The 55,906-nt window shown below is 63.9% G+C and carries 61 protein-coding genes and 1 tRNA gene (2 of these 62 cut by a window edge); 10 read left to right on the top strand and 52 right to left on the bottom strand.

Annotated features, from left to right (window positions below):
* Positions 1-536 carry the 3' end of a sensor histidine kinase gene (locus tag AC3A3W_RS18115; RefSeq protein WP_487444354.1) on the top strand. It extends 1,126 nt beyond the left edge of the window, so the window shows 536 of its 1,662 coding nt (coding positions 1,127-1,662); the start codon falls outside the window, past its left edge; it ends in the stop codon at positions 534-536.
* A gap of 47 nt (positions 537-583) precedes the next feature.
* Here the strand turns inward: AC3A3W_RS18115 and AC3A3W_RS18110 are convergent, their stop codons facing one another.
* The 33 genes from AC3A3W_RS18110 to rpsJ all read right to left on the bottom strand — a co-directional run bounded on the left by AC3A3W_RS18110 (position 584) and on the right by rpsJ (position 20,468).
* Positions 584-1,066 carry a sensor histidine kinase gene (locus tag AC3A3W_RS18110; protein ID WP_487444353.1) on the bottom strand — a complete coding sequence of 161 codons (483 nt, stop codon included), beginning with the start codon at positions 1,064-1,066 and terminating at the stop codon, positions 584-586.
* A gap of 87 nt (positions 1,067-1,153) precedes the next feature.
* A complete protein-coding gene (locus AC3A3W_RS18105) occupies positions 1,154-1,870 on the bottom strand; it encodes a response regulator transcription factor (protein WP_487444352.1) in 717 nt (238 codons plus the stop codon).
* 130 nt (positions 1,871-2,000) lie between these two features.
* Positions 2,001-2,891 (bottom strand): tRNA pseudouridine(38-40) synthase TruA, encoded by an 891-nt coding sequence (truA, locus tag AC3A3W_RS18100; RefSeq protein ID WP_487444351.1) that lies wholly within the window; start codon positions 2,889-2,891, stop codon positions 2,001-2,003.
* Between the two features lie 31 nt (positions 2,892-2,922).
* Positions 2,923-3,510, bottom strand: coding sequence for a 50S ribosomal protein L17 (gene rplQ, locus AC3A3W_RS18095; RefSeq protein ID WP_487444350.1), 588 nt, complete (start codon positions 3,508-3,510; stop codon positions 2,923-2,925).
* 77 nt (positions 3,511-3,587) lie between these two features.
* Positions 3,588-4,598, bottom strand: a complete 1,011-nt coding sequence (locus AC3A3W_RS18090) for a DNA-directed RNA polymerase subunit alpha (RefSeq protein WP_056626606.1) — start codon at positions 4,596-4,598, stop codon at positions 3,588-3,590.
* 131 nt (positions 4,599-4,729) lie between these two features.
* A complete protein-coding gene (gene rpsK / locus AC3A3W_RS18085; protein ID WP_102973678.1) occupies positions 4,730-5,131 on the bottom strand; it encodes a 30S ribosomal protein S11 in 402 nt (133 codons plus the stop codon).
* A 54-nt stretch (positions 5,132-5,185) separates the two neighbouring features.
* Positions 5,186-5,560: a 30S ribosomal protein S13 gene (rpsM, locus tag AC3A3W_RS18080; RefSeq protein WP_090950898.1), complete on the bottom strand. Its 375-nt coding sequence runs from the start codon at positions 5,558-5,560 to the stop codon at positions 5,186-5,188.
* Positions 5,561-5,742: 182 nt separating this feature from the next.
* Positions 5,743-5,856, bottom strand: a complete 114-nt coding sequence (gene rpmJ, locus AC3A3W_RS18075) for a 50S ribosomal protein L36 (protein ID WP_009358722.1) — start codon at positions 5,854-5,856, stop codon at positions 5,743-5,745.
* Positions 5,857-5,926: 70 nt separating this feature from the next.
* Complete coding sequence (gene infA, locus AC3A3W_RS18070; protein ID WP_011775571.1) at positions 5,927-6,148, bottom strand: translation initiation factor IF-1; 222 nt, start codon at positions 6,146-6,148, stop codon at positions 5,927-5,929.
* 196 nt (positions 6,149-6,344) lie between these two features.
* Entirely contained in the window at positions 6,345-7,373 is a 1,029-nt protein-coding gene (locus AC3A3W_RS18065) for a P1 family peptidase (protein WP_487444349.1), read from the bottom strand.
* A 141-nt stretch (positions 7,374-7,514) separates the two neighbouring features.
* Positions 7,515-8,342, bottom strand: coding sequence for a type I methionyl aminopeptidase (map, locus tag AC3A3W_RS18060; protein ID WP_487444348.1), 828 nt, complete (start codon positions 8,340-8,342; stop codon positions 7,515-7,517).
* A gap of 111 nt (positions 8,343-8,453) precedes the next feature.
* Entirely contained in the window at positions 8,454-9,023 is a 570-nt protein-coding gene (locus AC3A3W_RS18055) for an adenylate kinase (RefSeq protein ID WP_487444364.1), read from the bottom strand.
* A gap of 5 nt (positions 9,024-9,028) precedes the next feature.
* Entirely contained in the window at positions 9,029-10,339 is a 1,311-nt protein-coding gene (secY, locus tag AC3A3W_RS18050; protein ID WP_205652785.1) for a preprotein translocase subunit SecY, read from the bottom strand.
* 195 nt (positions 10,340-10,534) lie between these two features.
* Entirely contained in the window at positions 10,535-11,029 is a 495-nt protein-coding gene (rplO, locus tag AC3A3W_RS18045; protein ID WP_205652786.1) for a 50S ribosomal protein L15, read from the bottom strand.
* Positions 11,030-11,236, bottom strand: a complete 207-nt coding sequence (gene rpmD / locus AC3A3W_RS18040; protein ID WP_011692794.1) for a 50S ribosomal protein L30 — start codon at positions 11,234-11,236, stop codon at positions 11,030-11,032.
* A 2-nt stretch (positions 11,237-11,238) separates the two neighbouring features.
* On the bottom strand, positions 11,239-11,967 hold the full coding sequence (rpsE, locus tag AC3A3W_RS18035) for a 30S ribosomal protein S5 (RefSeq protein ID WP_205652787.1): 729 nt from the start codon (positions 11,965-11,967) through the stop codon (positions 11,239-11,241).
* Entirely contained in the window at positions 11,964-12,347 is a 384-nt protein-coding gene (rplR, locus tag AC3A3W_RS18030; protein ID WP_214968820.1) for a 50S ribosomal protein L18, read from the bottom strand. Before rplR ends, rpsE begins: the two co-directional genes overlap by 4 nt.
* A gap of 2 nt (positions 12,348-12,349) precedes the next feature.
* A complete protein-coding gene (gene rplF, locus AC3A3W_RS18025) occupies positions 12,350-12,886 on the bottom strand; it encodes a 50S ribosomal protein L6 (protein ID WP_487444347.1) in 537 nt (178 codons plus the stop codon).
* Between the two features lie 18 nt (positions 12,887-12,904).
* Positions 12,905-13,303, bottom strand: a complete 399-nt coding sequence (gene rpsH / locus AC3A3W_RS18020) for a 30S ribosomal protein S8 (RefSeq protein ID WP_056425243.1) — start codon at positions 13,301-13,303, stop codon at positions 12,905-12,907.
* A gap of 82 nt (positions 13,304-13,385) precedes the next feature.
* Positions 13,386-13,967 (bottom strand): 50S ribosomal protein L5, encoded by a 582-nt coding sequence (rplE, locus tag AC3A3W_RS18015; protein WP_487444346.1) that lies wholly within the window; start codon positions 13,965-13,967, stop codon positions 13,386-13,388.
* A complete protein-coding gene (gene rplX, locus AC3A3W_RS18010; RefSeq protein WP_205652789.1) occupies positions 13,967-14,326 on the bottom strand; it encodes a 50S ribosomal protein L24 in 360 nt (119 codons plus the stop codon). Before rplX ends, rplE begins: the two co-directional genes overlap by 1 nt.
* A 3-nt stretch (positions 14,327-14,329) precedes the next feature.
* A complete protein-coding gene (gene rplN, locus AC3A3W_RS18005; RefSeq protein WP_003803789.1) occupies positions 14,330-14,698 on the bottom strand; it encodes a 50S ribosomal protein L14 in 369 nt (122 codons plus the stop codon).
* Positions 14,699-15,094: 396 nt separating this feature from the next.
* Positions 15,095-15,403 carry a 30S ribosomal protein S17 gene (gene rpsQ / locus AC3A3W_RS18000; protein WP_205652790.1) on the bottom strand — a complete coding sequence of 103 codons (309 nt, stop codon included), beginning with the start codon at positions 15,401-15,403 and terminating at the stop codon, positions 15,095-15,097.
* A complete protein-coding gene (gene rpmC, locus AC3A3W_RS17995; RefSeq protein ID WP_205652791.1) occupies positions 15,400-15,735 on the bottom strand; it encodes a 50S ribosomal protein L29 in 336 nt (111 codons plus the stop codon). The genes rpsQ and rpmC overlap by 4 nt, the downstream gene beginning before the upstream one ends.
* A gap of 2 nt (positions 15,736-15,737) precedes the next feature.
* Entirely contained in the window at positions 15,738-16,154 is a 417-nt protein-coding gene (gene rplP, locus AC3A3W_RS17990; protein WP_003803795.1) for a 50S ribosomal protein L16, read from the bottom strand.
* Positions 16,155-16,997: a 30S ribosomal protein S3 gene (gene rpsC, locus AC3A3W_RS17985; protein ID WP_205652792.1), complete on the bottom strand. Its 843-nt coding sequence runs from the start codon at positions 16,995-16,997 to the stop codon at positions 16,155-16,157. It abuts the gene before it with no gap.
* The gene (gene rplV / locus AC3A3W_RS17980; RefSeq protein ID WP_003803798.1) at positions 16,998-17,363 is read right to left on the bottom strand and encodes a 50S ribosomal protein L22; all 366 of its coding nucleotides are present in this window, start codon (positions 17,361-17,363) and stop codon (positions 16,998-17,000) included. It abuts the gene before it with no gap.
* 38 nt (positions 17,364-17,401) lie between these two features.
* Positions 17,402-17,683 (bottom strand): 30S ribosomal protein S19, encoded by a 282-nt coding sequence (gene rpsS / locus AC3A3W_RS17975; RefSeq protein ID WP_011692805.1) that lies wholly within the window; start codon positions 17,681-17,683, stop codon positions 17,402-17,404.
* Between the two features lie 12 nt (positions 17,684-17,695).
* The gene (gene rplB / locus AC3A3W_RS17970; RefSeq protein WP_205652793.1) at positions 17,696-18,535 is read right to left on the bottom strand and encodes a 50S ribosomal protein L2; all 840 of its coding nucleotides are present in this window, start codon (positions 18,533-18,535) and stop codon (positions 17,696-17,698) included.
* Between the two features lie 29 nt (positions 18,536-18,564).
* Positions 18,565-18,870 carry a 50S ribosomal protein L23 gene (gene rplW / locus AC3A3W_RS17965; RefSeq protein WP_011692807.1) on the bottom strand — a complete coding sequence of 102 codons (306 nt, stop codon included), beginning with the start codon at positions 18,868-18,870 and terminating at the stop codon, positions 18,565-18,567.
* Positions 18,867-19,487: a 50S ribosomal protein L4 gene (rplD, locus tag AC3A3W_RS17960; RefSeq protein ID WP_307104317.1), complete on the bottom strand. Its 621-nt coding sequence runs from the start codon at positions 19,485-19,487 to the stop codon at positions 18,867-18,869. Before rplD ends, rplW begins: the two co-directional genes overlap by 4 nt.
* 4 nt (positions 19,488-19,491) lie before the next feature.
* Complete coding sequence (rplC, locus tag AC3A3W_RS17955; RefSeq protein ID WP_056626643.1) at positions 19,492-20,142, bottom strand: 50S ribosomal protein L3; 651 nt, start codon at positions 20,140-20,142, stop codon at positions 19,492-19,494.
* Positions 20,143-20,159: 17 nt separating this feature from the next.
* Positions 20,160-20,468: a 30S ribosomal protein S10 gene (gene rpsJ / locus AC3A3W_RS17950; protein ID WP_003803825.1), complete on the bottom strand. Its 309-nt coding sequence runs from the start codon at positions 20,466-20,468 to the stop codon at positions 20,160-20,162.
* A 411-nt stretch (positions 20,469-20,879) separates the two neighbouring features.
* Here rpsJ and AC3A3W_RS17945 point away from each other — a divergent pair, with 411 nt between their 5' ends.
* Positions 20,880-22,328, top strand: a complete 1,449-nt coding sequence (locus tag AC3A3W_RS17945) for a GH1 family beta-glucosidase (RefSeq protein ID WP_487444345.1) — start codon at positions 20,880-20,882, stop codon at positions 22,326-22,328.
* Between the two features lie 11 nt (positions 22,329-22,339).
* On the opposite strand, the gene AC3A3W_RS17940 is transcribed toward AC3A3W_RS17945, so the two are convergent.
* From AC3A3W_RS17940 to rpoB, 8 genes are all read right to left on the bottom strand, one after another.
* Positions 22,340-22,465 (bottom strand): hypothetical protein, encoded by a 126-nt coding sequence (locus tag AC3A3W_RS17940; protein ID WP_276208554.1) that lies wholly within the window; start codon positions 22,463-22,465, stop codon positions 22,340-22,342.
* A gap of 64 nt (positions 22,466-22,529) precedes the next feature.
* The gene (locus AC3A3W_RS17935) at positions 22,530-26,765 is read right to left on the bottom strand and encodes a hypothetical protein (RefSeq protein ID WP_487444344.1); all 4,236 of its coding nucleotides are present in this window, start codon (positions 26,763-26,765) and stop codon (positions 22,530-22,532) included.
* Positions 26,766-26,927: 162 nt separating this feature from the next.
* Positions 26,928-28,118, bottom strand: a complete 1,191-nt coding sequence (gene tuf, locus AC3A3W_RS17930; RefSeq protein ID WP_003803827.1) for an elongation factor Tu — start codon at positions 28,116-28,118, stop codon at positions 26,928-26,930.
* A gap of 266 nt (positions 28,119-28,384) precedes the next feature.
* The gene (fusA, locus tag AC3A3W_RS17925; RefSeq protein WP_487444343.1) at positions 28,385-30,499 is read right to left on the bottom strand and encodes an elongation factor G; all 2,115 of its coding nucleotides are present in this window, start codon (positions 30,497-30,499) and stop codon (positions 28,385-28,387) included.
* Positions 30,500-30,568: 69 nt separating this feature from the next.
* Positions 30,569-31,039 (bottom strand): 30S ribosomal protein S7, encoded by a 471-nt coding sequence (gene rpsG / locus AC3A3W_RS17920; RefSeq protein WP_011692813.1) that lies wholly within the window; start codon positions 31,037-31,039, stop codon positions 30,569-30,571.
* Position 31,040: 1 nt separating this feature from the next.
* The gene (gene rpsL, locus AC3A3W_RS17915; RefSeq protein WP_003803830.1) at positions 31,041-31,415 is read right to left on the bottom strand and encodes a 30S ribosomal protein S12; all 375 of its coding nucleotides are present in this window, start codon (positions 31,413-31,415) and stop codon (positions 31,041-31,043) included.
* 408 nt (positions 31,416-31,823) lie between these two features.
* Positions 31,824-35,723, bottom strand: coding sequence for a DNA-directed RNA polymerase subunit beta' (locus tag AC3A3W_RS17910; protein ID WP_487444342.1), 3,900 nt, complete (start codon positions 35,721-35,723; stop codon positions 31,824-31,826).
* Between the two features lie 114 nt (positions 35,724-35,837).
* On the bottom strand, positions 35,838-39,344 hold the full coding sequence (gene rpoB / locus AC3A3W_RS17905; protein ID WP_487444341.1) for a DNA-directed RNA polymerase subunit beta: 3,507 nt from the start codon (positions 39,342-39,344) through the stop codon (positions 35,838-35,840).
* Positions 39,345-39,754: 410 nt separating this feature from the next.
* Between rpoB and AC3A3W_RS17900 the strand changes: the two genes are divergently transcribed.
* The gene (locus AC3A3W_RS17900) at positions 39,755-40,954 is read left to right on the top strand and encodes an acetyl-CoA C-acetyltransferase (protein ID WP_487444340.1); all 1,200 of its coding nucleotides are present in this window, start codon (positions 39,755-39,757) and stop codon (positions 40,952-40,954) included.
* Positions 40,955-40,968: 14 nt separating this feature from the next.
* Complete coding sequence (locus AC3A3W_RS17895) at positions 40,969-41,481, top strand: aminoacyl-tRNA deacylase (protein WP_487444339.1); 513 nt, start codon at positions 40,969-40,971, stop codon at positions 41,479-41,481.
* 62 nt (positions 41,482-41,543) lie between these two features.
* Here the strand turns inward: AC3A3W_RS17895 and rplL are convergent, their stop codons facing one another.
* From rplL to AC3A3W_RS17875, 4 genes are all read right to left on the bottom strand, one after another.
* Complete coding sequence (rplL, locus tag AC3A3W_RS17890) at positions 41,544-41,921, bottom strand: 50S ribosomal protein L7/L12 (RefSeq protein ID WP_091251969.1); 378 nt, start codon at positions 41,919-41,921, stop codon at positions 41,544-41,546.
* A 78-nt stretch (positions 41,922-41,999) separates the two neighbouring features.
* Positions 42,000-42,587 carry a 50S ribosomal protein L10 gene (gene rplJ / locus AC3A3W_RS17885; RefSeq protein ID WP_487444338.1) on the bottom strand — a complete coding sequence of 196 codons (588 nt, stop codon included), beginning with the start codon at positions 42,585-42,587 and terminating at the stop codon, positions 42,000-42,002.
* Between the two features lie 324 nt (positions 42,588-42,911).
* The gene (locus AC3A3W_RS17880; RefSeq protein ID WP_487444337.1) at positions 42,912-44,027 is read right to left on the bottom strand and encodes a GNAT family N-acetyltransferase; all 1,116 of its coding nucleotides are present in this window, start codon (positions 44,025-44,027) and stop codon (positions 42,912-42,914) included.
* Between the two features lie 90 nt (positions 44,028-44,117).
* On the bottom strand, positions 44,118-45,200 hold the full coding sequence (locus tag AC3A3W_RS17875; protein WP_487444363.1) for a GNAT family N-acetyltransferase: 1,083 nt from the start codon (positions 45,198-45,200) through the stop codon (positions 44,118-44,120).
* 94 nt (positions 45,201-45,294) lie between these two features.
* Between AC3A3W_RS17875 and AC3A3W_RS17870 the strand changes: the two genes are divergently transcribed.
* Positions 45,295-46,233 (top strand): phosphotransferase, encoded by a 939-nt coding sequence (locus AC3A3W_RS17870; protein ID WP_487444336.1) that lies wholly within the window; start codon positions 45,295-45,297, stop codon positions 46,231-46,233.
* Between the two features lie 121 nt (positions 46,234-46,354).
* On the opposite strand, the gene rplA is transcribed toward AC3A3W_RS17870, so the two are convergent.
* The 5 genes from rplA to AC3A3W_RS17845 all read right to left on the bottom strand — a co-directional run bounded on the left by rplA (position 46,355) and on the right by AC3A3W_RS17845 (position 49,275).
* Positions 46,355-47,062, bottom strand: coding sequence for a 50S ribosomal protein L1 (gene rplA / locus AC3A3W_RS17865; protein ID WP_205652806.1), 708 nt, complete (start codon positions 47,060-47,062; stop codon positions 46,355-46,357).
* A 211-nt stretch (positions 47,063-47,273) separates the two neighbouring features.
* Positions 47,274-47,705, bottom strand: a complete 432-nt coding sequence (rplK, locus tag AC3A3W_RS17860) for a 50S ribosomal protein L11 (RefSeq protein WP_003803853.1) — start codon at positions 47,703-47,705, stop codon at positions 47,274-47,276.
* A gap of 131 nt (positions 47,706-47,836) precedes the next feature.
* Positions 47,837-48,724 carry a transcription termination/antitermination protein NusG gene (gene nusG, locus AC3A3W_RS17855; protein WP_487444335.1) on the bottom strand — a complete coding sequence of 296 codons (888 nt, stop codon included), beginning with the start codon at positions 48,722-48,724 and terminating at the stop codon, positions 47,837-47,839.
* Positions 48,725-48,837: 113 nt separating this feature from the next.
* On the bottom strand, positions 48,838-49,122 hold the full coding sequence (gene secE, locus AC3A3W_RS17850) for a preprotein translocase subunit SecE (protein WP_205652808.1): 285 nt from the start codon (positions 49,120-49,122) through the stop codon (positions 48,838-48,840).
* Between the two features lie 80 nt (positions 49,123-49,202).
* Positions 49,203-49,275, bottom strand: a tRNA-Trp gene (locus AC3A3W_RS17845).
* Positions 49,276-49,570: 295 nt separating this feature from the next.
* Here AC3A3W_RS17845 and AC3A3W_RS17840 point away from each other — a divergent pair.
* Positions 49,571-50,788, top strand: coding sequence for a pyridoxal phosphate-dependent aminotransferase (locus AC3A3W_RS17840; RefSeq protein ID WP_487444334.1), 1,218 nt, complete (start codon positions 49,571-49,573; stop codon positions 50,786-50,788).
* Positions 50,789-51,056: 268 nt separating this feature from the next.
* On the opposite strand, the gene AC3A3W_RS17835 is transcribed toward AC3A3W_RS17840, so the two are convergent.
* Positions 51,057-51,746, bottom strand: coding sequence for a LuxR C-terminal-related transcriptional regulator (locus tag AC3A3W_RS17835; RefSeq protein ID WP_487444333.1), 690 nt, complete (start codon positions 51,744-51,746; stop codon positions 51,057-51,059).
* A complete protein-coding gene (locus AC3A3W_RS17830; protein WP_487444332.1) occupies positions 51,743-53,215 on the bottom strand; it encodes an ATP-binding protein in 1,473 nt (490 codons plus the stop codon). Before AC3A3W_RS17830 ends, AC3A3W_RS17835 begins: the two co-directional genes overlap by 4 nt.
* A 124-nt stretch (positions 53,216-53,339) precedes the next feature.
* Here AC3A3W_RS17830 and AC3A3W_RS17825 point away from each other — a divergent pair, with 124 nt between their 5' ends.
* The 4 genes from AC3A3W_RS17825 to AC3A3W_RS17810 all read left to right on the top strand — a co-directional run.
* A complete protein-coding gene (locus AC3A3W_RS17825; protein ID WP_487444331.1) occupies positions 53,340-54,962 on the top strand; it encodes a PspC domain-containing protein in 1,623 nt (540 codons plus the stop codon).
* Between the two features lies 1 nt (position 54,963).
* Positions 54,964-55,266: a hypothetical protein gene (locus tag AC3A3W_RS17820; protein ID WP_487444330.1), complete on the top strand. Its 303-nt coding sequence runs from the start codon at positions 54,964-54,966 to the stop codon at positions 55,264-55,266.
* A gap of 3 nt (positions 55,267-55,269) precedes the next feature.
* Positions 55,270-55,524: a PspC domain-containing protein gene (locus tag AC3A3W_RS17815; protein ID WP_487444329.1), complete on the top strand. Its 255-nt coding sequence runs from the start codon at positions 55,270-55,272 to the stop codon at positions 55,522-55,524.
* 195 nt (positions 55,525-55,719) lie between these two features.
* A protein-coding gene (locus AC3A3W_RS17810; RefSeq protein WP_205652814.1) for a 6-phosphofructokinase crosses the window boundary here: on the top strand, positions 55,720-55,906 show its 5' end (the start). Its footprint extends 839 nt past the window's final position; only the first 187 of its 1,026 coding nucleotides appear in the window; it begins with the start codon at positions 55,720-55,722; the stop codon falls past the right edge of the window.

The following is a 55,906-nucleotide window of genomic DNA, read 5'->3' as shown; positions in this document are numbered from 1 at the left end:
AGCGCAATGCCGAACGGCTCCTTTCATTGGTCTCGGATCTGCTCGTCTCAGCCTCCACGGTGCTGGCGGTCCACGCCCGGAGGACAGACCTGGCAAGCCTCATCGACACAACCATAGGATCAGCGCAGGCACAGGCCGACGCCTCCAATGTTTCCCTCAGCGTCGATACTCCGGCACCCCTCTGGGCCCATGCCGATCCGTTGCGCATCTCCCAGGCACTCGACAACCTGGTGTCCAATGCCATCAAGTACTCCCCGGACGGCGGTGCGGTGACGGTCCGCGCCCGCACGAGCGAGGACTGGGTGCAGTTGCAGGTCCAGGACACCGGAATGGGCATCAGCGAAGAGGAGACCTCCCGGATCTTCACGCGGTTCTTCCGCACCCAGGCTGCCCGGCAGGCGGCAATCCCCGGGGTGGGCCTGGGTCTCTCGATCACCAAGACCATTGTGGAACGGCACGGCGGGGCCATCACATGCGTGAGCAAGCCGGGGGCGGGAACCACGTTCACCCTGACCCTGCCGCGGGAACATTCCTAGAGAGCCTGGTCCGCGCCTAGTAGGCCCGGGCACGAATCCAGGAGCACCTAATCCAGCGGCAGTGTGACGTTCACGCACGTTCCTGCCGGGGACGAGTCGACCGTCATGTGGCCGCCTGCTGTTTCCACGGCGAGCCGCATGAGCCGCAGCCCCATCCCGGAATGCCTGCCCTGGGTTGCCGCCTCGGCGTCGAACCCTGCGCCGTCGTCGGTTACTTTGAGCTGCACCTCATGGCACAGGGCTGGGTGGCTGAGGCAGCCCAACCGAATCGTCACCGCCGAGGCGTTGGCGAATTTGTAGACGTTGCTGAGGAGCTCCTGGGCCGCCCGGTACAGAAGAGTGGCACACTTTCGGTCCACCTCCATCCCGTGGTGCGGAGCCTCCAAGTGAACCACGGTCCCGCGCTCGCGCAGCGGAAGGGTCAAGCGGTCAATCGCCCCCGCGACGCCAAGCGCATAGAAATCGACCGGATGCGTATCGGTAAGAACGCCACGGACTGCAACAACCTCGTCGCTTGATACTGATTTCATGATTCAACGGTGCGCCTGCGCCCTTGGCATTTTCTTAGGGTTTTCCCAGCCACTCCCCCGTTTGCAGGGGTGCTCTCCACCCCCGCCTTAGGTGAGGGTGTATCCCAGGCCGCGGACCGTCTTGAGCCACTTCGGCGACCGCGCGTCGTCCCCGAGTTTTCGCCGCAGGTTGCCGATATGGACTTCTATCACCCTGTCCGTGTCGACTTTCCGGGGGCGACCCGGACCCAGGTCCTCGAGCTGCAGGTGACGGGCCAGTTCCGCCTTTGTCACGACCCGCTTGCCCCGCTCCAGAATAATGAGGAGCAGGTCGAACTCTGTCTTGGTCAGCTCCAGCGTCCGGCCCGCCAGTTGCACAGAACGGGCGACGGCGTCGACCTCCAGGCCGTTGTGCTCCAGGCACCGTGTCACTGCTTCGGCAACGGTTTCAGAAAGTTCACGATATTCCGGCCGCAGTTGCCGCGGACGCCGCAGCATCCCGTCAACACGCACCCGGAGCTCCCGGGGCCGGAGAGGCGTGACCAGGTAGTCATCCGCCCCGGCATCAAAAGCCTGCACGGTCGCCCCCAGATCACTGCTGGCACTGACAAACAGCAGGTACGCATGGCTGAACTCGCGGATGCGCCGCGCCACCTCAAGGCCGTCCACGTCCGACAGCACGGCATTCAGAGTGACGGTATCCGGCTGCACGGCGCGGACCAGCGCCAGCCCGGCCTCGCCGTTGTCCGAGCAATGCACCTCGAACCCGGCCTCACCAAGAGTCGCGCACAGCAACGCGCAGACTTCCTGATCCTGCTCGATCACCACAGCAACGCGGCGGTCATTCATCCCTTACCCCCTGTAAGGACAACATGTCTCAACACTGCATCCCAGCCTACTAGCAGGCGGCCGGGAACTGAGGCAGGGCCCTCAGAACGGCGATTAATGTAGGGACTTACTCCCGTAGGGCGCGCGTCAGCTCGGCGCGTGCCAGCAGTTCGTCGTCCGACGGGTAGGCCACTTCCTCCAGCACCAGCGGATGGGGCGCCGCCAGCACGGAGCGGGCATCCCGCTTCCTGGCCAGCAGGCGTTCGTGCAGCCATCCCGGCGGCTCGAGCCCCTCCCCCACATACAGCGCCGAGCCCACGAGCGCACGCACCATGTTGTGGCAGAACGCGTCGGCCTGGACGGTGGCCACGATGACGCCGTCCGCGCCGCGCGTGAATTCGAAGCGCTGCAGTTCGCGGATGGTGGTGGAGCCCTCCCGCGGCTTGCAGTAGGAGAGGAAGTTCTGCAGCCCCAGCAGCTTCGAGGCCCCTTCGTTCAGGAGATCCACATCCAACGGTGACTTATGCCAAAGCGTGTCGTACCTGCCCAGCGGATCCCAGTGCGCCGGCCCGTCCGCGATGCGGTAGCTGTAGCGGCGCCACAACGCGGAAAAACGCGCGTCGAACCCCTCCGGCGCAATGGACACCTCGTGCACCACAATCGCGCCGGTCAGGTCCCCGAGCCCCCGGCTCAATGCGCCCCTCAGCCGACGCAAAAGCGCGACGGCGGGATCGAGTTCCGCGCCGCGGTTCAGTCCCAGCCACTCGGCTTCCGTCAGGTCGAGGTGGACCACCTGGCCGCGGGCGTGGACGCCGGCGTCCGTCCGCCCCGCGACGGTCACCCTGACAGGCCGGCGGATCAGCAGCTCCAGCGCCGCCTCCAGGGTTCCCTGGACGGTGCGCAGCCCGGGCTGCACTGCCCACCCGCTGAAGGGACCGCCGTCGTACGCCAAATCAAGCCGGATACGCAAAAACCCGCCGCCCCCCAATACGGGGGCCGCGGGTTTTTGGTCGTTCATAGACTTAAGTCTATGCGAAGAAATCAGCGAATTACTTCGCGTCCTTCTCGTCAGCAGCAGCCTTCTCGTCAGCAGCTTCCTCAGCGGCCGGAGCCTCTTCGGTTGCAGCTTCAGCTTCCGCAGCTGCTTCGGTCTCGGCGACCTCTGCTTCCTCGGCGGGAGCTTCTTCGGCGGGTGCTTCCTCAGCAGCCGGGGCAGCCTTGTCTGCATCGCGCTTGGCGGCAGCAGTAGCCTCGGCTACAACAGCCTGCTTGGCGGAAACCGGCTCAAGAACCAGCTCGATGACAGCCATGGGAGCGTTGTCGCCCTTGCGGTTGCCGATCTTGGTGATGCGGGTGTAGCCGCCGTCGCGGTTCTCCACTGCCTGTGCAATGTCGGTAAACAGCTCGTGGACGATGCCCTTGTTGCTGATCAGGCCGAGTACGCGGCGGCGGGAAGCGAGGTCGCCGCGCTTGGCGAAGGTGACCAGGCGCTCTGCGTACGGCTTCAGGCGCTTGGCCTTGGTGACCGTAGTGGTGATCCGCTTGTGCTCGAACAGTGCTGCTGCCAGGTTCGCGAGCATAAGACGCTCGTGAGCCGGGCCGCCTCCGAGGCGCGGACCCTTAGTGGGGGTAGGCATAATTGTTTCTCCTCATATGGAAGCCGGTGGGCTGCGCACAACATGGTGCATCCAGCCCGCCAGCCAAGATCTGCTTGTTAGAGCTCGTCGTCGCTGAACGCGGCGTCGTCCTCTTCGATGGCTGCGGCGCGCGCGGCGAGGTCGAAGCCGGGAGGCGAGTCCTTGAGGGACAGTCCCAGTTCAACCAGCTTTGCCTTGACCTCGTCAATGGACTTCGCACCGAAGTTACGGATGTCCATCAGGTCAGCCTCGGAGCGGGCAACGAGTTCACCCACGGTGTGGATGCCCTCACGCTTGAGGCAGTTGTAGGAACGGACGGTGAGGTCCAGATCCTCGATCGGCAGAGCCATGTCTGCTGCCAGGGCAGCATCCGTCGGCGACGGGCCAATCTCGATACCTTCAGCTGCGGTGTTCAGCTCGCGGGCCAGACCGAAGAGTTCCACCAGGGTGGTACCTGCGGAAGCAACGGCATCGCGCGGGGCGATGGCCTGCTTGGTCTCGACGTCGACAATGAGCTTGTCGAAGTCGGTGCGCTGCTCAACACGGGTGGCTTCCACGCGGAAAGTAACCTTCAGCACCGGCGAGTAGATGGAGTCGACCGGGATACGGCCGATCTCTGCGTCGCCGGACTTGTTCTGAGCTGCCGAAACGTAGCCGCGGCCGCGCTCGATGGTCAGTTCGAGTTCGAACTTGCCCTTCGAGTTCAGCGTGGCAATGTGCAGATCCGGGTTGTGGAATTCGACGCCGGCCGGCGGAGCGATGTCCGCGGCGGTGACGACTCCGGGTCCCTGCTTGCGCAGGTAAGCAACAACCGGCTCGTCGTGCTCGGAGGAAACCGACAGGTTCTTGATGTTCAGGATGATCTCGGTGACATCTTCCTTGACACCCGGAACCGTGGTGAACTCGTGCAGCACGCCATCGATCCGGATGCTGGTTACAGCGGCACCGGGGATGGAGGAGAGCAGGGTACGGCGGAGGGAGTTTCCGAGGGTGTATCCGAAGCCCGGCTCCAGCGGTTCAATGATGAAACGGGAGCGGTTATCGGAGACGACCTCTTCGGAGAGGGTGGGGCGCTGTGCAATGAGCACTTAGGTTTCCTTTCGGCGAGCATCCGCTATATGACGCAACACAGGTGGTGGAAAATCGGTCTGAAGTCTTAACGCGCTGGGCTTGCCCGGACCCGGTAAGGGTCCGGGCAAGCTCCGGGCAGCGGAAAAGCTTAGACGCGGCGGCGCTTCGGGGGACGGCAGCCGTTGTGCGCGGCGGGGGTGACGTCCTGGATGGAGCCGACCTCGAGGCCAGCGGCCTGCAGCGAACGGATGGCGGTCTCGCGTCCGGATCCCGGTCCCTTGACGAACACGTCAACCTTCTTCAGGCCGTGCTCCTGTGCACGCTTGGCAGCAGCTTCGGCAGCCATCTGTGCAGCGAACGGGGTGGACTTGCGTGAGCCCTTGAATCCAACCTCACCGGCGGAAGCCCAGGAGATGACAGCACCGGACGGGTCCGTGATGGACACGATGGTGTTGTTAAAGGTGCTCTTGATGTGCGCCTGGCCAAGCGCGATATTCTTCTTGTCCTTCTTACGCGGCTTGCGAACCGCGCCACGAGTCTTCGGGGGCATTATTTCTCCTACAGAAAGTTATTGGGGAAAGCTCCGTTAATCCCGGCGGGGATTTTAACGGGCCTTCTTCTTGCCGGCGACGGTACGCTTCGGGCCCTTGCGGGTACGGGCGTTGGTCTTCGTACGCTGTCCGCGTACGGGCAGGCCCTTGCGGTGACGCAGGCCTTCGTAGCTGCCGATTTCAACCTTGCGGCGGATATCTGCGGCCACTTCGCGGCGAAGGTCACCCTCAACCTTGTAGTTGCCTTCAATGTAGTCACGCAGCTGGACCAGTTCGGCGTCGCTGAGGTCCTTTACGCGGACGTCAGCGCTGATGCCGGTGGCAGCCAGGGTTTCGTGTGCACGGGTCTTGCCCACGCCGTAGATGTAAGTAAGCGCAATTTCCAGCCGCTTTTCGCGGGGAATGTCTACGCCAGCGAGACGAGCCATAGTGGCAGTACTCCTTGAATAAACCGGAGGTCGTAGGCAGTACACCCGCACGTTCAGTGCGGCCCCAGCCTCCGACCGGGGGTTAGCTGTCCGGACTCTTTAGAGCTCAATGTTCCAGTTCAGCTTGTGCTGCCTTTTATTTACTTGCGTGGGTTAGCAACCCAGGGATTCCCGGAAGGGAATTAGCCCTGGCGCTGCTTGTGGCGCGGGTTCTCGCAGATCACCATGACCCGGCCATTACGGCGGATCACTTTGCACTTTTCGCAGATCTGCTTGACGCTCGGCTTGACCTTCATGGCGTTCCTTTGCGTGATAGCAGTTGGTCCGATGGACCGGCCTTCGGCAGTTGCTCTGGCCGCCCAACGTTTACTTGTAGCGGTAGACGATACGACCACGTGTCAGGTCGTAAGGGCTCAGCTCCACCACTACCCGGTCCTCAGGGAGAATCCTGATGTAGTGCTGACGCATTTTTCCAGAGATGTGTGCCAGAACGACGTGCTTGTTGGTGAGCTCAACACGAAACATCGCGTTGGGCAGCGCCTCAGTCACTACGCCCTCGATCTCTATGACCCCGTCCTTCTTGGCCATATCCTCCGCTAACTGTTGTTTGCCTCAGCCCACCGGATTGCACCGGGCATGACTGCGGACGTTTTTTTGATTTGATTGATCGTCGCCAGCCGGCCGCAAATGGGCGTGGCAGGGCAGACAACCAACAAGCAACACTACGGCATTTGCTCCGGAATGTTAAATCCAGCCATGGTAGCGCACAATGCCGCCGCGCGCATCAAAATCTGTACGCCGCAAAGGTTCCCGCCGCAGTTGTCACGGCTTCCGCGCTGCGGATCCCGTCCAGGATCGCCAAGCGAACGACGTCGGCTGCCGCGCTCTGCAGGGTGATGAGGCTCACCTGCCGGGCAGTCTCCGTAGTCCGGTCCAGCTTCACGGCGCCCGTCGCCAGGCAGAAGACCGTGTCCCCGTCGGCCAGCGTGTGGCTCGGGTTCAGCGCCCTGGCGAGTCCCGCGTGGGCGGCCGATGCGGTCCGCTTGCACTCGGCAGCATCGAGGGCAGCGTTCGTGGCGACCACGACCAGGGTGGTGTTGAGGGGCGGTCGCTGATTGAGCTTGTCGAAATCAGTGCCCTCGGTTTCCGGGTCCCGCTGATTGAGCTTGTCGAAATCAGTGCCCTCGGTTTCGACAGGCTCAACCACCGGCGGCGGCCACGGCAGACCCAAGGCGTTCACTACTGCCAGGGCCCCGACTACCGCCCCGTTGTCTAAGGTGATGGAGGCTGTGCCCACTCCCCCTTTGAACTGGCCCCGTCCCAGGACCGCTCCGGTGCCGGCTCCCACATTGCCGCGTTCGACGTCGTGCCCGTCCTTCTGGGCCCCCGCGGCGGCAGCCGCCGCGTAGCCCATCCCGGCGTCGGGACGGGCGGAGAAGTCGCCGCCGCGGCCGAGGTCGAAGATGGCCGCGGCCGGGACGATCGGCACCACGCCGCCCGTGACCTCGAAGCCCCGCCCCTGCTCCTCGCACCAGCGCTGGGTGCCGTGCGCGGTGGCAAGCCCGTAGGCGCTTCCTCCGGTCAGCACCACGGCGTCCACCGTCGGGACCAGCGTCGTGGGATCGAGCGCATCGGTCTCGTGCGTGCCGGGGCCTCCACCGCGGACGTCCACCGAGCCCACGGTTCCCGGCGGCGGCAGGACCACCGTCACGCCGCTCAGCCATCCGCCGTCGGACTTTTGCCGGTGCCCGACCCGCAGGCCCGGCACAACAGTGATGGATCCTGTCGTCCCCGCTGTCCCAGTAGCTTCCATGACTCCCATTCTGCACCGTGGCGAGTCCCCGGACCGGGCGTGCCGACACAGATAAGTCCCCGTGACACGCAAAATCCCTGGCGACACCGGAATTCCGGTGTCGCCAGGGATTTTGCGTGTCCCCAAACTAAAGACGCGTCGTCAGGGAATCGGAACGGGAACCACGCCGAGCGGCGCAAGCTGGGCGGCACCGCCGTCGGGCGCTGAAAGCACCCAGATGCCCTTCTCATGGACGGCGACGGAGTGCTCCCACTGGCAGGACCGCTTGCCGTCGGTGGTGACCACGGTCCAGTCATCGTCCAGGACAGCGGTTTCGATGCTGCCCCGCACGAGCATCGGCTCGATCGCGAGGCAGAGGCCCGGACGGATCTTGGGACCGCGGTGGCTGGTGCGGTAGTTCAGCACATCCGGCGCCATGTGCATCTCGGAGCCGATGCCGTGGCCGACGTAGTCCTCGAGGATTCCCAGCGGCTTGCCCGGCACGGCGGAGACGTAGTCGTCCACTGCGCAGCCGATATCGCCCACGAATTTGCCGGTGGCCAGCGCAGCGATGCCCCGCCACATGGCAGCCTGCGTGACGTCCGAGAGACGCTGGTCCTCCGGGTCGGCCGTGCCCACGATGACCGTGCGCGCCGAATCCGAGTGCCAGCCGTCCACGATCGCGCCACCGTCGATCGAAATGATGTCACCGTCCTGCAGGACTCGGGATCCGGGGATCCCGTGCACCACTTCCTCATTCACGGAGGTGCAGATGCTGGCGGGGAACCCGTGGTAGCCCAGGAAGTTCGACTTTGCCCCTGCCTCCAGGAGCACGCCGGCGAACACGTCGTCGAGCTGCTTCGTGGTGACCCCGGGCGCAGCCGCGGCCACCGCAGCGTCCAGGGCGCGGCTCAGGACCAGCCCGGCCTCGTGCATGGTGCGCATCTGGGCGTTGGTCTTGTATTCAATCCGTGGCTGGCCGAATGCCATCTGCGGTTTTCCTCTCGGTGGTGCCCCCGCCGGCGGGGTGTGCCGTGGTGGGCTAAAAGCCGGAGGCCCCTCCCAATGAACCGGGAGGAGCCTCGTAGCGTGGTTACTGAATCAGGCTGCCTGAGCCTCTTTGATGGCCTGCATGACGCGGTCGGTGACTTCGTCGATGGCGCCGATGCCGTCCACCTGGGTCAGGATGCCGCGCTCGGCATACTTGGCCACAACGGCCTCGGTCTGCTCGTGGTACAGGTCCAGCCGGTGGCGGATGACGGCCTCATTGTCGTCGCTGCGGCCGGTTTCCTTCGCACGGCCCAGGAGCCGGGCAACGAGTTCCTCGTCGTCCGCGGTCAGCTGGAGGACGACGTCGAGCTTCTGGTCACCGTTGGCCAGGATCTCGTCGAGGTAGTCAACCTGCGCCGTGGTGCGCGGGTAGCCGTCCAGCAGGAAGCCGTCCTCGACGTCGTTCTCGCTGAGGCGGTCGCGGACCATCTTGTTGGTCACGCTGTCCGGCACAAAATCCCCGGCATCCATGTACTTCTTGGCCTCGACGCCCAGCGGGGTCTCGCCCCTGACGTTCGCCCGGAAGATGTCGCCGGTGGAGATCGCAACGACGCCGAGGCGCTCCGAGATGCGTTCCGCCTGCGTACCCTTGCCGGAACCCGGAGGTCCGATAATCAACATTCTGGTCATCGCAATAGCCCTTCGTAGTGACGCTGCTGTAGCTGCGCGTCAATTTGCTTGACGGTTTCCAGGCCAACGCCCACCATGATCAGGATCGAGGTGCCACCGAACGGGAAGTTCTGGTTTGCGTTGATCAGCACGAGCGCCACCAGCGGGATCAGCGCCACGAAGCCAAGGTAGATGGCCCCGGGAAGCGTGATCCGCGACAGGACGTACTGCAGGTAATCCGCGGTCGGCTTGCCGGCACGGATACCCGGAATGAAGCCGCCGTATTTCTTCATGTTGTCCGAGACCTCTTCAGGGTTGAAGGTGATCGCGACGTAGAAGTATGTAAAGAAAACGATCATGGCGAAGTAGAGCGCCATGTAGATGGGGTGGTCCCCGCGGGTCAGGTTGTTGTTGATCCACTCAACCCACGGCTGCACCGGCTGCCCCGGCTGCGGCTGGTTGAACTGGGAGATCAACGCCGGCAGGTAGAGCATGGAGGACGCGAAGATGACAGGGATGACACCGGCCATGTTCACCTTGATGGGAATGTAGGTGCTGGTGCCGCCCACCGTGCGGCGTCCGATCATCCGCTTGGCGTACTGCACCGGAATGCGGCGCTGTGACTGCTCCACGAAGACCACCAGGGCAACCGTCAGCAAGCCGATGGCGAGAACAAGGAAGAACGTGCCCGGTCCCTGCGAAGTCCAGATGGCGCCCAGGGAGGTGGGGAAGCCTGCTGCGATGGCGGTGAAGATCAGCAGCGACATGCCGTTGCCCACGCCCTTTTCAGTCACGAGCTCGCCCATCCACATGATGAGGCCTGTGCCGGCCGTCAGCGTGATGATGATCAGGATCGTGGTGATGACGCTGTTGTCCGGGATGATCGGCAGGTTGCAGCCGGGCAGCAGCTGCCCGGAGCGCGCGAGGGACACCAGCGTGGTGGCGTTCAGCAGGCCGAGGGCAATGGTGAGGTAACGCGTGTACTGCGTCAGCTTCGACTGCCCCGAGGCGCCTTCTTCATGCAGCTGTTGGAACCGGGGAATGACCACCCGGAGCAGCTGCACGATGATGCTTGCCGTGATGTACGGCATGATTCCCAGAGCAAAGATGGAGACCTGCAGCAATGCACCGCCGCTGAAAAGATTGACGAGCTGGTAGATCCCGCCCTGGGTCTGCCCGGTCGACAAGCATTGCTGGACATTCTGGTAGTTCACACCAGGCGAGGGGATGAAGGCTCCCAAGCGGAAGATTGTGATGATTCCCAGCGTGAACAACAACTTGCGTCGCAGATCAGGCGTTCGAAAAGCCCGGCCGAATGCGCTAAGCAAGCGTCCTCCTCAGAAATTAATAAGTCTTGTGATGCGGGTCAATAAACCCAACAACCGAGTCTAACGGTTGATTGCGCGATGCGAACAATCCGAAAGGGCCGGCGATGACGAAAAACTCCCGGCACGGGGGCCTCGGCCCCGCGTACCGGGAGTTTCAACGACGGGCATCAGCCCACCGTTCCCTGGAGGGATCTCCTAGAGAGCGGTGGTGCTTCCGCCTGCTGCAGCGATCTTTTCAGTGGCGCTGGCCGAGAATGCGTGGGCCGTGACGTCAACCTTGACGGTGATGTCGCCGGTGCCAAGCACCTTCACGGGCTGGTTCTTGCGAACGGCACCCTTTGCAACCAGGTCCTCCACGGTGACAGTGCCACCTTCCGGGAAGAGCTCGTTGAGACGGTCCAGGTTGACAACCTGGAACTCAACCCGGAACGGGTTCTTGAAGCCGCGCAGCTTCGGCAGGCGCATGTGCAGCGGCAGCTGGCCGCCGGCAAAGCCAGCCTTGATCTGGTAGCGGGCCTTCGTACCCTTGGTACCGCGACCGGCGGTCTTACCCTTGGAACCTTCACCACGACCAACGCGGGTCTTGGCGGTCTTGGCACCCGGGGCGGGACGCAGGTGGTGAACCTTCAGCGCGTTCTGCTTCTCAGCAGCGCCGCTCTGTGCCTTTTCAGCAGTGTTCTTCTCTGCCATTTACTTCGCCTCCTCTACCTTTACCAGGTGCGGAACCGTGTTGAGCATTCCAACAGTCACGGCGTCGGCGGTGCGGACAACGGTGTGTCCGATCCGCTTCAGGCCGAGGGACCGCAGGGTGTCGCGCTGGTTCTGCTTGCCGCCAATGGCGGACTTGATCTGAGTGATCTCCAACTGGACGTCGGAGGGAATCAGGTTCTTAGCCATTGCTAGACACCCGCCTTCTGGTTCAGCAGTGCGCGCACCAGTGCCGGCGGAGCGATCTCGTCCAGCGGCAGGCCACGGCGTGCTGCCACGGCTGCCGGCTCTTCGAGGCGCTTCAGGGCGTCAACAGTCGCGTGAACGATGTTGATGGCGTTCGAGGAACCGAGCGACTTGGAGAGGATGTCGTGGATACCCACGCACTCCAGTACTGCACGGACCGGGCCACCGGCGATAACACCGGTACCGGCGGAAGCCGGACGCAGCATTACGACGCCTGCGGCAGCTTCGCCCTGGACGCGGTGAGGGATGGTGCTGCCAACGCGGGGAACGCGGAAGAAGGACTTCTTGGCCTCTTCAACGCCCTTTGCGATTGCAGCGGGAACTTCCTTGGCCTTGCCGTAGCCGACGCCGACCATGCCGTTACCGTCACCAACGACGACGAGTGCGGTGAAGCTGAAGCGACGACCACCCTTGACGACCTTGGAAACGCGGTTGATGGTAACAACGCGCTCTACGAACTGGCTCTTCTCGGCTTCACGGCCGCCGTCGCGACCGCCACGGCCACCACGGTCGCCGCGGCCCTGGCCACGGTCGCCACGCTCGCCGCGACGGGCGCCACCACGGCGGTCGTCGGCAGCTGCGGGGGCAGTGGTCTCAGTGGCCTCAGCAGCTACGGCTTCAGGCGCCTTCTGATCTGCAGACACAGTGTCCTTTTCCTTGTTTGCTTCCGTCACAGTGACAGCCCACCTTCACGTGCACCGTCAGCGACGGCGGCGATCCGGCCGTGGTACTTGTTACCACCACGGTCGAAGACAACAGCTTCGATGCCGGCAGCCTTGGCGCGCTCGGCTACGAGCTCGCCAACGCGCTTGGCCTTGGCGGTCTTGTCGCCGTCGAATGCACGAAGGTCAGCTTCCAGTGTGGACGCGCTCGCTACGGTCAGGCCCTTGGTGTCGTCGACAACCTGGACGAATACGTGGCGTGCGGAGCGGTTGACGACCAGGCGAGGACGTGCAGCCGTTCCGGAGATGCGCTTGCGGATACGAAGCTGGCGGCGGCTGCGCGAAGCAGACTTGCTCTTGTTCGTACGCTTCTTGTTAATTGCGATGGCCATGGTTACTTACCAGCCTTTCCGACCTTGCGGCGGATGACTTCGCCGGCGTAGCGAATGCCCTTGCCCTTATAGGGGTCCGGCTTACGCAGCTTGCGAATGTTGGCAGCAACCTCGCCGACCTGCTGCTTGTTGATGCCTGAGACAGAGAGCTTGGTCGGCCCCTCTACTGCAAAGGTGATGCCGGCCGGTGCCGAAACGCTGACCGGGTGGCTGAAGCCGAGAGCGAACTCAAGGTCAGATCCCTTGGCCTGAACGCGGTAACCGGTACCGACGATTTCAAGCTTCTTCTCGTAGCCTGCGGTGACGCCCTGGATCATGTTGGAGATCAGGGTGCGGGTCAGGCCGTGGAGTGAACGGGAGGCGCGCTCGTCGTTCGGGCGGGCGACAGTCAGGGTGCCATCTTCCAGGGTGACCTCGATCGGGCTGGCCACAGTGTGGCTCAGCTCGCCTTTGGAACCCTTGACGCTGACGACAGAGCCGTCAACCTTGACCTCAACGCCGGCAGGAACGGTGATGGGGAGACGTCCAATACGTGACATTATTCTCTTCCTTTCCCGTTACCAGACGTAAGCGAGGACTTCGCCGCCCACGCCCTTCTTGCCGGCCTGCTTGTCAGTCAGGAGGCCGGAAGAGGTGGACAGGATTGCGACACCCAGGCCACCGAGCACGTGCGGCAGGTTGGTGGACTTTGCGTAAACGCGCAGTCCCGGCTTGGAAATACGACGAACACCGGCGATGGAACGCTCGCGGTTCGGACCGAACTTGAGCTCGAGAGTCAGCTTCTTGCCGACTTCAGCGTCTTCTTCTTTCCAGGAGGCGATGTAACCTTCAGCCTTCAGGATGTCGGCAACGCGTGCCTTGAGCTTGCTGTAAGGCATAGACACGGAATCGTGGTATGCCGAGTTTGCGTTGCGCAGACGCGTAAGCATATCTGCGACAGGATCTGTCATAGTCATTTGGGCTCTTGCCCTTCCTCGTAACGGTTTCCGCCGCGCTGTCCCTGGGGGATCAAAGCGGCCGGACCTTTTACGTAGCTAATTAAGCTTCGGTCTTGAACGGGAAACCAAGCGCCTTGAGCAGCGCGCGGCCTTCGTCGTCGGTCTTGGCGGTGGTCACAACCGTGATGTCCATACCGCGAACGCGGTCGATGGAATCCTGGTCGATCTCGTGGAACATAACCTGCTCGGTCAGACCGAAGGTGTAGTTGCCGTTGCCATCGAACTGCTTGCCGCTGAGGCCGCGGAAGTCACGGATACGCGGCAGAGCCAGCGTGACCAGACGGTCCACGAATTCCCACATGCGGTCGCCACGCAGGGTAGCGTGTGCACCGATGGGCATGCCTTCGCGCAGCTTGAACTGGGCGATCGACTTGCGGGCCTTGGTTACCTGCGGCTTCTGGCCGGTGATCAGGGTGAGGTCGCGGACAGCGCCGTCGATCAGCTTGGAGTCCTTGGCGGCATCTCCAACACCCATGTTCACAACAACCTTGACCAGGCGGGGAACCTGGTTAACGTTCTGGTACTTGAATTCATCCTGGAGCGTGCTCTTGATGGATTCTGCGTACTTGGTCTTCAGACGAGGAACGATCTTCGTTGCCGGAGTCTCGAGAGTCTCAGTCATTAGATGTCCTTCCCGGAGCTCTTGGCCACGCGTACGCGCACTTCGCGCTTCACGCCATTGCGCTCCACGGTCTCGGTGCGGAAGCCAACGCGCGTGGGCTTCTTGGTGGACGGGTCAACCAGGGCCACGTTGGAGATGTGGATCGGTGCCTCGACGACCTCGATGCCACCGGTCTTGGTGCCGCGCTGCGACTGACCGACCTTGGTGTGCTTGGTTACGCGGTTAATGCCTTCAACCAACACACGGTTGGTGTCCGGGAAGACGCGCAGAACTTTGCCCTGCTTGCCACGGTCGCCGCCGCGCTCAGCCTTGGCGCCAGTGATGACCTGAACCAGGTCACCCTTCTTGATCTTAGCCATGGACTAGAGCACCTCCGGAGCCAGAGAAACGATCTTCATGAACTTCTTGTCACGGAGTTCACGACCAACCGGTCCGAAGATACGGGTGCCGCGGGGGTCACCGTCGTTCTTCAGGATCACAGCTGCGTTCTCGTCAAACTTGATGTAGGAACCATCCGCACGGCGGCGTTCCTTCTTGGTACGGACGATGACAGCCTTGACGACATCGCCCTTCTTTACGTTGCCGCCCGGGATTGCGTCCTTGACGGTAGCGACGATGACGTCGCCGATGCCTGCGTAGCGACGGCCAGATCCACCGAGAACGCGAATGGTAAGGATTTCCTTAGCACCCGTGTTGTCGGCGACCTTGAGTCGCGACTCCTGCTGAATCACTATTTACTCCTTGCGTCGCGCCGGTTCTCAGACCGAAAATCTTCCTACGGAATGAGCCTTGCGGAACGGTTGATCGGGGTGTCTCTTGACCTGCCTGGATTTTGCCAGACCAGGCCTAAACGCCCGTGCCAAAAACATTTGCTTCCCAGGCGGATTTGGACGCAGTCCAAGCGCAAGGGGGCACTATGCCGTGGCACGATTGTTTACGAGGTTTGCTGACGGCACACAAAAGGCGCCATACAAACTCAAAATCTTAGCACAGTTCGCGCCCATCCCCATATCACAGCAGCCGGGGCTCCGCTAAAGCGGGTTCCCCGTTTAACGCGGAAAACCCCCGCTCCCAGAGGGAACGGGGGTTTCCGGCGCGCCGCGCCTGGAGAGGCGAAGCTGCAGGTGTTACTTGGCCTTTTCGAGGATCTCCACCAGGCGCCACCGCTTGGTAGCGGAGAGCGGGCGGGTCTCGGCGAGGAGCACGAGGTCGCCTATGCCGGCGGTGTTCTCTTCGTCGTGAGCCTTGATCTTCGAGGTGCGGCGGATGACCTTGCCGTAGAGGGCGTGCTTCACGCGGTCTTCAACCTGGACAACAATGGTCTTTTCCATCTTGTCCGAGACTACATAGCCGCGCTTCGTCTTACGGTAACCGCGCTCGCCAGCCGTAGCCGTTGCGGAAACAGTTTCCGTCACGTTCTCGTCCTTTTCACTCACTTGGCGTCCTCCTCAGTCTCAGCCTCGGCCGGCTTTTCAGCCTTCTCAGCCTTGGCTGCGGACTTCTTGGACTTCTTTTCTTCCTTGGCTTCCGCAACCGGTGCGGCAACCTCGGCACGAATGCCCAGCTCGCGCTCACGGAGAACGGTGTAGATGCGTGCGATGTCCTTCTTTACCGCGCGCAGACGACCGTGGTTCTCCAGCTGTCCGGTGGCGGACTGGAAACGCAGGTTGAACAGCTCTTCCTTGGACTTGCGGAGTTCTTCAACGAGACGCTCGTTGTCGAAACCGTCCAGCTGTGCGGGTGCGAGATCCTTCGACCCTACTGCCATTTCTATTCACCACCTTCGCGACGCACAATGCGTGCCTTCAACGGGAGCTTGTGGATTGCCAGGCGCAGGGCCTCGCGAGCTACCTCTTCATTGACACCGGAGAGTTCGAACAGAACCCGGCCCGGCTTGACGTTAGCGACCCACCATTCCGGAGAACCCTTACCGGAACCCATGCGGGTTTCGGCCGGCTTCTTCGTCAGCGGACGGTCCGGGTAGATATTGATCCAGACCTTACCGCCACGCTTGATGTGGCGGGTCATCGCGATACGGGCAGATTCGATCTGACGGTTCGTGACGTAAGCCGGGCTCAGTGCCTGGATACCGTACTCACCGAAGGAGACCTTGGTGCCGCCCGTAGCAGCGCCGGAACGACCCGGGTGGTGCTGCTTACGGTGCTTGACTCGACGTGGGATAAGCATTTAAGCCTGTCCTCCTTCTGCTGCCTGTGCCGGTGCGGCAGGAGCTGCCTCGGCTGCCGGAGCTGCAGCAGCAGGTGCTGCGTCGGCTGCCGGACGGTCGGTACGACGGCGGCGGTCACCACGGTCAGCGCCACCCGGGCGGCCCGGACGGTCGCCAGTGCGTCCGCGGGACGGAGCAGCAGCTGCCTGCTGAGCCAGTTCCTTGGAGGTGACGTCACCCTTGTAGATCCAGACCTTCACGCCGATGCGGCCGAAGGTGGTCTTGGCTTCGTAGAAGCCGTAGTCGATGTTCGCGCGGAGGGTGTGCAGGGGCACACGGCCTTCGCGGTAGAACTCCGAGCGGGACATTTCTGCGCCACCCAGACGGCCGGAGCACGCGATACGGATACCCTTGGCACCGGCACGCTGCGCGGACTGCATGGCCTTCTTCATCGCACGGCGGAAAGCCACACGGGAAGTCAGCTGCTCAGCAACGCCCTGGGCAACAAGCTGGGCTTCCATCTCGGGGTTCTTGACCTCGAGGATGTTCAGCTGAACCTGCTTGCCGGTGAGCTTTTCGAGCTCGCCGCGGATGCGGTCTGCTTCGGCGCCGCGGCGGCCGATAACGATGCCCGGACGTGCCGTGTGGATGTCCACGCGGACACGGTCGCGGGTGCGCTCGATCTCAACCTTGGCGATACCGGCGCGCTCCATGCCCGTGGACATGAGCTGGCGGATACGGATGTCTTCGCGAACGAAGTCCTTGTACCGCTGACCGGACTTGGTGCTGTCAGCGAACCAGTGCGATACGTGATCGGTGGTGATGCCGAGTCGGAACCCGTGCGGGTTTACTTTCTGTCCCACTTAGCGAGCCTCCTCTTTCTCCGGGGTAGCGACTACCACGGTGATGTGGCTGGTGCGCTTCTTGATCTGAAATGCACGACCCTGAGCACGCGGCTGGAACCGCTTCATGGTCGGGCCTTCATCAACAAACGCTTCGCTGATGATGAGGTCACCTTCGTCAAACGCAACGCCGTCGCGGTCCGCGAGGACCCGGGCGTTGGAGATTGCCGACTGAACTACCTTGAATACCGGCTCAGAAGCTGCCTGGGGGGCAAACTTCAGAATTGCCAGAGCCTCGTTCGCTTGCTTACCACGAACAAGGTTGACGACGCGCCGGGCCTTCATAGGCGTTACGCGGATGTGACGCGCAATTGCCTTGGCTTCCATTGCTTTCCTTCTCTCGTCTTTGACGTAAGTGCAGGCGCCTAGCGGCGCTTGCCCTTACGGTCGTCCTTGACATGGCCGCGGAATGTCCGCGTCGGAGCGAATTCGCCGAGCTTGTGCCCGACCATCGACTCGGTGACAAACACCGGGATGTGCTTGCGTCCGTCGTGCACGGCGATCGTGTGCCCGAGCATGTCGGGGATGATCATCGAGCGGCGGGACCAGGTCTTGATGACGTTCTTGGTGCCCTTTTCGTTTTCCCTGTCCACCTTCACAAAGAGGTGCTGGTCAACGAAAGGACCTTTTTTCAGGCTGCGTGGCATGTGTCCAGGCTCCTATCGCTTGTTCTTGCCAGTACGACGGCGACGAACAATAAGCTTGTCGCTCTCTTTGTTGGGGCGGCGGGTACGGCCTTCGGCCTTACCGTTCGGGTTGACCGGGTGACGTCCACCGGAGGTCTTACCTTCACCACCACCGTGCGGGTGATCGACCGGGTTCATGGCGACACCACGGACGGTCGGGCGAACGCCCTTCCACCGCATACGGCCGGCCTTACCCCAGTTGATGTTCGACTGCTCAGCGTTGCCGACCTCGCCGATGGTTGCGCGGCAGCGCACATCAACGTTGCGGATTTCGCCGGAGGGCAGACGCAGCTGGGCGAAACGGCCTTCCTTGGCGACGAGCTGAACAGAAGCTCCAGCGGAACGTGCCATCTTGGCGCCGCCACCCGGACGCAGTTCAACTGCGTGGATAACGGTACCTACGGGGATGTTGCGCAGGGGCAGGTTGTTGCCAGGCTTGATGTCAGCGTTGGCGCCGGCCTCCACGAAGTCACCCTGGGAGAGCTTGTTCGGGGCGATGATGTAACGCTTGGTGCCATCAACGTAGTGCAGGAGGGCGATGCGAGCCGTGCGGTTCGGATCGTACTCGATTTCGGCAACGCGGGCGTTGACGCCGTCCTTGTCGTGGCGACGGAAGTCGATCAGACGGTACTGACGCTTGTGTCCACCACCCTTGTGACGGGTCGTGATCTTACCGGTGTTGTTACGGCCACCCTTTTTGGGCAGCGGACGTACCAACGACTTTTCCGGCGTCGACCGCGTGATTTCGGTGAAGTCCGCTACGCTCGAGCCGCGACGGCCCGGGGTAGTCGGCTTGTATTTACGGATTCCCATAATTCATTTCCTCGTTAAAGTGGTCTCCGCTACGCGAGCGGACCGCCGAAGATGTCGATAGTGCCTTCTTTGAGGGTCACAATTGCACGCTTGGTGTTCTTGCGGGTACCCCATCCGAATTTGGTCCGCTTGCGCTTACCGGCACGGTTGATGGTGTTGATCGATTCGACCTTGACGGAGAAAATCTTCTCCACGGCCAGCTTGATCTCGGTCTTGTTCGAGCGGGGGTCCACCAGGAAGGTGTACTTGCCCTCGTCGATCAGGCCGTAGCTTTTTTCCGACACGACGGGTGCAAGCACGACGTCGCGGGGGTCTTTGATGGTGGCTGCGCTCACTTGGCATCCTCCTCGTTCTTTGCAGCCTTGTCAGCAACGAATGCTTCATAGGCAGCCTTGGTGAAGACTACGTCGTCAGAAACGAGAACGTCGTAGGTGTTCAGCTGGTCTGCGTACAGAACGTGAACTTCCTCGAGGTTGCGCACGGACAGTGCAGCAACATCGTTGGCGCGCTCAATGACAACGAGCAGGTTCTTGCGCTCGGAGACGCCGCGCAGCGTTGCCAGTGCTTCCTTGGAGGACGGCTTGTCGCCGGCAACCAGGTCAGCAACGACGTGGATGCGTCCGTTACGGGCGCGGTCAGACAGTGCGCCGCGGAGTGCAGCAGCAATCATCTTCTTGGGGGTGCGCTGGCTGTAGTCACGCGGGGTGGGACCGTGGACAACGCCACCACCGGTCATGTGAGGAGCACGGATCGAACCCTGACGGGCGCGGCCGGTACCCTTCTGCTTGAACGGCTTGCGGCCTGCACCGGAAACTTCGGCGCGGGTCTTGGTCTTGTGGGTACCCTGGCGAGCAGCAGCGAGCTGTGCAACGACGACCTGGTGCAGCAGCGGCACGTTGGTCTGAACGTCGAAGATCTCTGCAGGCAGGTCAACCTTGACAGTGTTAGCCATTGGACTAGGCTCCCTTCACGGCAGTGCGTACGAGTACGACCTGGCCGCGGGCGCCGGGGACGGCACCCTTGATCAGGAGCAGCGACTTCTCGACGTCAACCGCGTGAACGGTGAGGTTCAGCGTGGTGTGACGAACGGCGCCCATGCGGCCGGCCATTTTCATGCCCTTGAAGACGCGGCTCGGGGTGGATGCGCCACCGATTGAACCGGGCTTACGGTGGTTCTTGTGGGCACCGTGGGAAGCTCCAACGCCGTGGAAGCCGTGACGCTTCATAACACCGGCGAAGCCCTTACCCTTGGTGGTGCCGATGACGTCGATCTTCTGGCCGGCTTCGAAGAGCTCTACGGAAAGCTCCTGGCCCAGCTCGTAAGAGTCAGCATCTGCGGTGCGCAGTTCGACGACGTGGCGGCGAGGCGTGACGCCTGCCTTTTCAAAGTGACCAGCCAGCGGCTTGGTGACCTTGCGGGGATCGATCTGGCCGTAGCCGATCTGAACGGCGACGTAGCCATCAGTCTCTGCGTTGCGCAGCTGGGTGATGACGTTCGAGTCAGCCTGGACAACAGTGACGGGGATGAGCTTGTTGTTCTCGTCCCAGACCTGGGTCATGCCGAGCTTCGTGCCCAGCAGGCCCTTTACGTTACGGGTTGCGGTCATAGTCTCTCAGCACCTCCCTACAGCTTGATTTCGATGTTCACGTCGGCGGGCAGGTCGAGGCGCATAAGCGAGTCAACTGCCTTCGGCGTGGGGTCGATGATGTCGATCAGACGCTTGTGCGTGCGCATTTCAAAGTGCTCGCGGCTGTCCTTGTACTTGTGGGGAGAGCGGATAACGCAGTAAACGTTCTTCTCCGTCGGCAGCGGCACGGGGCCTACTACCGTTGCGCCTGCGCGCGTGACCGTCTCAACGATCTTCCGTGCTGAAACGTCAATGACCTCGTGGTCGTATGACTTCAGCCGGATGCGGATTTTTTGTCCCGCCATGTCGCCTGACTCTCTTTCAGTCTGTGCTTCCCCTGGTTGGGGCTGCCCTGTTCACTTACCGTTGTGTGGCTGCCGAAGCATTTGAAGTCTGAACTACCACCCGCCGCACAAGCTGAATCCGGATAAATCCGGGTTCCTCAACCTGCCGACGCAACCGACCCCCGCGGTCGGGCGTGTCGCACCTTCGAAGCGTGCGAGCCCGCAGTTCCATGGGGAGTGGGTTATGTTTGGACTTCGACCTGGACCCTGGCACCCGGCATTATCCGGATCGGGACGCGAAGAAGCGCTTGAACAACTCATCTAGTATGCCGGATTTTGCCCGGGGATGCGAATTAGCCCGCCGCGGCCCCGCTCGGCCCGTCGCCGCCCGGGATCATTGCCTTCGGAAATCTTCGAATGGATGATAGATGAATGGCCGTGCAGAATGCTGACGCCGTGAACAACTCCTCCGTGCAGGACCTCGCCGGGCGGCTCAGGCCCGGTTTCACCCTGGGCGTGGCAGCGGCGGCGTTCCAAATCGAAGGCGCCCTGGCTGCCGACGGCCGGGGCCCGTCAGGCTGGGACGCGTTCGCCGAAAAACCCGGCAAGATCCTGAACGGGCATTCCCCCGCGGTGGCCTGCGACCATTACAACCGGGTCCCGGAGGACATTGCCCTCATCCGGGAACTGGGGATCGACTCTTACCGCTTCTCGCTGTCCTGGCCGCGGATCCAGCCGGACGGCCGCGGTCCCTTCAACTCCCAGGGCCTGGATTTCTACGACAGGCTCATCGACCAGCTGCTCGCAGCGGGCATCTCCCCCATGGTGACGCTCTACCACTGGGACACACCGCTCCCCCTCGAACACAGCGGCGGCTGGATGAACCGCGCCACGGCGGAGCACTTCGCGGCGTACGCCGCGGCCGCCGGCAAACGGCTCGGCGACCGTGTGGCGCAGTGGGTCACGCTCAACGAGCCCGTCTCCGTGACGCTGAACGGCTATGCCCTCGGCGTTCACGCGCCCGGCAGGGATCTGCTGTTCAAGGCCCTGCCCTCGGTACATCACCAACTGCTGGCCCACGGGCTTGCTGTCCAGGCGCTGCGGGCTGCCGGTGTTGCCGGCGGCATCGGTGTGACCAACCTTCACTCGCCCGTGCGCCCGGCCTCGCGGAGGTTCACGGACCGCCTGCTGGCCAAAGTGTTTGACCTGGTCCTCAACAGGATTTACGCCGATCCCATCCTCCTGGGCCGCTATCCGAGGCCTCCCGTCGCTGCCCGCCCCTGGTTCAGGTACCTCACCAAGGCGTCCGACGACGACCTCCGCCTCATCAGCCAGCCCCTGGACTTCTACGGGGTGAACTACTACTACCCGGTGAAGGTGGCCACGGGGCGCGGTCCGGCGGAGAGTCCCGCGGGCAGGACCGAGACCATCACGCGCATGCCGTTCCATCTGGCGGCGTTCCCGGAATACGACACCACCGGGTTCGGCTGGCCGGTGGCACCCGAGCATCTGGGAATCCTGCTGCGTGAACTCAAGGACAGGTATGGGGCCGCCCTGCCTCCGCTGTACATCACGGAGAGCGGCGCAAGCTTCCCGGAGCCGGAGCACGTTGCCGGGCCGATCCCGGACGCCCGCCGCATCGACTATCTGGCGCACCACCTCCAACAGGCGATGGCGTCCACCGCGCCAGGCGGGATCGCGCACGACGTTGAGCTGCTGGGCTACTACGTCTGGACGCTGATGGACAACTTCGAATGGGCGGCCGGGTATTCACAGCGTTTCGGCCTGGTACACGTGGACTTTGACACGCTCAAGCGCACGCCCAAGACGTCGTTCTACTGGCTGCAGGCCCTCAGCCGCGCCCGGAAGGCACGCGCCTGAGGAACCCGCCGCTATTTGTTCTTGTTGGCCCGGTTGATGCGCTTGGCGCGGTCAATCTCATTGCGGAAATGCTTCTTGGCCCAGAAAACACCCGCCACAACGGCTGCAGCCACGATCAGGAAGATCAGAAATTCCATGATGTGCCCCCTCTCTTGGGGCAACGATATCAGGGCACGGCCGTGCCGCATTGACGGGCCCTGCTCAGTCCGTTCCGGCCGGCTTACCGCGGCTGAGCCTCCACATTGCCAGTGCGATAAGACCGGCTGCAATCAGGGCGAGCAGCACATAGGTGTACTGGCGCATGGCCCACATGATGCACAGTGCCACACCCGCCGCACCCCACCACACAAAAAGGCGTTCCCCGTAGCCCAGCCCCGCCACGATCAGCAGGGCGAAGCATGCCAGCACCCAGAGTTGCTGGGCACCATCGCCTCCGAGGATCACCAGAAGCCCGCCCAGCGAGAGCAGCCCAGCGGCCACGCCGACGTAAAGCTTGCCGGCAGCCTCATGACCGGACCGGTAGCGCAGCACGCCGAGGACCGCGGCCAGCACCACGTACCACTGGGCTGTCCAGAACGGGTCCGGCCAGAAGGAACCGGGCCAGAAGGGGTCGTCCCGGAACGGACCAGGCAGCCCGGGCTCGGCAAACAGCACGGCGCGCTGAACCGCGGCGGTCACCGCAAGGGACCCAAGCTCCGCGGCAGGCCTCCGCACCGCTGCCGGCACCTCGAGCCAGACGACGACGGCGGTCGTGGCCACCAACGCTGCGCCGGTCCATGACGTTGCGCTGTACAGCAAGCCAGTGAACCCCGCGGCCGCGAAACCCAGGACGGCTGCTCCCACCAGGGAGAGGTAGGGGATGTCGCTGTAGCGGCTGCCGGTCTCCGGCGGGCCGCCGGCCAACCGTCCCTGGCCCTGCAGGCGCAGCCTGCGGAGTCTGCCCGCCGCGTAGAGCGCCACAGACGCCGCACCGACCCCAGCCAGCCACGGCAAGTAGAAGCCCCACGGTCCTGGCACTTCTCCCAGCGCTTCTTCTGCCACCATTCCGGCCCCTGTCAGGGCCGCCAGGACTGCCGGCGGGTAGAAACCGGGCAACTGTTCAACGCGGGCAGCCGCGAAACAGGCCGCCGAAAGCGCGAGCACAGCCAGGCCGGATATCCATTCAGCGGACGCCGGGGCCAGCGCGGCCGATGCAGCGCCGAACGTGAGGGCAGCCGCCAGCCACAGCCAGCGGTCAACTCCCTCGCCTGGCCTGCGCCGCAGCACCAGCCCGCCTGCCGTGGCGGCCAGGGACAGGCCCAGCAAAGCCGAGGCGACGCCAGCAAAGGTCAACACGGGGGCTGCCAGGAGCACGGTACTCGAGGTGGGCGGGCGGAACGGCAGCAGGGGGCCCAACGCAATCACGGCGAAGGCGGCAGCGTAGACGGCCATGTAGACAGCTCCGCGGGCGGCAAATATCCGGCCCGCCGCCACCGCGGAAAGCATCAGCAGAAGCAGGGACAACAGCACCACCCAGCGGCCGCCGTCGTCCGCGGCAGGTCCCGTCCCGAACGGCTGGGCAAGATATACGAGCGGCAGCAGCGCCTGGCCGGCCAGGGTAATCCAGACTGCCGCCTGCTGGAACGGGACGTCCGTCATGCGGTGACGCATGGCCCAGCGGATGAAGTGCTGGGCGGCGAACACCAGAGCGAAGGCCACCGCAACGACGGTGGGTGAGGCCGAGACGTCGTAGCTCAGCACCACGGCCAGCGCCGCTGCCAGGATGCGGGCCGCTGCGAAGTACCAGCCCCTCCACAGACGCTCCTTCACGGCAACCACCATGGCCGCGCTGAAGACCGCGAAGATGCCCAGCAGAATTTCAACGGCAGGAAGGCTCTCCCCGCGCAACAGCAGCAGGAGGACGAAAGTTGCCGGGGCGAACACCGCCGACCATCGCTGCAGGCGGAGCAGGTAGCCGGCTGCTGCGGCACCCACCGAGAGGAGCACCAAGGTGAACGCGGCATGCGGCGGCAGGATCTCAGGTTCGAAACCCGACACACCCCCATCCACAGCCACAATGGCTGCCGCCTGCAGCACGAGAAGGACGGCGGCATCTGCCAAGTCGTGCCGCTTGGCCCTACCGCGGAGGGCCGCAAGCAACGGAATGGCCAGCTGAAGGAACAGCGCGACGGCGAGGACAGTGGCGGGGGCAAGCTCCTCCCCGCCCAGCAGCAGGGGGCCGGCGTCACGGTCGAGCTGGTGGAACAGGGTCAGCACCAGAGCCGTTGCGGCAGCACGGGCGAGCCACCAGTAGCACCGCCCGCGCGGCGTCCCGCCCGTCCGCACAGCCTGCGTTCCCCCGCCGGCAGCGTCCTTTCCGGCGCGGGCGGCCGTCAGTGCAAGGTAGCCCGTGGCGAGGGTCAGCGCCGCATTACCCAGCAGGAGTGCGAGGGTTTCGAAGGCCAGGGGCACGGCCGCCGCGGAGACCAGCAGCGGAACAGTCTCGTCGATGGAGAGGCGCCAACTGCCCTTGTCCTCCTGCCGCGGAAACAGCATCACGCCGACGGCCAGGGACGCCACGAGCTGGGTTCCGAGGGCAATGCCCCCAACGTGCTCCGCCTCCGGAAACAGTAACGACTCCTGCTCAATGAGCGCCAGCATTGTCATAGCTCCTACGCCTGCAGCGGTGAACAGCGCCAGACTCAGCCGCGGGGCCAGGGCACGGATGCCGCGGCGGAGCAGGACAGCCGTTAGCAGCTGCTGAAGGACCAGGACAAGGCACAGCGCCAGGAGTGCGGACTCGAAACGGGCGTCACTGTCACCGACGGCGGCCGCCGTCACAACCGGTGCCGCCAGAGTGAGTGCCAGACGGGCAGCGAGGACAAAATGAAGCCGCAGCGGCGCGGCGCCCTGGAGGGAACGCAGAATCCAGAAGGCCGCTCCGGTCACGAGCGCTCCTGCCAGCGTCCAGGCTCCCAGCGGGCCGGCCAGGAGAATGGCCATGCCCAGGGCTCCAGCCGGAGCCCACTCGGCAACTCCGTGCTGCCGTGCGGCCAACACCATGCCCGTCAGCAGGGCGATCCCCGTCAGGGCCGCCAGCGGCCACCCGTCAGCGGCACCCGCCGGGATCAGCAGGGGGTCCCAAGGCTCCAAGGCCGCAAAGGCAACGGTCACCAGCAGCTGACAAGCAAAGGTGGCGAGCACGTCCGCCTGCCACCGGCTGTGGCGTACGACGCCGGTGACCAGGTCCTGGAAGGGGCTCCTTCCCAAACCGTCGGCATGCAGGCCGGCTGCCAGTGCCTGGACGGCCAGCAGCACGGCCGCTGCGGCGAGGGCGGCACTCCCCCGGTTGGTCAGGTCCCATACCGCGACGGACGCTGCCACGGTCAGGCTTAGCCTGGCCGCGAGGAACTGCAGTGTCCGGGCCTGCGTCCCGGGTGCCAGCGACGTTACGGCGAAGTAGCAACCGCACATTGCCATGACGCGCGCATAGTCCCCCCGTCCGAGCACCAGCGGGACGATCGTGGCGGCGACTGCCACGGCAGGAACGATGAAGGGATGCAGCTGGGCCAGCGGCCTAAGATACAGCGGCGGCAGCCACCGAGGCTGCAGGATGGCAAGGACTGTGAAAGACGCTGCCACCCCGATGAGCGCTGTGAAGTACCAGACCAGCGCCCCGCCAAGGACCGCGACCCCGGAGCAGGCAGTGGTTGCGAGGAAGGAGAGAGACAGATAGACGAGGACCCGGCTCTCGAGACGGACGGCCGCTACGGCATAGGCCGCCGTCCCGACAGCCGAGGTGGCCAGCCAGGCAAGCGGCGCGTTCTGCAGGACAAGGGTGTCCATGGCCAGACCGGCCACCGGTATCAGCGCAAGCCCCGTTCCGGAGAAGGCCACGGCGGCTGGCTTTAGCCGCGGTGTCCGCCCGTGCAGGACCAGGCCCGCCAGATAGAAAAGCGCCGTGATGGTGCAGACACCCGCAAACCGCAACGGAGCGGGAAGCCCGGTGCCGATAAAGAGCGACCCCGCGGCCACGAGGAGCAGGCTGGCAACGTACAGCGTGACGTTGATGCTCTGCTGCTCGCGCTTGGCCCGTGCCCGCTCACGCTCGGCACGTCCCCGCTCACGCTCAGCACGAAGCTCGGCGTCTGTACGCGCAGGAACGGACGACGGATAGCTCGGAACGGCCGGCCCCGCCGAATCGAAGGGGCGCGGCTGCGGCGGCGCCTCCCGCCGGGGTGCCCACGCTGCGGGGCGGGTTGCCGGGTGTTCTGCGGGGCGGGTTGCCGGGCGTTCAGTAGCCGGTGCCGGGGTTACGGGAGCGGGAATCTCCGGAGCCCGGGGCGCCGCAGCCTTTGGCTGACCCGCACCTGCGGCATGGGCCAGCGCGTCCACCCAGCCCTGGAGGTGTCCGGCCCGGTAGCCGGCGCTGTATGCCTCATCGGTGGAGCTCCACATGCCGTCGCCTTCCGACTATTGCCGACGGCACCAGATCCCGGAGGCAATTAATCCAATGAATGGATTAAGAGTAGCAAGAAACAGCCCCGCTGCACTAGCAGCGGGGCTGTTTTAGAAGATCAGTCCGGCCCTCAGGCCTTCCGATCCATGATCAGCAAGTTACTACTTGATGATCTTGGTAACGCGTCCCGAACCAACGGTGCGGCCGCCTTCGCGGATAGCGAAGCCGAGGCCCTCTTCCATAGCGATCGGCTGGATGAGCGCAACGGTCATCTCAGTGTTGTCGCCGGGCATAACCATTTCCGTGCCTTCCGGCAGGGTGATAACGCCGGTGACGTCCGTCGTACGGAAGTAGAACTGCGGGCGGTAGTTCGAGTAGAACGGGTTGTGACGTCCGCCTTCGTCCTTGGAAAGGATGTAGACGTTGGCCTCGAAGTCGGTGTGCGGGGTGATGGAACCCGGCTTGACGACAACCTGGCCACGCTCTACGTCATCGCGCTTCAGACCGCGGAGCAGGAGGCCACAGTTCTCGCCGGCCCATGCTTCGTCGAGCTGCTTGTGGAACATCTCGATACCGGTAACCGTGGTCTTCTGGACCGGGCGGATGCCGACGATCTCGACCTCGGAGTTGATCGCGAGGGTTCCACGCTCGGCGCGGCCCGTAACAACGGTGCCACGGCCGGTGATCGTGAAGACGTCTTCGATCGGCATCAGGAACGGCTTGTCGCGGTCACGAACGGGGTCCGGAACGGACTCGTCCACAGCAGCCATCAGGTCCTCGACGGACTTGACCCACTCGGGGTCGCCTTCCAGGGCCTTCAGGCCGGAAACGCGGACGACCGGTGCTTCGTCGCCGTCGAAGCCCTGCGAGCTCAGGAGCTCACGAACTTCCATTTCGACGAGGTCAAGGAGTTCCTCGTCGTCAACCATGTCTGCCTTGTTCAGCGCGACCAGCAGGTAGGGAACGCCAACCTGGCGGGCAAGCAGAACGTGCTCGCGGGTCTGGGCCATCGGACCGTCAGTGGCGGCAACCACGAGGATTGCACCGTCCATCTGAGCAGCGCCGGTGATCATGTTCTTGATGTAGTCAGCGTGACCCGGAGCGTCTACGTGTGCGTAGTGGCGCTTTTCGGTCTGGTACTCAACGTGGGAGATGTTGATGGTAATGCCGCGCTGACGCTCTTCGGGTGCAGAGTCGATCGACGCGAAGTCACGCTTCTCGTTGAGAGTCGGGTACTTGTCGTACAGCACCTTGGAAATGGCGGCCGTCAACGTCGTCTTACCGTGGTCAACGTGACCAATGGTACCGATGTTAACGTGCGGCTTAGTCCGCTCGAACTTTGCCTTTGCCACAGGTTCCTCCTAGAACGTTTTTCAAATGACTTACCCTTCGACCGCGCTTGTCGCGGCAGAAACTCCAGTAAGTCTACTTGGGGGCTTTGGATTGGTGAAATTGCAGATTCAGGAACTAATACTAGTCCAGTCCCTAGAGCCTGTTCGCGCAGACGGCCGGCCCCGGCTTGACCGGGATGGCACTGACCGGAGGCTGGCCGTCTGCGCCAGGCGGGCTTCCGTTACCGGAAACGCGCCCGAGTTGTTCGCTTGAAACAGTCCGAAGACTATTCGCCGCGGGTCTTCTGGATGATCTCGTCGGCAACTGCCTTCGGGACCTCGGCGTAGCTGTTGAACGTCATGGAGTAAACAGCGCGGCCCTGGGTCTTCGAACGCAGGTCACCGATGTAGCCGAACATGCCGGACAGCGGGACGTGCGCGCGGACAACCTTGACGCCCTGGGCATCCTCCATGGACTGCATCTGGCCACGACGGGAGTTGAGGTCACCGATAACTTCACCCATGTATTCCTCAGGGGTGCGGACCTCAACATCCATCAGCGGTTCGAGCAGAACAGGGTTCGCCTTGCGTGCGGCTTCCTTGAAAGCCATACGGCCGGCGATCTTGAACGCCATTTCCGAGGAGTCAACATCGTGGTAGGCGCCGTCAACCAGCGTGGCCTTGATGCCGACAACCGGGTATCCGGCCAGGACGCCGTCGTTCAGTGCATCCTGGATACCGGCATCGACAGACGGGATGTATTCGCGCGGAACGCGGCCACCGGTGACCTTGTTCTCGAACTCGTACAGCTCGCCTCCAGCGGTGTCCAGCGGCTCGATCGCAATCTGGATCTTTGCGAACTGGCCGGAACCACCGGTCTGCTTCTTGTGCGTGTAGTCGTGACGCTCTACAGCGCGCTTGATGGTTTCGCGGTAAGCAACCTGCGGCTTGCCAACATTGGCCTCGACCTTGAATTCGCGGCGCATGCGGTCCACCAGGATGTCCAGGTGGAGCTCGCCCATGCCGGCGATGATGGTCTGGCCGGTGTCTTCGTTGAGGGAGACCTGGAAGGTCGGGTCCTCAGCGGAGAGCTTCTGGATGGCCGTGGAGAGCTTCTCCTGGTCACCCTTGGTGTTGGGCTCGATGGCAACCGAGATCACGGGCTCCGGGAAGCTCATGGACTCGAGGACGATCTGGTTGCTGGAGTCGCACAGGGTGTCACCCGTGGTGGTGTCCTTCAGACCGATGGCTGCGTAGATGTGGCCGGCGGTAGCGCCCTCAACAGGCATTTCCTTGTTGGCGTGCATCTGGAACAGCTTGCCGATGCGTTCCTTCTTGCCCTTGGTGGAGTTGACCACCTGTGCGCCTGCTTCCACGTGACCGGAGTACACGCGGATGAAGGTGAGCTGGCCGAAGAACGGGTGAGCCGCAATCTTGAACGCCAGAGCCGAGAACGGCTCTTCGGATGAAGGCGCGCGGGTCAGTTCCTTCTCTTCGTCGCGAGGATCGTGACCGATCATCGGGGGGACGTCGAGCGGGTTCGGCAGGTAGTCGACGACGGCATCCAGCATCGGCTGCACGCCGCGGTTCTTGAACGCAGAACCACAGAACACCGGGTAGATCTCGGAGTTGATCGTCATCTTGCGGATGCCGGCCTTGAGCTCGTCGATGCTGATTTCTTCACCTTCGAGGTACTTCTCCATGAGTTCCTCGGAGGCCTCAGCCACGGCCTCGACCAGGTTCGCGCGGTATTCCTCGGCCTTGGCCTGCAGGTCTGCCGGGATTTCGCGGATCTCGTACTTGGCACCCATGGTGACGTCACCCTTGGCATCGCCGGGCCACACCAGTGCACGCATGTAGAGCAGGTCCACGACGCCGATGAAGTCGTTCTCGGCACCGATGGGCAGCTGCATGACCAGCGGCTTGGCGCCGAGGCGGCTGATGATGGTGTCTACGGTGAAGTAGAAGTCAGCACCGAGCTTGTCCATCTTGTTGACGAAGCAGATACGCGGAACGTTGTACTTGTCAGCCTGGCGCCAAACGGTCTCAGACTGCGGCTCAACGCCTTCCTTGCCATCAAAGACGGCAACGGCACCGTCGAGGACGCGCAGGGAGCGCTCAACCTCAACGGTGAAGTCCACGTGGCCGGGGGTGTCGATGATGTTGATCTGGTTGTTTTCCCAGAAGCAGGTCACGGCGGCAGACGTGATGGTGATGCCGCGTTCCTTCTCCTGTTCCATCCAGTCGGTGGTCGACGCGCCGTCGTGCGTTTCGCCGATCTTGTGGTTCACACCTGTGTAGAACAGAATGCGCTCGGTGGTGGTGGTCTTGCCAGCATCAATGTGGGCCATGATGCCGATGTTGCGGACCTTACTAAGGTCTGTAAGCACGTCCTGTGCCACGGTGTCTCCCTTTCGGATGGACTACGCGTTCGCCGCCGGCTCGTCTGAGCCGGCGGCGTCCGGGAAGTTTTACCAGCGGTAGTGTGCGAAGGCCTTGTTCGACTCGGCCATCTTGTGGGTGTCTTCGCGACGCTTCACAGCGGCACCGAGACCGTTGGAGGCATCCAGGATTTCGTTCTGGAGGCGCTCGGTCATCGTCTTTTCGCGGCGGGCCTTGGAGTAGCCGACCAGCCAACGCAGCGCGAGGGCAGTGGAACGGCCGGGCTTGACCTCAACCGGAACCTGGTAGGTTGCGCCACCGACACGGCGGGAGCGGACCTCGAGGGAAGGCTTGACGTTCTCCATGGCCTTCTTGAGGGCCGCAACGGGGTCGCCGCCGGACTTGGCACGTGCACCCTCGAGGGCACCGTAAACGATGCGCTCTGCGGTGGACTTCTTGCCGTCAACCAGCACCTTGTTGATCAGCTGGGTGACCAGCGGGGAGCCGTAAACGGGATCTAGTACGAGCGGCCGCTTGGGGGCCGGACCCTTGCGAGGCATATTACTTCTTCTCCATCTTTGCGCCGTAGCGGCTGCGGGCCTGCTTACGGTTCTTGACACCCTGGGTATCGAGGGCGCCGCGGACGATCTTGTAGCGGACACCGGGGAGGTCCTTCACACGACCACCACGAACGAGCACAATGGAGTGCTCCTGGAGGTTGTGGCCTACACCGGGGATGTAGGCGGTGACTTCAATGCCACCGTTAAGGCGCACACGTGCAACCTTACGCAGAGCCGAGTTCGGCTTCTTCGGGGTGGTGGTGTAAACGCGGGTGCAAACACCGCGGCGCATCGGGCTGCCCTTAAGCGCGGGAGCCTTGGTCTTGGAGACCTTCGGCGTGCGGCCCTTGCGGACCAGCTGGTTAATCGTAGGCACTTTCGTGTTCTCCGTTTTATCCGGAGCGGCCTCTTACAGCCGCTCTCTTTTTGCTTTGCCTCGCCGCCCGAGCTTTGAAGAAGTCTCCAGAGCAGCTGAGGCGAAGCCTTAATAGTCGGATCGCACACATGGGGAATGACCTGACTTTCGTCTTCAAAGGTCCCTAGGCATGCAAAAATGTGGCATACGTTGCACAAGAACCCTGCAAACCGGAAACGTCGCTCTGGTTCTGCCTTTCAGCTGAACCGGCGCACTCATCCACTGCCACAATAACAATTGGTACTCAGTCTAACACGGACGGGTCCCCGGCCCTTAATTGGGCCGGGACCGGCCGGGACGGGAAAGGCCCCGCCCCCGCTCCGCCGGTGCAGGCAGAGCGTGAACGGGGCCTTTCGCCAGGCGTTCCGTTTACCGGAAGTCGTTGCCCAGGTCGTAGTCATCCAGCGGGATGGCGTGGAACTCAGGAGCTCCGTCGCCGCCCAGGGAGTCGTAGGAGAAGTCGCTGAATGCGCTCGGGCCGGTGAACAGGTTGGCCTTTGCTTCTTCAGTCGGTTCTACCGTGACCTCGGTGTAGCGCGGGAGACCCGTGCCGGCCGGAATCAGCTTACCGATGATGACGTTCTCCTTGAGGCCGAGCAGCGGGTCGCTCTTGCCTTCCATGGCCGCCTGCGTCAGGACGCGGGTGGTCTCCTGGAAGGAAGCTGCGGACAGCCAGGACTCGGTGGCCAGGGAGGCCTTGGTGATGCCCATGAGTTCAGGACGTCCGGAAGCCGGAGTCTTGCCCTCGGACACAACGCGCCGGTTGGCATCCTCGAAGCGGCTGCGCTCGGCCAGCTCACCGGGGAGCAGGTCGGATTCGCCGGACTCGATGACCGTGACGCGGCGCAGCATCTGGCGGACGATGACTTCCACGTGCTTGTCGTGGATGCCAATGCCCTGGCTGCGGTACACGCCCTGCACTTCGTCCACGAGGAACTTCTGTGCCGCACGCGGGCCCATGATGCGCAGGACCTGCTTCGGGTCGACCGGACCGTTGATGAGCTTCTGGCCCACCGTGACGTGCTGGCCGTCCTCGATCAGGAGGCGTGAGCGGCGCAGGACCGGGTACGCGATCTCTTCGGAACCGTCGTCCGGAGTGATGACCAGACGCATCTGGCGCTCGGACTCCTCGATGGTGATGCGGCCGGCTGCTTCTGCAATCGGCGCCACACCCTTCGGGGTACGGGCTTCGAAGAGCTCCTGGATACGGGGCAGACCCTGGGTGATGTCGTCTCCACCGCTGGCGGAAACAGCACCACCGGTGTGGAACGTACGCATGGTCAGCTGGGTGCCCGGCTCACCGATGGACTGTGCGGCGATGATGCCCACAGCCTCACCAATGTCGACGGTCTTGCCCGTGGCCAGTGAACGGCCGTAGCACAGGGCGCAGGTACCGACGCTGGACTCACAGGTGAGCACGGAGCGGACCTTGACCTCGGTGATGCCGGCTGCGAACAGCTCAGCGATCACGACGTCGCCGCAGTCGGTGCCGCCGGCTGCCAGGACGTTGCCCTTGGAGTCGACGACATCCACGGCCAGCGTACGGGCGTAGGCGCTGTTCTCGACGTTCTCGTCCAGCACCAGCTCGCCGTTGGCATCCGCCACGGCAATCGGAGTGACGAGGCCGCGCTCGGTGCCGCAGTCCTCTTCACGGACGATGACGTCCTGCGAAACGTCCACCAAACGACGGGTCAGGTAACCCGAGTTGGCGGTACGCAGTGCGGTGTCAGCCAGACCCTTACGGGCACCGTGCGTGGCGATGAAGTATTCCAGCACCGACAGGCCCTCGCGGTAGGAGGACTTGATCGGACGCGGGATGATTTCACCCTTCGGGTTGGCCACCAGACCACGGATACCCGCGATCTGACGGACCTGCATCCAGTTACCACGTGCACCGGAGGACACCATGCGGTTGATGGTGTTCATCGGCGAGAGGCTGTCGCGCATTGCCTGGGCAATCTCGTTGGTCGCCTTGTTCCAGATCTCGATCAGTTCCTGGCGACGCTCGTCGTCGTCGATCAGGCCCTTGTCGTACTGGCCCTGGATCTTGGCGGCGCGCTCCTCGTAGCCGGCGAGGATCTCCGGCTTGGAGGCCGGAACCTCGATGTCCGAGATGGCAACGGTGACACCCGAGCGGGTGGCCCAGTAGAAACCGGCATCCTTCAGGTTGTCCAGCGTTGCCGCGGTCACGACCTTCGGGTAGCGCTCGGCGAGGTCGTTGACGATGCGGGACAGTTCGCCCTTGTCGGCAACAGCCTCAACCCACGGGTAGTCCTCGGGCAGGGTCTCGTTGAAGAGCACCTGTCCCAGCGAGGTTTCAACCAGTGCGGGCTGACCCTGCTCCCAGCCTTCCGGAGCTTCCCAGCCGGCGTAGGGCACGAAGCCCTCGAGCCGGATCTTGACCTGGGAGTTCAGGTGCAGCTCGTGTGCATCGAACGCCATGATGGCTTCCGAAACCGAACCGAAGATCCGGCCCTCGCCCGCTGAACCGACACGCTTGGTGGTCAGGTGGTAGAGGCCGATGATCATATCCTGCGAAGGCAGGGTCACCGGGCGGCCGTCGGACGGCTTCAGGATGTTGTTCGAGGAGAGCATCAGGATGCGTGCCTCAGCCTGGGCTTCGGGGCTCAGCGGCAGGTGGACTGCCATCTGGTCGCCGTCGAAGTCAGCGTTGAAGGCGCCACAGACCAGCGGGTGAAGCTGGATGGCCTTGCCTTCAACAAGCTGCGGTTCGAACGCCTGGATGCCGAGGCGGTGCAGGGTGGGTGCACGGTTCAGCAGCACGGGGTGCTCGGTGATGATCTCTTCGAGGACGTCCCAGACCTGCGGACGGTAACGCTCAACCATGCGCTTGGCCGACTTGATGTTCTGGGCGTGGTTGAGGTCAACCAGGCGCTTCATCACGAACGGCTTGAAGAGCTCCAGGGCCATCTGCTTGGGCAGTCCGCACTGGTGCAGCTTCAGCTGCGGGCCGACGACGATGACCGAACGGCCGGAGTAGTCAACACGCTTGCCGAGGAGGTTCTGGCGGAAACGGCCCTGCTTGCCCTTGAGCATGTCGCTCAGGGACTTCAGGGGACGGTTGCCAGGTCCGGTGACGGGACGCCCGCGGCGGCCGTTGTCGAAGAGGCTGTCAACAGCTTCCTGAAGCATGCGCTTCTCGTTGTTGACGATGATCTCCGGAGCACCCAGGTCAAGCAGTCGCTTGAGGCGGTTGTTGCGGTTGATCACACGGCGGTAGAGGTCGTTGAGGTCGGAGGTCGCGAAGCGGCCACCGTCCAGCTGGACCATCGGGCGCAGTTCCGGCGGGATCACCGGGACGGCGTCCAGCACCATGCCGAGCGGGCTGTTGTTGGTGGTCAGGAACGCGTTGACAACCTTCAGGCGCTTCAGTGCGCGGGTCTTGCGCTGGCCCTTGCCGTTGGCGATGACGTCGCGCAGTGCGTCCGACTCGGCCTGCATGTCGAAGCTCTCAAGACGCTTCTTGATGGCTTCGGCACCCATGGAGCCTTCGAAGTAGATGCCGTAGCGGTCGCGCAGTTCGCGGTACAGGCCTTCGTCACCTTCGAGGTCTGCGACCTTCAGGTTCTTGAAGCGGTCCCAGACCTGCTCGAGGCGCTCGATTTCGGCGTCGGCACGCTTGCGGACGTTCGCCATCTGGCGGTCAGCGGAGTCGCGGGCCTTCTTCTTGTCGGCAGCCTTGGCGCCTTCGCCCTCGAGACGGGCAAGCTCGTTCTCCAGGTCACGGGCGATCGTCGCGATGTCGGAGTCGCGGTTGTCGATCAGCTGCTTCTTCTCGATGTCGTGCTCAACCTGCAGGTTGGGCAGTTCCGCGTGGCGGCTTTCCTCATCGACGCTGGTGATCATGTAGGCGGCGAAGTAGATGACCTTTTCGAGGTCCTTCGGTGCCAGGTCAAGGAGGTAGCCCAGACGGGAGGGAACACCCTTGAAGTACCAGATGTGGGTTACGGGCGCAGCCAGCTCGATGTGGCCCATGCGCTCACGGCGCACCTTGGCACGGGTGACCTCAACGCCACACCGCTCACAGATGATGCCCTTGAAGCGCACGCGCTTGTACTTGCCGCAGTAGCACTCCCAGTCACGGGACGGGCCGAAGATCTTCTCGCAGAAGAGGCCGTCCTTCTCGGGCTTGAGCGTGCGGTAGTTAATGGTTTCCGGCTTCTTAACCTCGCCGTACGACCAGCCGCGGATGTCTTCCGCGGTGGCGAGGCCGATCTGCATGAGGCCGAAGGAGGATTCGCTGGACATATGGTCCCTGTTCTCTCTTGTTCTCTAAATTCTGAAGTCTTGGGTTACGGGAAGAGGGAGGGCCCGGAGAAAAGTCAGCGCGGCGGGGCCGGCTGCTTTTCTCCGGACACCCTGCTAAACCTCTTCTACGGAACTGGGCTCTGCACGAGACAGATCGATGCCCAGTTCTTCCGCAGCCGTGAAGACTGCGTCATCAGAGTCACGCATTTCAATTGTGGTTCCGTCCGTGGAAAGCACTTCCACGTTCAGGCACAGCGACTGCATTTCCTTGATCAAGACCTTGAAGGACTCAGGAACGCCCGGCTCCGGGATGTTCTCGCCCTTGACGATGGCTTCGTAGACCTTCACACGACCGTGGATGTCATCCGACTTGATCGTCAGGAGCTCCTGGAGCGTGTAGGCGGCGCCGTAAGCTTCGAGCGCCCACACTTCCATTTCACCGAAGCGCTGGCCACCGAACTGTGCCTTACCACCCAGCGGCTGCTGCGTGATCATGGAGTACGGGCCGGTGGAGCGGGCGTGGATCTTGTCGTCCACCAGGTGGTGGAGCTTCAGGATGTACATGTAGCCGACCGAGATCGGATCCGGGAACGGCTCGCCGGAGCGGCCGTCGAACAGGCGGGTCTTGCCCGAGGAGTTGATCAGGCGGTCGCCGTCGCGCGTCGGGTTGGTGGAGTCCAGCAGGCCCGTGATTTCCTCTTCGCGGGCACCGTCGAAGACCGGCGTGGCAACAGTGGTCTGCCCACTCTCGCGCGGCAGGTTCGGCAGCTGCTTGGCCCACTCGGGCTCGCCTTCGATCTTCCAGCCGGTCTTGGCAACCCAGCCAAGGTGCGTTTCCAGCACCTGGCCGACGTTCATACGGCCCGGGACACCCAGCGGGTTCAGGACGATGTCGACGGGGGTACCGTCGGCAAGGAAGGGCATGTCCTCGACCGGAAGGATCTTGGAAATAACACCCTTGTTGCCGTGGCGGCCGGCGAGCTTGTCGCCGTCGGTGATCTTGCGCTTGGCAGCGACGTAGACGCGGACCAGCTGGTTCACGCCCGGGGGCAGCTCGTCGTCGTTGTCACGGTCGAAGACGCGGACGCCGATGACGGTGCCCGACTCGCCGTGGGGCACCTTCAGGGAGGTGTCGCGCACTTCGCGGGACTTCTCACCGAAGATGGCACGCAGCAGGCGCTCTTCCGGGGTCAGTTCGGTTTCACCCTTCGGGGTGACCTTTCCGACCAGGATGTCGCCGGCTTCGACCTCGGCACCGATGTGGATGATGCCGCGCTCGTCCAGGCCCGCCAGGACTTCCTCGGACACGTTGGGGATGTCACGGGTGATTTCCTCGGCACCAAGCTTGGTGTCGCGGGCATCGATCTCGTGCTCCTCGATGTGGATGGAGGAAAGAACGTCCTCGGCAACAATGCGCTGCGAGAGGATGATGGCGTCCTCGAAGTTGTGGCCTTCCCATGACATGAATGCCACGAGCAGGTTCTTACCGAGGGCGAGTTCGCCCTGGTCGGTTGCCGGGCCGTCAGCGATGATGCCGCCGACCTCGAGGCGCTGGCCTTCGCTCACCAGAACGCGGTGGTTGTAGCAGTTGCCCTGGTTGGAGCGGGCGAACTTGTTGATGCGGTAGTTGGTTTCCGTGCCGTCATCGTTGAGCATGATGACCAGCTCAGCGGAGACCTCGGTAACCACACCTGCCTTCTTCGCGATGACAACGTCACCGGCGTCGACAGCAGCTGCGCGCTCCATGCCGGTGCCGACGAACGGCGCCTCGGAGCGGACCAGCGGCACAGCCTGGCGCTGCATGTTGGCACCCATGAGTGCACGGTTGGCATCGTCATGCTCGAGGAACGGGATCAGGGCCGTTGCCACGGACACCATCTGGCGCGGGGAAACGTCCATGAACTGAACGTCGTCGGCGGGCACGAGCACTGGCTCGCCTCCACCACCGCGGGCACGGACCAGGACGGTCTCTTCAGCGAACTTCTTGTTGCTGTCAAGCGGCGCGTTGGCCTGTGCGATCAGGACCTCGGCTTCGTCGTCGGCCGTGAGGTACTGGACGTCGTCGGAAACGACGCCGTCCTTCACCAGGCGGTACGGGGTTTCGATGAAGCCGAACGGGTTGATGCGGCCGTAGGACGCCAGCGAACCGATCAGACCAATGTTCGGGCCTTCAGGCGTTTCGATCGGGCACATACGTCCGTAGTGGGACGGGTGAACGTCTCGGACTTCCATGCCTGCACGGTCACGGGACAGACCGCCCGGGCCAAGCGCGGACAGGCGGCGCTTATGGGTCAGACCCGACAGCGGGTTGTTCTGGTCCATGAACTGGGACAGCTGGGAAGTTCCGAAGAACTCCTTGATGGCTGCCACCACCGGGCGGATGTTAATCAGGGTCTGCGGCGTGATCGCTTCGACGTCCTGGGTGGTCATACGCTCGCGGACGACGCGCTCCATACGGGACAGGCCGGTGCGGACCTGGTTCTCGATGAGCTCGCCGACGGCGCGGATGCGGCGGTTGCCGAAGTGGTCGATGTCGTCGATTTCGACGCGCAGCTCGTGGTCTTCGCCGTCGCGCTTGCCCATGAGGGTCTTCTCGCCGGCGTGCAGCGCCACCAGGAACTTGATCATGGCGACGATGTCTTCAACGTGCAGGACCGAGGCTTCCTTGTCGCCAAGGGAGCGGTCGATGCCAAGCTTGCGGTTGATCTTGTAACGGCCGACCTTGGCCAGATCGTAGCGCTTGGAGTTGAAGTACAGGTTGTCCAGCAGGGACTGGGCAGCCTCGACGGTGGGCGGCTCGCCCGGACGCAGCTTGCGGTAGATGTCCAGCAGGGCGTCTTCGCGGGTTTCGGTGGCGTCCTTCTCCAGCGTGGCGCGCATGGAGTCGTACTGGCCGAACTCTTCGAGGATCTGGCCTTCGGTCCAGCCGAGGGCCTTCAGCAGTACGGTGACGGACTGCTTGCGCTTTCGGTCGAGGCGCACGCCGACCTGGTCGCGCTTGTCGATTTCGAGCTCGAACCATGCACCGCGGGACGGGATGATCTTTGCGGTGAAGATGTCCTTGTCGCTGGTCTTGTCAGCGGTGCGCTCAAAGTAGGCGCCCGGCGAACGGACCAGCTGGGAGACGACGACACGCTCGGTGCCGTTGACGACGAAGGTGCCCTTCTCGGTCATCAGCGGGAAGTCACCCATGAACACGGTCTGCTGCTTGATTTCGCCCGTGTTGTTGTTCATGAATTCGGCCTTGACGTACAGCGGTGCCGAGTACGTTGCGTCCCGGTCCTTGCATTCAGCCATGGTGTACTTCGGGTCAGCGAACTCCGGATCGGAGAAGCTCAGGGACATGGTGCCCTGGAAGTCCTCAATCGGGGAGATCTCTTCGAAGATGTCGGAAAGACCGGAGGTGGTGGCGACGCTGAGGTCGCCTTCTTCGACGGCCTTCGCTACGCGTGCCTGCCAGCGTTCGTTTCCAACCAGCCAGTCGAAGCTGTCTGTCTGGAGGGCAAGCAGATTCGGAACGTCAAGAGGTTCGTGAATCTTTGCGAATGAGAGTCGGCGAGTGGCACCATCGGTGCTTGCCGTGTTAGCGGTTTCGTTATTAGAGGTGCTCGAGGCGACCAAGAGGGATCCTTCCACAGACCTTCAGGCGTTTTCAGATCTCCCCCGCTATGTACCCTGCGAAAGTGACTCCGCAGCGCTACCATCCGGTTCCGCTATATGACCCGGACCTGGTCTGCCCATGCTGGTGACGTTGTACACGGCACATTGATGGAGCAGCTGCCAGGAGAAGCCCACCGCTATATGAAGGCTGAAGGTAAACAGGGAAGACGCAAATATCTACGATACGGCAAAACAGCACGCGTGTCTACCCCACTTCGGTTCGTATTGCAAGCACCGTTGCCGGAGGCACCTATCTGGGCAGGCAGGCCGCCGCGCCCGGAATTCAGTCCCGCGGTGCAGCGTTTGAATGGATAGGTGATCCTGCTCACGCTAACCTAGGCCTATATCGCCACAGATCGGAAGAGACAACCATGAGCAACTCCGCAGACAATAATGACGTTGTCATCCTGTCCGGCGCACGGACCCCGCAGGGCCGCCTCAACGGGCAGCTGGCGAGCTTCACCGCCGTCGAACTCGGGGCGCACGCCATCAAGGCTGCGCTCGCGGCCAGCGGCCTTCGGGCCGACCAGGTGGACGCGGTCATCATGGGCCAGGTGCTGCAGGCGGGGGCCGGCCAGAACCCGGCCCGGCAGAGCGCGATCGGCGCAGGGATCGGATGGAACGTGCCCACGGTGACCATCAACAAGGTGTGCCTCTCCGGGCTGACCGCCGTGATCGATGCGGCGAGGATGATCCGCAGCGGCGATGCCGCCGTCGTTGTCGCCGGAGGCCAGGAGTCCATGACGCGGGCACCGCACCTCCTTCCCGGTTCGCGCCAGGGCTGGACCTATGGCGCCATCCAGGCGCTCGACGTCGCCGCGCATGACGGCCTGACTGACGCGTTCGACGGACAGTCAATGGGCCTCTCCACTGAAAGCAAGAACCTTATGCTCGGCATTGACCGCACTTCGCAGGACAACGTCGCCGCCCAGTCGCACCAGAGGGCTGCCGTCGCCGCGAAGAACGGGATCTTCGACGACGAGATCGCACCCATCAGCGTCAAGCAGCGCAAGGGTGACCCAGTAACGGTGGCCACCGACGAAGGCGTCCGCCCCAACACGTCCATCGAATCGCTGGCGAGCCTCCGCGCCGCGTTTGTCACGGACGGCACCATCACCGCGGGGAACTCCTCTCCCCTGTCCGACGGCGCCTCCGCCCTGGTCCTGACGTCCCGCAAGTTTGCGGATGACAACGGCCTGGACTACCTGGCGGTGGTAGGCAAGCCGGGCCAGGTGGCCGGTCCCGACAACTCCCTGCACTCCCAGCCGTCCAACGCCATCCACAACGCACTCGCCCGCGCCGGCTGGGCCCTGGCGGACCTGGACTTCATCGAAATCAATGAGGCGTTCGGGTCGGTGGCCGTGCAGTCCCTCAAGGACCTCGACTACCCGCTGGAGCAGTGCAACATCCACGGCGGAGCCATCGCCCTGGGCCACCCCATCGGCGCCTCGGGTGCCCGGCTTGCCCTCCATGCGGCGCACGAGCTCAAGCGGCGCGGCCAGGGCAAGGCGGCTGTTTCCCTGTGCGGCGGCGGCGGCCAGGGCGAAGCCCTCCTGCTGTACCGCGACTGATGGAGACCCCGTCAATGGAGGCCTTGTCAGCGGCGGGGGCTGATGGCTCGGGAGCCACCGGCGCCGGAAGGGAGCGCTTCCTGGCCGACGCCGCGGCCCGCGGACTGGACGTCGAAATCGTGGAGCGGCTCGCCGCGCACAGCCTTGAGGAGGCTGCGCAAATCCTTGGGATCACGCCGGCCGACATCGTGAAGTCCCTCGTGGTGAAACACAAGGACGGCAGCTTCCTCTTTGCCCTCATTCCGGGCGACCGCCAGATTTCCTGGCCCAAGCTCCGGAACCTCGTGGGCGTCAACAAACTGTCCATGCCTGCGGCGGACGTTGCCCTCGAAGCCACGGGCTACGAGCGCGGGACCATCACCCCGCTGGGCAGCACCATGGCCTGGCCCGTCTACGCGGACCGGACCATTGTGGGCCGCCGCATCTCGATGGGCGCCGGCCAGCACGGCTACAGCGCCTTCGTCGACGCCGATGCCCTGGTGGCCGCGCTCGGCGCCGTGGTGGCGGATATCAGCGATCCCACGTAACCGGCGTTAAACGCAGGAATCCCCGCCCACCGGAGTGGACGGGGATTCCTTCAAAGCAGTCGTTACTTGAGGGTAACGGTGGCACCGGCAGCCTCGAGCTGCTCCTTTGCCTTCTCGGCAGCTTCCTTGGTGGCGCCTTCGAGAACAGCCTTGGGGGCGCTGTCAACCAGGTCCTTGGCTTCCTTGAGGCCCAGGGAGGTGATGGCGCGAACTTCCTTGATCACTGCGATCTTCTTGTCGCCAGCAGCTTCGAGAACGACGTCGAAGTCGGTCTTCTCTTCAGCTTCTTCTGCAGCGGCGCCGCCGGCGGGGCCAGCAACAGCAACAGCAGCAGCGGTAACTTCGAAGGTCTCTTCGAAGAGCTTGACGAACTCGGAGAGCTCGATGATGGTCAGTTCCTTGAAAGCTTCAATGAGCTCTTCGTTGGTGAGCTTCGCCATGGTCGGCGTCCTTCCTATAGTGGTGATCGGGCGGCGATATGCCGTGCCCTCACACCGGAGTCTGGTTTGAAAAGAGAATTAGTTCTCTTCTGCGGCGGCTTCAGCCGGAGCTTCGGCCTCTGCTGCTTCTGCGGCGGGTGCTTCGTCAGCGGCGGGAGCTGCGGCTTCAGCCGGAGCACCGTTCTCTTCTTCAAGCTTGAGGCGCAGGGCGTCGATGATGCGTGCAGCAGCGGCGGCAGGGGCCTTGAGGATGCCTGCAACCTTGGCGAGCTGCAGCTCGCGGGACTCGAGTGCTGCCAGGGCAGCAACTTCGCTGGCGTTCAGTGCCTTGCCCTCGAAGTAACCGGTCTTGATGACCAGCTGCTTGTTGGTCTTGGCAAAATCCGTCAGGCTCTTGGCAGCTGCAACTGCGTCACCCTTGATGAACGCGATTGCAGTGGGGCCGGCGAGCTGGCCGTCGAATGCTTCGACACCGGCTTCCTTGGCTGCAATGGCGGTCAGGGTGTTCTTGACGACCGCGAACTTGGTGTCCTGGCCGAGAGAAACACGCAGCTGCTTGAGCTGTGCAACGGTGAGCCCACGGTATTCGGTCAGGACAGCGGCGTTCGATTCCTTGAAATCGTTAGTGATCTCAGCTACTGCTGAAACCTTGGTAGGCGTTGCCATAACCCTCCTTCCGGGGATAGTGCCGGTATTCCGGGTCCCCGCTCAGGTGAGCTAAAACTAAAAACGCCCCGCGCAGATGCACGGGGCTTGGCTCAACGCGGTTCAGAACCGCGGAGCTTTGCTTCGTTCACCTGCGCCGGCCGCCCTACGTTCAGGGTCCTTCGTCCGGAAACCCACTGGCTCTCCCGCACACAACTGCAGAGTTGAGCTGAGCTCGAAAGAGTGGATTTCCAACAACCGACGGTCTTTGGTAGTTCAAGCGTACGGGACACGGCACCGGACCGCCAAATCGGCGGTCCGCCGGCAGGCTTCGACCGGTGCAGCTCAGCTTTTGCTGGGCCGCCGATCCGGAAGTTCCTTCTGCCAGATCCCGGTGACGCCCGCCGTCGTGAATCCCAACTGGCGGTTAACCGTCAGGAGGTACCGGTTTTCCGGGGCGTTCCAGGTGTAGATGACACGCGCATCGGGGAACTGTTCCGTGAGACGTTCCATGTTGGCCACCTTGATCAGCAGCCCCAGCTTGTTGCCGCGGTGTTCCTGCAGCACCACCGTGTCGTCCTGGAAGACCACGTCCTGCCGCTGCGCCAGGACGCTGATGGTGGTCAGCCCCACCAGCGTTCCGGTGGCAATGTGCTCGACGGCGGTCACCACCGTTCGCCGCCCCTGCGCGATGGTCACGTCCTCCGCCTCGCGCAGGATGCGGGCATCAAACACCATCCCCTCGTCCTCGCTTCCGGGGACCGGCAAGGCGTCCCCGCCGGCCTGGTTCTCCAGGACCGCGACGGCTTCGAGCCAGCGCTCCGGGCAGCGGTCAGTCCAATGGTGCAGGCGGTACCGGCCGTTGTTCGTTTCCTCTGCTTCGGCCTCGAGCTCCGCCACGAGCTTGGTGTCCAGCGGCAGGGCACAGGAACTGAACTGTTCAATGTGCTGGAGCGTGTAGCCGGTACGGCGGGCGAAGTCGACTTCCCTGCTCCCGAGGGGCACGAAACCCTGCCCGGAACCGGGCACCAACTGCTCAGACGCAAACTCATGCAGCGACGCCCCGGGATGGTTGGTATCGATCAGGATCATGGTCCTGCCCTCGTCACGGGCAAAACCCTCCGCGGCCTCCAGCAGCTGCCGGCCGACGCCCTGGCCCTGGTATTCGGGCAGGATGTCCAGCGTGAACTCCGCCAGGTCAAGGTTGTCGGTCAGCGGCAGGGCGATGTCCACGGTGCCCACGATCTCGCCGTCGATCTTGGCAACCAGGATGACCTGCCGCTCGTAGGGATCGTCGAGCTCAAGGAGCTTCTCCAGCGGGGCGTATGCGAGGTCGTCACTCCCCCAGGTCTGCATCCTGACCTTGCGGCCCACTTCCACTGCGGCCAGAAAGTCCGCAGCGTCGGGCGCATCGATGGAATTAGGGATGAACAACTGCTCTATCCGCACTTCACTTGCCATAGGGGGCATCTTCCCAGCCGTTTCTGCCTCTCGCCCTCTCAGGGTACGGGCTTAAGTCCACGCGGAGTATCCACCGCCAGCATATGACGGTCAGCGGCGGCGCTGCCACTCGCCGTCGTAGCCGGCGGGCCGGAAGCCCAGCGCAACGTTGATCGCGAGCATATGGCTGTTCTCCGCGGCATTGAACGTAAGGATCCGCTCAACCGACGGATGTTCCGCTGCCAGGCGTCTCAGATTGAGGATCTTGACCAGCATGCCCAGCCGGTTGCCCCGGTGCTTTGCGGCCACGAGGGTGTCATCCTGTTCCGCGAGCCAGGGCTTCGCTGCGGAGTACTGCAGGACAGAATAGGCGGCGAGCTCACCGCTGGCGGTGTGCCGTGCCACGGCAACGAGGGACTCCTGCCCCGTTGCCTTCCACTCATCCTCGAGGTGCCGGACCCGTTTGGCATCCCACGCTTCCGGATCGTAGTGGAGAGCCCCGGCCGGGCTGTCGGTGCTCATCCGGGACATGAGGACCGCCATCTGGTCCACATATTCATCGGGGCAGCGGTCCTTCCAGCTGAGGAGTTCATAGCGGTCCCCGGCGATTGATCCGGCTTCCCGTTCGAGCGCGTCCAGGATCCCGTTCGACGGCGGCATGTCCAGGGCGCTGAAGCGCGTCACCTGCTCCAGTGCGTAGCCGGCAGCACGAGCGAACCGCACGGCCCTGGACTCGGCAGGAACACCGCCCGTGCCGGTGCCGGGCCTGAGGATCCCGGGCCCGTCAGGATCGAAGCCGGGAGGGTGCTCGGTGAAGCTCTGCAGAGTGGTCCGGCCGCTGCTGGCGGCAATGTCCTCGGCGTGCTGCAGCAGCGCGCGCCCGATGCCCCTGCCGGTGAACTCCTTCAGCACGTCCACGCGGACCATGGCGTCCTGGAGGTTCTCTTTCAGCGGCAGCCTGATCCACGATCTGGCGGCCATGCGCCCGTCAAGGCGGACGTAGAAAAGCCGCATCTGCTGGTAGTCGTCGTCCCGCCACGCCTCAAGCCGGGCGTCGCGGGGTGTGGCGCGGTCAAGGTTGCCCCACGTTTCGAGTACCAGGGCGTCGCTGAGCTCGCTGTACTCCAGGAAGTCTGCAGCGCCCGCCGCTTCGAGGGAGGCAGGGAGAACCAGGGGCTCAATGCGGTAAGACATCGTCGTCACCGGTTCAGCCTAGCTTTGTGGCCCCGCATGCTCCAGAGGTGCGCCTTGACTCCGTGGAAACCTGTGTGGCCGGTAGGTTGTCTTCATGCAACCGGAGTGGAGTCCCCGCATCAGCTGGCCTGATCTGCCCAACCACGTTCAAACCGGAGTCGAGCAGATTCTGGGCGAGCCTGTCGTGCAGGCGGCAGCCCAACAGGGCGGGTTTTCCCCGGGGACCGCCGACAGGGTGCGCACGGTTTCGGGCCGGCGGGCGTTCGTCAAGGCCGTCGGCCCCCATCTGAATGAGCACTCACCGGCCCTCCACCGGCGGGAAGCGGCAATCACTGCGGCCCTGCCGGACACGCTGCCTGCGCCCGCATTGCTCGGAACCTTCGACGACGGTGACTGGGTGGCGCTGGTCCTCAGCGATGTGGACGGCCGGCATCCGCACATCCCCTGGCGCGCCGGGGAACTGGCGGCCGTCCTGGACGCACTCTTGGTTCTGTCACGGACCCCTGTCCCTGCGGCCTTGAAGCACTTGCCCACGCTGGCGGAGGAGTTGGGCGGGGCTTTCAGGGGCTGGGACCGGATTCGCAGGAATCCGCCCGCAGGCTGCAATCCGTGGATTCTGGAGAATCTCGGGGTGCTCGAACAGCTTGCGGAATCCGGGCTGGAGGACCTGAAGGGAGGTTCGCTGGTCCACACCGATGTGCGGGCGGACAACATCCTGATCACACCCGGCTGCAGAGCGGTCCTCGTCGACTGGCCGTGGGCTTGCATCGGTCAGGGATGGATGGACGCGCTGGGCGTGCTGGTGAATGTTCGCGCGTTCGACCCCGCCTTCGATGTGGATGCCGTGCTGCAGTCCCACACCGTGTTCGATGCGGCCGAAACCGGGAGTGTGGACCGCGTCCTGTCAGGTTTGGGCGCCTACTTCACCGATGCCGCCCGCCTGCCGTCCCCGGCGGGACTGCCCACCCTGCGGACATTCCAGCGCCAACAGGCCGAGGCCGTCATCCACTGGCTCCGCGATCGGCTCTCGTGACCCGGTGGTCCGTATGCCGAATCCCTGCAGCCAATCCGTGCAGCGAAACAAAAGACCGCCCGGCGCAGTGCCGGGCGGTCTTTTGGTGTTTGCCGGAATACCGGCGGGTGGTTCGCGAGGATTAAGCCTCGGTCAGCACCTTGGTGACGTTGGGGTCAACGGTGATGCCGGGACCGAACGTGGTGGCAACCGTGGCCTTCTGGATGTAACGGCCCTTGGAAGCCGACGGCTTCAGACGAAGCACCTCTTCCAGAGCGGCTGCGTAGTTCTCAGCCAGCTTGACGGCGTCGAACGAAACCTTGCCGATGATGAAGTGCAGGTTGGAGTGCTTGTCGACGCGGAAGTCGATCTTTCCACCCTTGATGTCGTTGACAGCCTTGGTGACGTCAGCCGTCACGGTGCCGGTCTTCGGGTTCGGCATGAGGTTACGCGGACCGAGGACCTTACCGAGGCGGCCAACCTTGCCCATGAGGTCAGGGGTGGCAACGGCTGCGTCGAAGTCGGTCCAGCCGCCGGAGATCTTTTCGATCAGGTCGTCGGAGCCAACGAAGTCGGCGCCGGCAGCGATTGCTGCCTCAGCCTTGTCGCCGGTTGCGAAAACGAGAACGCGGGCGGTCTTACCGGTGCCGTGCGGCAGGTTGACGGTGCCACGGACCATCTGGTCAGCCTTACGCGGGTCAACGCCCAGGCGGAAAGCAACCTCAACGGTCGCGTCGAACTTGGAAGGGTTGGATTCCTTCGCCAGGCTGATGGCCTCGAACGGGGCGTAGACCTTGTCTGCCTCGATCTTGGCTACGGCTGCCTCATATGCTTTGCTGCGCTTTGCCATGCTGCTTATTTCTCCTTGTGCAGTTGTGGTCTGCGGACCGCGCTGGGCCCTGCCACAGTCGGGACTCCGGCTGTTTTTATCCGAACCGGATTTCCGACATTCAAATGTTTCAATGGTGCCGGTTTCCCGGCAGTGGTGCCGGTTTCCCGGCGGTGCTGCCCGTCGTCGTCGTCGGTTTCCCGATCCCGGCGCCGAATCAGCGGTGAGGGAATTAACCCTCGACGGTGATGCCCATGGAGCGGGCGGTGCCGGCGATGATCTTCGCTGCGCCTTCGAGGCTCGTGGCGTTGAGGTCTTCCATCTTGGTGGAGGCGATCTCGTTGACCTGGGCCTGGGTCAGCTTGGCAACCTTGACGGTGTGCGGGGTGGCTGAACCCTTGGCGACGCCTGCAGCCTTCTTGATGAGCTCTGCAGCCGGCGGGGTCTTGGTGATGAACGTGAAAGAACGGTCTTCGTAGACCGTGATTTCAACGGGAATGACGTTTCCGCGCTGGGCTTCCGTCGCAGCGTTGTACGCCTTGCAGAATTCCATGATGTTGACACCGTGCTGGCCAAGCGCAGGACCGATCGGCGGGGCCGGGTTGGCGGCACCTGCCTGGATCTGCAGCTTGATGAGGCCGGTGACCTTCTTCTTGGGAGCCAATGTAGGGTCCTTCTCTCAAATACGTCCTGGGACACAGGAGCGTGCCTCAGGTGGTTGACCGCCATGGCGAGGCGGCCTGCCGTCCCGGAACTGCTAAAGCGGGCAACCCGGGACGAAATCTGTGGGTGTTGCTAGATCTTGGAGACCTGGTTGAAGGCCAGCGTGACCGGGGTCTCGCGCTCGAAGATGGAAACCAGCACCACGAGGGTCTGGGATTCGATCTTGATCTCGGAGATCGTGGCGGGGAGGGTCTCGAACGGACCTTCCTTGACGATGACGGACTCGCCGACTTCGAAGTCGACGTCCACGGGAGTGGCGGCGTGCTTGACCGGCTTGCCCTTCTCGGCCTGCTCTTCTTCGAAGACCGGGGCGAGCATGGAGAAGACCTCGTCGAGGCGCAGCGGCACGGGGTTGTGGGCGTTGCCCACGAAACCGGTGACACCCGGTGTGTGGCGGACGGCGCCCCAGGAGGCGTCGGTCAGGTCCATGCGGACCAGCACGTAGCCTGGGATGCGGACGCGGTTAATGACCTTGCGCTGGGCGTTCTTGATCTCAACGACTTCTTCCATCGGCACCTGGATTTCGAAGATGTAATCTTCCATGTCCAGGGTCTGGATGCGGGTCTCAAGGTTGGCCTTCACGCGGTTTTCGTAGCCGGCGTAGGAGTGGATGACGTACCAGTCACCCTCCTGGCGGCGCAGCTTGGCCTTGAACTCTTCGGCGGGATCGACGGCGGCCTTGGCGGCAGCGGCGGCGAGGGCGTCCGAGTCTTCGTCGCCTTCGGCTGCTTCGGTTTCGTCCTCGTCTGTTTCGGCTGCTTCGTCCTCAGAGTCAGACTCTGCGTCGTCCTCGGCGTCTACGTCTGATTCGTCGCCAGCTTCAGCAGCGGCATCAGAGTCGGAATCGGGCGCAGCAGACTCAACCTCAGACCCTTCGACGGGCTCAGCCGCGGCGTCGGCCACGCTGTCCGCGGGCCCATCCAGCTCAGTCTCAGTTACCTCGAGCTTGTGCTCAGACACTTGGTCTCCTGCTTCCTCATTGCCTAACTTGCCTATTTAAATGGCTCAATTCCGCACACTTCGCAGCTCTTCCGAAAATCGGAAGAGTCCACGCAGTCTGCGGACCGATCGCCTTAGCGGTCCTGGGGGGCCGTACCGCCGAAGACCCAGCTCACCGCGGTGCCGAAGCCCAAGTCCAGCAAGGTGACGATAACCATCATGATGGCCACGAATACCAGCACCACGAGCGTGTAGTTGATCAGTTCCTTGCGGGTCGGTGCGACGACCTTCTTCAGTTCGCCGATTACCTGGCGGACGAAGAGTGCGATTCGAGCGAAGAAGCCTGCCTTGGCGGCTTTCTTTGCGGGGCGGCCCTTGGAGCTGCTTGCAGCCGTTTCGGTCACCTGGTCCTCACTCATCCTCGCAATGTCGGATTACCCGGCTCTGAACTGAACCATGGTTGCTGCGCTTGCTCCGGCTTCCGCCGGAACAGCTTGCGCAGGGCAGACAGGACTCGAACCTGCAACCTGCGGTTTTGGAGACCGCTGCGCTACCAATTGCGCCACTACCCTATGGACCAACACTGATCCCTGTGGATTGAAAACTGATTCACGCCGCGCTCGATCCACAGACTTTCCTGAGGCGCACGTCATCATCGTGTTTTCAACACCGGAGAACTAGTCTACGCAACAACTTCGCTTACGTCGAACCAGCTCATTTCGGACTGCCGCGGAGGAGGAGGAAACCTGACCGGGATTCGGTCACATAGCCGCACCCCACCTCGAACGATCCGGTGAACAGCATAGAGTAGATTCCGTCGAATTCCACCATTCAGCTACCGAGCTGCAATCGAAGAACGGACCCGCCATGTCTGCCGCCCGCGTTTCCCAGCGCATTTCCGCCATTGCCGAATCCGCCACCTTGGCTGTCGACGCCAAGGCCAAGGCGCTGAAGGCGGCCGGCCGGCCCGTGATTGGCTTCGGCGCAGGCGAGCCCGACTTCCCTACGCCGGACTACATCGTCAAGGCCGCCATCGAAGCCGCCAGCCAGCCGAAGTACCACCGCTACTCCCCTGCCGGCGGCCTGCCGGAGCTGAAGAAGGCCATTGCCGAGAAGACTTTCCGCGACTCCGGCTACAAGGCCGATCCCTCCCAGGTGCTGGTCACCAACGGCGGCAAGCAGGCCGTGTACAACACCTTCGCCACGCTCGTGGACCCGGGCGACGAAGTGATTGTTCCCACACCCTTCTGGACCACGTACCCGGAAGCCATCCGGCTGGCCGGCGGTGTGCCGGTGGAGGTTTTCGCCGGACCCGAGCAGGACTACCTCGTTACCGTGGAGCAGCTGGAGGCGGCGGTCACGGACCGCACCAAGATCCTGCTCTTTGTCTCCCCCTCCAACCCCACCGGTTCCGTGTACTCCCCCGAACAGGTTGCGGAAATCGGCCAGTGGGCTGCCTCCAAGGGCCTCTGGGTGGTCACTGACGAGATCTACGAGCACCTGACCTACGACGGCGTCCCCTTCACCTCCATCGCGACGGCGGTTCCCGAACTGGGCGACAAAGTTGTCATCCTCAACGGCGTGGCCAAGACCTACGCCATGACCGGCTGGCGTGTGGGCTGGATGATCGGCCCGGCAGACGTCATCAAGGCCGCCACCAACCTCCAGTCCCATGCCACGTCCAACGTGTCCAACATCCCGCAGATCGCGGCCCTCGCCGCCGTGTCCGGGCCGCTGACCGCTGTCGATGAGATGAAGGTCGCCTTTGACCGCCGCCGCAAGGCGATCGTCGCCGGACTCAACGCCATCGAGGGCATTGAATGCCCGACGCCGAAGGGCGCCTTTTACGTCTACGCGGACGTCCGCGGTCTACTCGGCAAGGAGTTCCCGACGGCGAACGGTCCCGTCCGGCCTGCGACGTCCGCCGAACTCGCGGCGCTGATCCTGGACGAGGTGGAGGTTGCCGTGGTTCCCGGCGAAGCCTTCGGCCCCTCCGGGTACCTGCGGCTGTCCTACGCCCTTGGTGACGACGACCTCGCCACCGGCGTTGCCCGCCTGCAGGACTTCCTGGGCAAAGCCAAGTAGCCAACGCTCCCTCACTTCCCGCAGGAACTTTCCCAACGCTCCCTCACTTCCTGCAGGAAAATCACGGGCACTCCCTCACATCCTGCAAGAAAAGCTCAAACGCTCCCGCACCAAAAAGGTGCGGGAGCGTTTTCTTTTGGGCGGCAGGAACTGAGGGAGCGTCGGGCGTTGGGCAGCAGGAAGTGAGGGAGCGTCAGGCGTTGGGCAGCAGGAAGTGAGGGAGCGTCGGGCGTTGGGCAGCAGGAAGTGAGGGAGCGTCGGGGGTGGGCTAGAGGAGGCGGCGCTCCGCTGCCCACTTGGTGAGTTCGTGCCGGCTGGAGAGCTGCAGCTTCCTCAACACCGCCGAGACGTGCGTTTCCACGGTCTTGATGGAGATAAACAGTTCCTTGGCCACCTCCTTGTAGCTGTAGCCGCGCGCGATGAGCCGCATGACCTCGAGTTCGCGGGCTGAGAGCTTGTCCAATTCGTCGTCGGCAATGTCGGCGGGGGCTGTACCGAACGCATCCAGAACGAAGCCGGCGAGCCGTGGAGAAAACACGGCGTCACCCCCGGCCACACGGAAGACCGCGTCCGTGATCTCGGACCCGGAAATCGTCTTGGTCACATAGCCGCGGGCGCCGGCACGGATCACGGCGACAACGTCCTCGGCGGCGTCTGACACGCTGAGCGCCAGGAACTTCGTGGCCCCCAGCAACGCGGCCGAGCCGGCGATGACCTCCCGTCCTCCGCCGCCCAGTCCGCCGGGGAGGTGCACGTCCAGCAGCACTACCTCAGGTCGCGTACGGGCGATGACCTCGATGGCCTGCTCCACCGTTCCCGCCTCCCCCACGACGATCACGCGCGGATCCAGGTCGGCTTTCAGGCCCGAGCGGAAGATTGCGTGGTCGTCCACGATCACTACCCTCACGGTTTGCCCCTGGCCTGCTGCCCGCGTTCCGTCCAGTGCCGGCGTGCTCATGGCTTTCCTTCCCCGTTTTCCGCGACGGCCGCAGGTAGCCTCAGGCGAACCTCCGTGCCATCCGCGCTGCTGTTGATATCGGCAGTGCCGCCGTGCCGTTTCATACGGCCAATGATGGATTCCCGGACGCCCAGCCTGTCCTCCGGGACCGCGTGCAGTTCGAATCCTGCGCCGCGGTCCTTCACGAAGACTTCAACGCCGGCGTCGGACACCTCAAGGTACACGGACACGGGTCCGCCGCCGTGGCGGGAGGCGTTGAGCATGGCCTCGCGGCTGGCCTGGACCAGGGCCTCGTGCCGGTCGGTCATCACGGTGTCGCCCACGCTCACCACGTCCACCGCGTTGCCGAGGCCGTCTTCGACCTCGGCAGCGGCGGCTTTGATCCTGTCAGAGAGCTGACCGGACTCTTTGGCTGGGTCCTTGAAGAGCCAGCCGCGCAGTTCCCTCTCCTGGGCCCGGGCCAGCCTCACGACGTCGTGCTCGTTGCCGGCGCGGCGCTGGATCAGGGCAAGGGTCTGCAGAACCGAGTCATGCAGGTGCGCGGCGATTTCCGCGCGCTCGGTCTCGCGCACCCTGCCTGCACGTTCGGTCTCGAGGTCGCGCCAGAACTTCAGGCCCCAGGGAAGCAGCACCAGCGCCACGCCGCCGAGCACGGCCACGGACGCCAGCAGCGCCAGCCACGTCTGCTCCCAAGAGCCGGAGCCGGACACCATCACCAGCACGCCGGCGACCACGAGCGCCAGCCCGGCGGCCAGCCGTGCCCAGCCGCCCGCCTGGTCCGCCTTGGTCTTGTCCACGAGGCCGGCGCGGCGTGTCTCATCAAGCTGCATCCAGGCGATAGCGGCACCGCCGAGGATCGCGGCGGCAGGGATGAGCGTCCCCAGCGGGACGTCTGCACCGAGCAGCCTGGCAATCAGGATCCCGGCCACGAGCAGCAGGCCGGACCCGAGCAGGATTTCCTTGCCATAGCGCATGGTGCGCACCCGGAACCAGGGGCCGGTGCCCGTGGTGGCCGCAGCGGCGGTGCCGGGCGCCGCGCCGGCGGTACCGAGTGCCGCGCCGGGCGCCGTCGGTTGGAAGGAGGTTCCGTCGTCGTACATTGCGGACGGGAAGGTGGCTGCCTGAAGCTGAGGGTCGGCGGACTGCGCGGTAGCGCCGCCGACAGGGGGGCCGCCCACCGGGGGGCCGCTCAGGGGGCGGCTGTTCACTGCGGGGCCGCTCACGGCAGGAGCAATCGGCGACGCCGGACGCTTGGCGTTCCGCCGGGCGGCCTCATCTGCGGTCGGAACCATGATCCAGAGCCACGCGTAAAAGACAAGCCCCGCGCCGCCGGCGAGCGCGGCCACCGCCATGCCGAGCCGCACCATCCGCACCGGCCAGCCCAAATGGGCCGCCAGGCCGGAGCAGACTCCGGCGATCATGCGGTCGCTGCTGCGGACCAGCGGCGGGCGGACGGGAACGGTGGTCATGCATCAATCCAAACACGGATCAGGGTTCCGCGGACCGCATTCCGGCCGGGACCAGGGTCAGGTCAGGGGCGGCTCAGGGTACTCCCCAATAGAGGCGGAGAGCGCTGAACGGCAGTATCGAAGTATGAACTCGCAAAACCCAAACCCCTCTGATGGGCAGCAGCCCGCCGACAAGTCGGACGACCAGGCGCACTCCCCCGAAGCAGCCCAGCCCGAGGCCCCTGCTGACCGCCCCGCTGAACCCGGGCATGACGCCGCGCCCGGCCCGCAGACCGAGCCTTTGCTCCCTCCGCCGCTCTACACCCACGGCCTGCCCGGCAGCCACGACCTGCCCGGAAGCCACGGCGCGCCCGGCGGGACCGCCGGTGCCGCCGGTGCCGCCTTCGGCGCCGGCTACGGCCAGCCGCCCCGGCAGCTGGACTTCTTCGACTGGATCCGCAGCCACGGCATATACCGCGGACGCGACCGCTGGATCGGAGGCGTCTCGAGCGGCATCGCCGAGCGGATGGGCATCGACCCACTGATCGTCCGGGGCATCTTCATCGTGCTGACCCTGTTTGCCGGCATCGGTGTGCTCCTTTACGGCATCGGCTGGGCGCTCCTCCCCGAACCGGACGGCCGCATCCACACGCAGGAAGCGGGCGCCGGCCGCTGGACCACCGGCATGACAGGCGCCCTGGTCACCACGGTCATCGGCTTCACCGGCCTGGGCGGCGGCTACTGGGGCTGGGGCCGCGACGGCTTCGGCTTCTTCTGGGCCCTGTTCTGGATCGGCGGCCTCGTTTACCTCATCTACTTCCTCACCCAGCGCAACAGGAAGAGCACTGGAGCAGCCATGACCAACACACCGGCGGGCAGCAGGTCCGCGTATGGATACACAGCCACGGAGGGCTCCCCCGCCGCCGGCTCTGCAGCCTCGTTCGCTGCGGGCACTGCGGACACCTCCAGCGCCTCAGGCGCGTCGGGCACCTATGGCGCCGGGCCGGCGTCGGGACCCCACCCGCCGTACGCACCCAATAACCCCTACGCCCCCAACACCCCGTACGGCGGCGGCTTCGGCAGCGTACCGCCCCGCGGACCGGCGCCGGTGCCCGCCCCCGTCCCGTCACCAAAATCAAAGCCGGCTGGACCCGGCACGCCTGCCGTCGCCATCACCGCCGGCCTGGCGCTGCTGGTTGGCGGCTCTCTCAAGGCGCTCGACGCCGGCAACGTGATTGATCTGGGCAGTTCCGCCAACGCTGTGGTCTGGGCCAGCGGCGCCGCCGTCCTTGGCCTGGGAATCCTGCTGGCGGGCCTCAGGGGCAGGACCTCGGGGATCCTCGGCTTCTTCGCCGTGGTCGCCCTGATCATCGGCGGCGTCTTCAACGCAGTGCCGAACGGTGACCGCTTCCGCTTCCAGAACGCAGACTGGAACCCCGCCAGCATCGAGCAGGCCCGTGACGGGTTCCAGATCACTGGCGGCCGGGGAACTGTTGACCTCACCGGACTGAACGCAACCGCGCCGCTGCCCAGCGACGTCGTGGTCCCCATGGACGTGACCGCCAGCAACGTCACGGTCATCCTGCCGAGCACCGTGCCGGTGGACGTCCGGGCCGACATGACGCTGGGGAACCTCCACGAAGGCACGAACCAGCGCGGCGGCATCACCTCGAGGCAGAGCAGCTACAACACCGACAGGCCCGGCGCCCGGCTGATCCTGCAGATCGACGGAACGGTCAGCAACATCACCATCCAGGAAGGCAACTGACATGAGCAGCTTCGACCCCGCACCGGAATCCTCCTCCACGCCGGACACCTCCAAGGCCCCGGATCCGCTGAAGACCGGGTCTGGCGAGCCAGCCCCCACCTCGGCACGCGTCGGGACGATCGTCTGGGGGCTCGTGGTCCTCGCGCTGGCCGTCCTGATCATCATCTCCCAGCTGGGAATCGTGGTCCTGAACGGCACGTACGTCCTGATCGGCCTCATGATCGGCGCCGGCGCCGCACTGGTCATCGGCGGACTGCTTTCCGCCCGCCGACGTGACAACGGCCCCACAACCGGGAAGGCTTGAGACATGGAAAAGTTCTACAGCATCGTCAGGGGCCTCGGCCTGAAACGCGGTCCGCAGCGCTGGCTCGGCGGAGTCTGCGGCGGAATCGCAGACAAGTTCAATGTGGACGTCGCCTACGTCCGGATCGGTTTCCTCATCTTCTGCCTCCTGCCCGGTCCGGCTGTGGTGTTCTACCTGGCTGCATGGCTGATCCTGCCGGACCAGAACAACGCCATCGCCCTGGAGTCGTTCCTCGAGAAGCGCGGCAACCGCTCCTGACGGACGACGGCGGTTCTCCGGCCAGTTAGCGGCCAAACGGGTTCAGTGCCCCTGCTCCACGGAGCAGGGGCATCCCTGCTTAAGAGGCCCGGCATGTAACCGTTTGTGTCCTTCCCCACACTGCCCACTAGACTCTATGTGAGCTCAGCGTGGCGCTCTGCCTGTATACCTTCAACCAGGATTTGAGCCGAAATAATGAAAATTGGAATCCTCACCAGCGGCGGCGACTGCCCCGGACTGAACGCCGTGATCCGCGGCGCGGTCCTGAAGGGCATCGCCATCCACGGCCACGAATTCGTGGGGTTCCTCGACGGATGGCGCGGCGTGGTCGAGGGAGACATCATCCCGATCCCCCGCACGCTGGTCCGGGGCATCGCCAAGC

The sequence above is a fragment of the Arthrobacter sp. Soil_N43 genome (assembly GCF_057655195.1).
Note: the sequence above shows the minus strand (reverse complement) of the source record. Positions and strands in the feature narration are given on the sequence as shown.

Bases quoted from the DNA above. Each gene is read 5' to 3' on its own strand.
- AC3A3W_RS18110 (WP_487444353.1), bottom strand. From the start codon at position 1,066: ATGAAATCAGTATCAAGCGACGAGGTTGTTGCAGTCCGTGGCGTTCTT.
- truA (WP_487444351.1), bottom strand. From the start codon at position 2,891: ATGAACGACCAAAAACCCGCGGCCCCCGTATTGGGGGGCGGCGGGTTT.
- rplQ (WP_487444350.1), bottom strand. From the start codon at position 3,510: ATGCCTACCCCCACTAAGGGTCCGCGCCTCGGAGGCGGCCCGGCTCAC.
- rpsK (WP_102973678.1), bottom strand. From the start codon at position 5,131: ATGCCCCCGAAGACTCGTGGCGCGGTTCGCAAGCCGCGTAAGAAGGAC.
- rpsM (WP_090950898.1), bottom strand. From the start codon at position 5,560: ATGGCTCGTCTCGCTGGCGTAGACATTCCCCGCGAAAAGCGGCTGGAA.
- rpmJ (WP_009358722.1), bottom strand. From the start codon at position 5,856: ATGAAGGTCAAGCCGAGCGTCAAGCAGATCTGCGAAAAGTGCAAAGTG.
- infA (WP_011775571.1), bottom strand. From the start codon at position 6,148: ATGGCCAAGAAGGACGGGGTCATAGAGATCGAGGGCGTAGTGACTGAG.
- AC3A3W_RS18065 (WP_487444349.1), bottom strand. From the start codon at position 7,373: ATGGAAGCTACTGGGACAGCGGGGACGACAGGATCCATCACTGTTGTG.
- map (WP_487444348.1), bottom strand. From the start codon at position 8,342: ATGGCATTCGGCCAGCCACGGATTGAATACAAGACCAACGCCCAGATG.
- AC3A3W_RS18055 (WP_487444364.1), bottom strand. From the start codon at position 9,023: ATGTTGATTATCGGACCTCCGGGTTCCGGCAAGGGTACGCAGGCGGAA.
- rplO (WP_205652786.1), bottom strand. From the start codon at position 11,029: ATGGCAGAGAAGAACACTGCTGAAAAGGCACAGAGCGGCGCTGCTGAG.
- rpmD (WP_011692794.1), bottom strand. From the start codon at position 11,236: ATGGCTAAGAACCTGATTCCCTCCGACGTCCAGTTGGAGATCACTCAG.
- rplR (WP_214968820.1), bottom strand. From the start codon at position 12,347: ATGGCCATCGCAATTAACAAGAAGCGTACGAACAAGAGCAAGTCTGCT.
- rplF (WP_487444347.1), bottom strand. From the start codon at position 12,886: ATGTCACGTATTGGACGTCTCCCCATCACCGTTCCTGCCGGCGTTGAG.
- rpsH (WP_056425243.1), bottom strand. From the start codon at position 13,303: ATGACTATGACAGATCCTGTCGCAGATATGCTTACGCGTCTGCGCAAC.
- rplE (WP_487444346.1), bottom strand. From the start codon at position 13,967: ATGACTGAGACTCTCGAGACTCCGGCAACGAAGATCGTTCCTCGTCTG.
- rplX (WP_205652789.1), bottom strand. From the start codon at position 14,326: ATGGCTAAGATCAAGAAGGGTGACCTGGTTCAGGTCATCACTGGCGCC.
- rpmC (WP_205652791.1), bottom strand. From the start codon at position 15,735: ATGGCAGTAGGGTCGAAGGATCTCGCACCCGCACAGCTGGACGGTTTC.
- rplP (WP_003803795.1), bottom strand. From the start codon at position 16,154: ATGCTTATCCCACGTCGAGTCAAGCACCGTAAGCAGCACCACCCGGGT.
- rplV (WP_003803798.1), bottom strand. From the start codon at position 17,363: ATGGAAGCCAAGGCAATTGCGCGTCACATCCGCGTAACGCCTATGAAG.
- rpsS (WP_011692805.1), bottom strand. From the start codon at position 17,683: ATGCCACGCAGCCTGAAAAAAGGTCCTTTCGTTGACCAGCACCTCTTT.
- rplB (WP_205652793.1), bottom strand. From the start codon at position 18,535: ATGGGAATCCGTAAATACAAGCCGACTACCCCGGGCCGTCGCGGCTCG.
- rplD (WP_307104317.1), bottom strand. From the start codon at position 19,487: ATGGCTAACACTGTCAAGGTTGACCTGCCTGCAGAGATCTTCGACGTT.
- rplC (WP_056626643.1), bottom strand. From the start codon at position 20,142: ATGACCGCAACCCGTAACGTAAAGGGCCTGCTGGGCACGAAGCTCGGC.
- rpsJ (WP_003803825.1), bottom strand. From the start codon at position 20,468: ATGGCGGGACAAAAAATCCGCATCCGGCTGAAGTCATACGACCACGAG.
- AC3A3W_RS17945 (WP_487444345.1), top strand. From the start codon at position 20,880: ATGGCCGTGCAGAATGCTGACGCCGTGAACAACTCCTCCGTGCAGGAC.
- AC3A3W_RS17940 (WP_276208554.1), bottom strand. From the start codon at position 22,465: ATGGAATTTCTGATCTTCCTGATCGTGGCTGCAGCCGTTGTGGCGGGT.
- AC3A3W_RS17935 (WP_487444344.1), bottom strand. From the start codon at position 26,765: ATGTGGAGCTCCACCGATGAGGCATACAGCGCCGGCTACCGGGCCGGA.
- rpsG (WP_011692813.1), bottom strand. From the start codon at position 31,039: ATGCCTCGCAAGGGTCCGGCCCCCAAGCGGCCGCTCGTACTAGATCCC.
- AC3A3W_RS17910 (WP_487444342.1), bottom strand. From the start codon at position 35,723: ATGTCCAGCGAATCCTCCTTCGGCCTCATGCAGATCGGCCTCGCCACC.
- AC3A3W_RS17900 (WP_487444340.1), top strand. From the start codon at position 39,755: ATGAGCAACTCCGCAGACAATAATGACGTTGTCATCCTGTCCGGCGCA.
- AC3A3W_RS17895 (WP_487444339.1), top strand. From the start codon at position 40,969: ATGGAGGCCTTGTCAGCGGCGGGGGCTGATGGCTCGGGAGCCACCGGC.
- rplL (WP_091251969.1), bottom strand. From the start codon at position 41,921: ATGGCGAAGCTCACCAACGAAGAGCTCATTGAAGCTTTCAAGGAACTG.
- rplJ (WP_487444338.1), bottom strand. From the start codon at position 42,587: ATGGCAACGCCTACCAAGGTTTCAGCAGTAGCTGAGATCACTAACGAT.
- AC3A3W_RS17880 (WP_487444337.1), bottom strand. From the start codon at position 44,027: ATGGCAAGTGAAGTGCGGATAGAGCAGTTGTTCATCCCTAATTCCATC.
- AC3A3W_RS17875 (WP_487444363.1), bottom strand. From the start codon at position 45,200: ATGTCTTACCGCATTGAGCCCCTGGTTCTCCCTGCCTCCCTCGAAGCG.
- AC3A3W_RS17870 (WP_487444336.1), top strand. From the start codon at position 45,295: ATGCAACCGGAGTGGAGTCCCCGCATCAGCTGGCCTGATCTGCCCAAC.
- rplA (WP_205652806.1), bottom strand. From the start codon at position 47,062: ATGGCAAAGCGCAGCAAAGCATATGAGGCAGCCGTAGCCAAGATCGAG.
- secE (WP_205652808.1), bottom strand. From the start codon at position 49,122: ATGAGTGAGGACCAGGTGACCGAAACGGCTGCAAGCAGCTCCAAGGGC.
- AC3A3W_RS17840 (WP_487444334.1), top strand. From the start codon at position 49,571: ATGTCTGCCGCCCGCGTTTCCCAGCGCATTTCCGCCATTGCCGAATCC.
- AC3A3W_RS17835 (WP_487444333.1), bottom strand. From the start codon at position 51,746: ATGAGCACGCCGGCACTGGACGGAACGCGGGCAGCAGGCCAGGGGCAA.
- AC3A3W_RS17830 (WP_487444332.1), bottom strand. From the start codon at position 53,215: ATGACCACCGTTCCCGTCCGCCCGCCGCTGGTCCGCAGCAGCGACCGC.
- AC3A3W_RS17825 (WP_487444331.1), top strand. From the start codon at position 53,340: ATGAACTCGCAAAACCCAAACCCCTCTGATGGGCAGCAGCCCGCCGAC.
- AC3A3W_RS17820 (WP_487444330.1), top strand. From the start codon at position 54,964: ATGAGCAGCTTCGACCCCGCACCGGAATCCTCCTCCACGCCGGACACC.
- AC3A3W_RS17815 (WP_487444329.1), top strand. From the start codon at position 55,270: ATGGAAAAGTTCTACAGCATCGTCAGGGGCCTCGGCCTGAAACGCGGT.